The 57671-nt window shown below is 63.7% G+C and carries 47 protein-coding genes and 2 tRNA genes (2 of these 49 running past the window's edge); 20 read left to right on the forward strand and 29 right to left on the reverse strand.

What is annotated here, in order from left to right:
- From coaBC to EB812_RS02210, 8 genes are all read left to right on the forward strand, one after another.
- Window positions 1-376: the 3' end of a bifunctional phosphopantothenoylcysteine decarboxylase/phosphopantothenate--cysteine ligase CoaBC gene (gene coaBC / locus EB812_RS02175; RefSeq protein WP_242621160.1), read on the forward strand. The gene continues 866 nt to the left of window position 1, outside the view; only the last 376 of its 1242 coding nucleotides appear in the window; its start codon lies off the left edge, out of view; the stop codon is at window positions 374-376.
- On the forward strand, window positions 358-1218 hold the full coding sequence (locus EB812_RS02180) for a hypothetical protein (RefSeq protein ID WP_130957768.1): 861 nt from the start codon (window positions 358-360) through the stop codon (window positions 1216-1218). Before coaBC ends, EB812_RS02180 begins: the two co-directional genes overlap by 19 nt.
- Window positions 1219-1269: 51 nt before the next feature.
- Window positions 1270-1590 carry a LysO family transporter gene (locus EB812_RS02185; protein WP_118230272.1) on the forward strand — a complete coding sequence of 107 codons (321 nt, stop codon included), beginning with the start codon at window positions 1270-1272 and terminating at the stop codon, window positions 1588-1590.
- Window positions 1577-2275 (forward strand): carbonic anhydrase, encoded by a 699-nt coding sequence (locus EB812_RS02190; protein WP_130957769.1) that lies wholly within the window; start codon window positions 1577-1579, stop codon window positions 2273-2275. The genes EB812_RS02185 and EB812_RS02190 overlap by 14 nt, the downstream gene beginning before the upstream one ends.
- 33 nt (window positions 2276-2308) lie before the next feature.
- Window positions 2309-2896: a LysO family transporter gene (locus EB812_RS02195; protein WP_242621161.1), complete on the forward strand. Its 588-nt coding sequence runs from the start codon at window positions 2309-2311 to the stop codon at window positions 2894-2896.
- An 80-nt stretch (window positions 2897-2976) separates the two neighbouring features.
- On the forward strand, window positions 2977-3687 hold the full coding sequence (locus tag EB812_RS02200) for a DVU0298 family protein (RefSeq protein WP_118230269.1): 711 nt from the start codon (window positions 2977-2979) through the stop codon (window positions 3685-3687).
- A gap of 164 nt (window positions 3688-3851) precedes the next feature.
- Window positions 3852-5855: a selenocysteine-specific translation elongation factor gene (selB, locus tag EB812_RS02205; protein ID WP_118230268.1), complete on the forward strand. Its 2004-nt coding sequence runs from the start codon at window positions 3852-3854 to the stop codon at window positions 5853-5855.
- A gap of 150 nt (window positions 5856-6005) precedes the next feature.
- Complete coding sequence (locus EB812_RS02210) at window positions 6006-7715, forward strand: FAD-dependent oxidoreductase (protein WP_130957770.1); 1710 nt, start codon at window positions 6006-6008, stop codon at window positions 7713-7715.
- A gap of 134 nt (window positions 7716-7849) precedes the next feature.
- On the opposite strand, the gene EB812_RS02215 is transcribed toward EB812_RS02210, so the two are convergent.
- Window positions 7850-9151 (reverse strand): BPL-N domain-containing protein, encoded by a 1302-nt coding sequence (locus EB812_RS02215; RefSeq protein WP_130957771.1) that lies wholly within the window; start codon window positions 9149-9151, stop codon window positions 7850-7852.
- A 36-nt stretch (window positions 9152-9187) separates the two neighbouring features.
- On the opposite strand from EB812_RS02215, the gene EB812_RS02220 reads away from it, so the two are divergent.
- The 6 genes from EB812_RS02220 to argJ all read left to right on the forward strand — a co-directional run bounded on the left by EB812_RS02220 (window position 9188) and on the right by argJ (window position 16991).
- Entirely contained in the window at window positions 9188-11854 is a 2667-nt protein-coding gene (locus EB812_RS02220) for a valine--tRNA ligase (protein ID WP_130957772.1), read from the forward strand.
- 146 nt (window positions 11855-12000) lie between these two features.
- Window positions 12001-12345, forward strand: coding sequence for an SMR family transporter (locus tag EB812_RS02225; protein ID WP_118230264.1), 345 nt, complete (start codon window positions 12001-12003; stop codon window positions 12343-12345).
- 157 nt (window positions 12346-12502) lie between these two features.
- Window positions 12503-12874 (forward strand): 30S ribosomal protein S12, encoded by a 372-nt coding sequence (gene rpsL / locus EB812_RS02230; RefSeq protein ID WP_118230263.1) that lies wholly within the window; start codon window positions 12503-12505, stop codon window positions 12872-12874.
- Between the two features lie 110 nt (window positions 12875-12984).
- Window positions 12985-13455, forward strand: coding sequence for a 30S ribosomal protein S7 (rpsG, locus tag EB812_RS02235; RefSeq protein WP_118230262.1), 471 nt, complete (start codon window positions 12985-12987; stop codon window positions 13453-13455).
- 101 nt (window positions 13456-13556) lie between these two features.
- Window positions 13557-15638 carry an elongation factor G gene (gene fusA, locus EB812_RS02240; RefSeq protein WP_130957773.1) on the forward strand — a complete coding sequence of 694 codons (2082 nt, stop codon included), beginning with the start codon at window positions 13557-13559 and terminating at the stop codon, window positions 15636-15638.
- 165 nt (window positions 15639-15803) lie between these two features.
- Entirely contained in the window at window positions 15804-16991 is a 1188-nt protein-coding gene (gene argJ / locus EB812_RS02245) for a bifunctional glutamate N-acetyltransferase/amino-acid acetyltransferase ArgJ (RefSeq protein WP_130957774.1), read from the forward strand.
- 333 nt (window positions 16992-17324) lie between these two features.
- On the opposite strand, the gene EB812_RS02250 is transcribed toward argJ, so the two are convergent.
- The 7 genes from EB812_RS02250 to aprB all read right to left on the reverse strand — a co-directional run bounded on the left by EB812_RS02250 (window position 17325) and on the right by aprB (window position 27834).
- Complete coding sequence (locus EB812_RS02250; protein ID WP_130957775.1) at window positions 17325-19082, reverse strand: lysophospholipid acyltransferase family protein; 1758 nt, start codon at window positions 19080-19082, stop codon at window positions 17325-17327.
- A gap of 492 nt (window positions 19083-19574) precedes the next feature.
- A complete protein-coding gene (locus EB812_RS02255; RefSeq protein ID WP_118230258.1) occupies window positions 19575-20297 on the reverse strand; it encodes a DUF4200 domain-containing protein in 723 nt (240 codons plus the stop codon).
- A 93-nt stretch (window positions 20298-20390) separates the two neighbouring features.
- Entirely contained in the window at window positions 20391-21572 is a 1182-nt protein-coding gene (gene qmoC, locus EB812_RS02260; protein WP_118230257.1) for a quinone-interacting membrane-bound oxidoreductase complex subunit QmoC, read from the reverse strand.
- Between the two features lie 13 nt (window positions 21573-21585).
- Window positions 21586-23862, reverse strand: coding sequence for a hydrogenase iron-sulfur subunit (locus EB812_RS02265; RefSeq protein ID WP_118230256.1), 2277 nt, complete (start codon window positions 23860-23862; stop codon window positions 21586-21588).
- Between the two features lie 5 nt (window positions 23863-23867).
- The gene (locus tag EB812_RS02270; RefSeq protein ID WP_118230255.1) at window positions 23868-25103 is read right to left on the reverse strand and encodes a CoB--CoM heterodisulfide reductase iron-sulfur subunit A family protein; all 1236 of its coding nucleotides are present in this window, start codon (window positions 25101-25103) and stop codon (window positions 23868-23870) included.
- 217 nt (window positions 25104-25320) lie between these two features.
- Window positions 25321-27309 (reverse strand): adenylyl-sulfate reductase subunit alpha, encoded by a 1989-nt coding sequence (aprA, locus tag EB812_RS02275; protein ID WP_130957776.1) that lies wholly within the window; start codon window positions 27307-27309, stop codon window positions 25321-25323.
- A 36-nt stretch (window positions 27310-27345) separates the two neighbouring features.
- Window positions 27346-27834 (reverse strand): adenylyl-sulfate reductase subunit beta, encoded by a 489-nt coding sequence (gene aprB / locus EB812_RS02280; RefSeq protein WP_118230253.1) that lies wholly within the window; start codon window positions 27832-27834, stop codon window positions 27346-27348.
- Between the two features lie 515 nt (window positions 27835-28349).
- Here aprB and EB812_RS02285 point away from each other — a divergent pair.
- A complete protein-coding gene (locus tag EB812_RS02285; protein WP_118230252.1) occupies window positions 28350-30089 on the forward strand; it encodes a 3-phosphoshikimate 1-carboxyvinyltransferase in 1740 nt (579 codons plus the stop codon).
- A gap of 357 nt (window positions 30090-30446) precedes the next feature.
- On the opposite strand, the gene EB812_RS02290 is transcribed toward EB812_RS02285, so the two are convergent.
- The 11 genes from EB812_RS02290 to EB812_RS02340 all read right to left on the reverse strand — a co-directional run bounded on the left by EB812_RS02290 (window position 30447) and on the right by EB812_RS02340 (window position 39508).
- Entirely contained in the window at window positions 30447-30878 is a 432-nt protein-coding gene (locus EB812_RS02290; RefSeq protein ID WP_118230251.1) for a hypothetical protein, read from the reverse strand.
- Window positions 30875-31192: a hypothetical protein gene (locus tag EB812_RS02295; RefSeq protein WP_118230250.1), complete on the reverse strand. Its 318-nt coding sequence runs from the start codon at window positions 31190-31192 to the stop codon at window positions 30875-30877. The genes EB812_RS02290 and EB812_RS02295 overlap by 4 nt, the downstream gene beginning before the upstream one ends.
- A 48-nt stretch (window positions 31193-31240) precedes the next feature.
- On the reverse strand, window positions 31241-31903 hold the full coding sequence (locus EB812_RS02300; protein WP_118230249.1) for a flagellar basal body-associated FliL family protein: 663 nt from the start codon (window positions 31901-31903) through the stop codon (window positions 31241-31243).
- Between the two features lie 92 nt (window positions 31904-31995).
- Window positions 31996-32376: a chemotaxis response regulator CheY gene (locus tag EB812_RS02305; protein WP_118230248.1), complete on the reverse strand. Its 381-nt coding sequence runs from the start codon at window positions 32374-32376 to the stop codon at window positions 31996-31998.
- 44 nt (window positions 32377-32420) lie between these two features.
- Window positions 32421-33194, reverse strand: a complete 774-nt coding sequence (locus tag EB812_RS02310) for a FliA/WhiG family RNA polymerase sigma factor (protein WP_118230247.1) — start codon at window positions 33192-33194, stop codon at window positions 32421-32423.
- 116 nt (window positions 33195-33310) lie between these two features.
- A complete protein-coding gene (locus tag EB812_RS02315; protein WP_118230246.1) occupies window positions 33311-34123 on the reverse strand; it encodes a MinD/ParA family protein in 813 nt (270 codons plus the stop codon).
- 29 nt (window positions 34124-34152) lie between these two features.
- Window positions 34153-35187, reverse strand: coding sequence for a flagellar biosynthesis protein FlhF (locus EB812_RS02320; RefSeq protein ID WP_118230245.1), 1035 nt, complete (start codon window positions 35185-35187; stop codon window positions 34153-34155).
- 240 nt (window positions 35188-35427) lie between these two features.
- Window positions 35428-35808, reverse strand: coding sequence for a glycine cleavage system protein GcvH (gene gcvH, locus EB812_RS02325; protein WP_118230244.1), 381 nt, complete (start codon window positions 35806-35808; stop codon window positions 35428-35430).
- A gap of 12 nt (window positions 35809-35820) precedes the next feature.
- Window positions 35821-37200 (reverse strand): dihydrolipoyl dehydrogenase family protein, encoded by a 1380-nt coding sequence (locus EB812_RS02330; RefSeq protein ID WP_118230243.1) that lies wholly within the window; start codon window positions 37198-37200, stop codon window positions 35821-35823.
- Window positions 37201-37302: 102 nt separating this feature from the next.
- Entirely contained in the window at window positions 37303-38127 is an 825-nt protein-coding gene (locus EB812_RS11625) for a thioredoxin domain-containing protein (protein WP_165450865.1), read from the reverse strand.
- A 46-nt stretch (window positions 38128-38173) separates the two neighbouring features.
- Window positions 38174-39508 (reverse strand): MFS transporter, encoded by a 1335-nt coding sequence (locus EB812_RS02340; RefSeq protein WP_130957777.1) that lies wholly within the window; start codon window positions 39506-39508, stop codon window positions 38174-38176.
- Window positions 39509-39827: 319 nt separating this feature from the next.
- On the opposite strand from EB812_RS02340, the gene EB812_RS02345 reads away from it, so the two are divergent.
- On the forward strand, window positions 39828-41363 hold the full coding sequence (locus EB812_RS02345; RefSeq protein ID WP_118230242.1) for an outer membrane homotrimeric porin: 1536 nt from the start codon (window positions 39828-39830) through the stop codon (window positions 41361-41363).
- A 374-nt stretch (window positions 41364-41737) separates the two neighbouring features.
- On the opposite strand, the gene EB812_RS02350 is transcribed toward EB812_RS02345, so the two are convergent.
- The gene (locus EB812_RS02350; RefSeq protein ID WP_118230241.1) at window positions 41738-42166 is read right to left on the reverse strand and encodes an OsmC family protein; all 429 of its coding nucleotides are present in this window, start codon (window positions 42164-42166) and stop codon (window positions 41738-41740) included.
- Between the two features lie 108 nt (window positions 42167-42274).
- Window positions 42275-43723 carry an aryl-sulfate sulfotransferase gene (locus EB812_RS02355; RefSeq protein WP_118230240.1) on the reverse strand — a complete coding sequence of 483 codons (1449 nt, stop codon included), beginning with the start codon at window positions 43721-43723 and terminating at the stop codon, window positions 42275-42277.
- 244 nt (window positions 43724-43967) lie between these two features.
- On the opposite strand from EB812_RS02355, the gene EB812_RS02360 reads away from it, so the two are divergent.
- Complete coding sequence (locus EB812_RS02360) at window positions 43968-44663, forward strand: Crp/Fnr family transcriptional regulator (protein WP_165450866.1); 696 nt, start codon at window positions 43968-43970, stop codon at window positions 44661-44663.
- A gap of 26 nt (window positions 44664-44689) precedes the next feature.
- Here the strand turns inward: EB812_RS02360 and asnS are convergent, their stop codons facing one another.
- Window positions 44690-46054, reverse strand: coding sequence for an asparagine--tRNA ligase (gene asnS, locus EB812_RS02365; RefSeq protein ID WP_118230238.1), 1365 nt, complete (start codon window positions 46052-46054; stop codon window positions 44690-44692).
- Between the two features lie 215 nt (window positions 46055-46269).
- Between asnS and EB812_RS02370 the strand changes: the two genes are divergently transcribed.
- Window positions 46270-46746, forward strand: a complete 477-nt coding sequence (locus EB812_RS02370; RefSeq protein WP_118230237.1) for a hypothetical protein — start codon at window positions 46270-46272, stop codon at window positions 46744-46746.
- A 148-nt stretch (window positions 46747-46894) separates the two neighbouring features.
- Here the strand turns inward: EB812_RS02370 and EB812_RS02375 are convergent, their stop codons facing one another.
- The 3 genes from EB812_RS02375 to EB812_RS02385 all read right to left on the reverse strand — a co-directional run bounded on the left by EB812_RS02375 (window position 46895) and on the right by EB812_RS02385 (window position 50104).
- Window positions 46895-47881, reverse strand: a complete 987-nt coding sequence (locus EB812_RS02375; RefSeq protein WP_118230282.1) for an NAD(P)H-dependent glycerol-3-phosphate dehydrogenase — start codon at window positions 47879-47881, stop codon at window positions 46895-46897.
- Window positions 47882-48115: 234 nt separating this feature from the next.
- On the reverse strand, window positions 48116-49552 hold the full coding sequence (locus EB812_RS02380; protein WP_118230236.1) for a M14 family metallopeptidase: 1437 nt from the start codon (window positions 49550-49552) through the stop codon (window positions 48116-48118).
- A gap of 354 nt (window positions 49553-49906) precedes the next feature.
- Complete coding sequence (locus EB812_RS02385) at window positions 49907-50104, reverse strand: heavy-metal-associated domain-containing protein (RefSeq protein ID WP_118230235.1); 198 nt, start codon at window positions 50102-50104, stop codon at window positions 49907-49909.
- 84 nt (window positions 50105-50188) lie between these two features.
- Between EB812_RS02385 and EB812_RS02390 the strand changes: the two genes are divergently transcribed.
- Window positions 50189-52528: a heavy metal translocating P-type ATPase gene (locus EB812_RS02390; protein WP_118230234.1), complete on the forward strand. Its 2340-nt coding sequence runs from the start codon at window positions 50189-50191 to the stop codon at window positions 52526-52528.
- Window positions 52529-52861: 333 nt separating this feature from the next.
- Here EB812_RS02390 and EB812_RS02395 read toward each other — a convergent pair whose 3' ends face one another.
- From EB812_RS02395 to EB812_RS02405, 3 genes are all read right to left on the reverse strand, one after another.
- A complete protein-coding gene (locus tag EB812_RS02395) occupies window positions 52862-54121 on the reverse strand; it encodes a sensor domain-containing diguanylate cyclase (RefSeq protein WP_165450867.1) in 1260 nt (419 codons plus the stop codon).
- 250 nt (window positions 54122-54371) lie between these two features.
- Window positions 54372-54448: transfer RNA gene (locus EB812_RS02400), tRNA-Asp, on the reverse strand.
- A gap of 11 nt (window positions 54449-54459) precedes the next feature.
- A tRNA-Val gene (locus tag EB812_RS02405) sits at window positions 54460-54535 on the reverse strand.
- Between the two features lie 235 nt (window positions 54536-54770).
- Here EB812_RS02405 and EB812_RS02410 point away from each other — a divergent pair.
- Window positions 54771-55892: a polysaccharide deacetylase family protein gene (locus EB812_RS02410; RefSeq protein ID WP_118230281.1), complete on the forward strand. Its 1122-nt coding sequence runs from the start codon at window positions 54771-54773 to the stop codon at window positions 55890-55892.
- A gap of 300 nt (window positions 55893-56192) precedes the next feature.
- Here EB812_RS02410 and EB812_RS02415 read toward each other — a convergent pair whose 3' ends face one another.
- Window positions 56193-57671: the end of an AIR synthase-related protein gene (locus tag EB812_RS02415; protein ID WP_118230232.1), read on the reverse strand. Its footprint extends 1518 nt past the window's final position; the window shows 1479 of its 2997 coding nt (coding positions 1519-2997); the start codon falls outside the window, past its right edge; its stop codon occupies window positions 56193-56195.

Below are 57671 nucleotides of genomic sequence, written 5' to 3' on the forward strand. Positions count from 1 at the left end.
CTTTTCGCCCAAACCACTGGGGCCGCACAAGTTTAAAAAAGCCGCTGCGCCCCAGGGCTTCAGCGTGGACTTCACCCCCAATCCCGATATTCTGCAGACCCTGGCCACCGCCCGCGCGCCCCACCAGAAAGTGCTGGGCTTTGCCGCCGAAACCGCGCCGGACATGGCCGCCCTGCTGCCCCTGGCCCGGGCCAAGCTGGCCCGCAAAAACGCCGACCTCCTGGCCGCCAACCGCGTCAACAGCGCGGACAGCGGCTTTGCCGCGCCCACCAACAGCCTGGCCGTGGCGGACGCAACCGGACGGGAAGAAATCTGGCCCAACCAAAGCAAGGCCGACGCGGCCTGGGATCTCTGCACATGGCTTTTGCGGCTCTGAACCCCCTGGCGGCCCTCTGGCGGCAACGCGGCCTGACCTGCCTGCTCATGCCTCCAGGCTTCGACGCCTTTGCCCCCACGCCGCCCACGGCCACAGCGGCGGCACAGGCCGTTCCCGCTCGCGACCTTGCGGCCCCGAACCAGCGCCGCCAGAACCCGCCGCGCCCCGTCCGCTCGGCCGCAGCGGGCCCATCCGACCGGGACAGGCCCGCAGCAACACGCCCGCAGCAACGGGCCGCGGTCCACGCTTTTCCTTCTGAAGCCGTCCCGGCTCCCGCAAGCGCGGTCGACACCCCCTGGCGGCCCTTGCCCCCCCACGTCTGGCCCGCTCCCTGGCGCGACCTGCTCGGCCAGACCCGGCCCGGCCATATTGTCTGGACCTACTGGAGCCTGGGCCCGGACATCCGCGACCCCGCCACCCCCGGCCGCGCCCAGCGCCGCGCCTTTTTGCAGCGCCTGCTGCACGACCTGGGCCACCCGGCGGGCACCCACACCTTTTGGCCCGTATGCCTGCCGCCGGATCCGGACGCCCTGCCCCCCGTGCCGGAGGACACTGCGCTCGGCGCGCTGGAAAAAACGCCTCCCGCCCCGGCCTATGCCCCCGCGCCCGACGTCTTCTGGTCCGGCGCACGGCAGCTCCGCGCCCGCGGCGTGGTGGTGCTTGGCTCCGTGGCGGGACAGGCCGCGGGCCTGCCCGGCGGGCTGCGGCCTTTACAGCAGCTGCGCCACAGGGGGCAGCTGGTCTGGGTTCTCTGGGATGTGGAAAATCTGCTGGCGCAGGAACAGCGCTACGCCTCCATGCTGGCTTTTCTGCGGCAGGCTTTTGTACCTGTGCTGCGGTAACAGCGCAGCCGCGCGAGATAATAAAAAACTGTCGATAAAGGAAAGTGCTGTATGTTCATCGCACTGGGCCTGACCTTCCTCGGCATGGCCGTGGGCTACCTGCTGCGCCGCAGCCCCTGGCCTGGACGGTTGACGCGCGGCATCACTCCGGTAATCATGCTCCTCCTGCTGGGCCTGGGCATGGCCGTGGGCGGCAACGCCGCCCTCATGGAAGCCCTGCCCCGTCTGGGCGGCGCGGCCCTTACCCTCACCCTGGCGGGGCTGGCCGGATCTCTGGCCTGCACCCTGCTGGTCAGCCGCGTTTTCCGCCGCGGTTCCGGCGCGCCGTCAGGCCAGGGCCGCAGCAAAAAGGACGCACATGAAGACCGTTGAACATCTGCTTCAGGGCAATGCCTTTTTCCAGCGCAATTACTTCAGAAAGCACGAATCGCAGCTGCTGGACCTGGTGGCCCACGGCCAGCACCCCAGAGCGCTGTTCATCGGCTGCGCCGATTCGCGGGTCATCCCTTCGCTCATCACCAATGCGCCCCCAGGCCAGCTCTTTGTGCTGCGCAACGTGGGCAACTTCGTGGCCCCCTACAAGCCGGACGAAGACTACCACGCCACGGCGGCGGGCATTGAATACGCGGTCACGGCTCTGAACGTTGCCGAGGTCATTATCTGCGGCCACACCCACTGCGGGGCCATTGCAGCCCTGTTTACGGGCAAGGACGAAGGCGACGACCTGATCCATACCCGCAAATGGCTCTCGCTGGGGAAAAAGGCCAGGGAAATGGCCATGCTGGCCCTGGGCAAGGATGCGGAACCAGACCGCCTGCTGCGCCTGACGGAAAAGCTCTCCATTGTCTTCCAGATCGAAAACCTCATGACCTACCCCTGCGTGCGCGCCAAGGTGCGGGAGGGCAGCCTGCACGTCCACGGCTGGCTCTACCATATCGAATCGGGGGCCATGCAGTACTACGACCCTGATGAACACGAATTTTTGGCCCTGAACCAGCAACCGGACGACGCGCAGAAGGCTCTCCCGCAAACAGACGGCGCGCCCTCCCAGGTCTGAGCGCCGGCCTGGCGTATCCCCATGCAAGGCAGTATGTACATAGTGGCGTTTTTCGCGACGGGCGTGCTGTTGGCGCGTCTGGGGCTGGCGCCCTCCTGGCTGCTGGAACACGACCTGACCCTCTACGTGCTCTGGCTGCTCATGTTTCTGGTGGGGCTTTCCATCGGCGCGGACCGGCGGCTGGGCGAAATTCTGCGCACCCTGCGCCCCCGTGTGCTGCTCCTGCCCCTGGCCACCACCGTGGGCACCTTTGCGGGCACGGCCCTGGCCAGTCTGGTCCTGGTCTACAGCGTTACGGAGTGCATGGCCGTGGGCGCGGGCTTTGCCTATTATTCCCTCTCCTCCATCTTCATCACCCAATATAAGGGACCGGAGCTGGGCACCATCGCGCTAGTCAGCAACATTGCCCGCGAGCTCTTCACCCTGCTCTGCACGCCGCTGCTGGTACGCCTCTGGGGGCCGCTGGCGCCCATCACCTGCGGCGGGGCTTCCACCATGGATACCACCCTGCCCGTCATTGTGCGCTACTCCGGCAAGGACTGGATGTTCGTCTCCATCATCCACGCCATGCTTCTGGACATGAGCGTACCCTTCTGGGTCATGTTCTTCTGCACTCTGTGAACGGCGGGCCCGCCTTGCCAGAGGGCGCAAAAGCGGTCACTATACGGGCAGTAGTCATCACCTCTACCGGAGGGACAGCCATGCCCCGCATGCGCTCCGCCAAACTGAAACTCAAAGAAAGCCTCACCGGCCCGCACTGGCGCGACCATCTGGACGCCATCAGCCAGGGCGGCATGGAAAATGTGGGGCCGCTGTTTTCCTTCCTGCTCCTGGGCCCGCAGACCATGCACCGCGCCGCCGTGGCCCTGGGGCAGGTCACCGCCCGCCTGGCCGTCAGCCAGCCCGAAGCCGCGCGCAATATCATCCGCCGCCTCATGTGGCACCTCAATGAGGAATCGGGCAACATCGGCTGGGGCATTCCCGAAGCCTTCGGCGAAATCCTGGCCGCCAGCGCCCCCCTGGCCAAAGACTTCCACAAAATTCTCCTCACCTACATCATCGACCTGGGCCACGACGACAACTTTTGCGACCACGATGTGCTGCGCCGTTCCTGTTACTGGGCCATCGGCCGGCTGGCCCAGGCCCGTCCGGACCTCTGTCTCACGGCCCGGCCCTGGCTGCGCAAAGGCCTCGCCGACCAGGACGTGGTCTGCCGGGGCATGGCCGCCTGGGCCCTGGCCCAGCTGCCGCCGGACCTTATGGACGCCCCGGCCCTGCGCACCCTGGCCCTGGCCGGGCACACGGAAGTCTGCCAGCTTTTCGACGGCAACGACGTCTACGAGGCAAGCGTCACCCAACTGGCCCAGGAGGCCCTGGCCCGACTGGCTTCGCCCTCCGCCGTAAAAATCTGAGCCGCAGGCCCGGTGCAGGGACGCGGTTGTACCGGCCACGGGCTGCCGGACGTTTCTCTTGCCGCAGCCCAGCGCAGTTTACAGAAAAGAAAAACGGAAAGGCGCAAAGCAGGCAGGCCTTGCGGTCCCTTCCTGCAGCAGCCTCTCCGGAATGAGGTTTTTTCATGGCAGTAGTACTGGGTACGGCCGGGCATATCGACCACGGCAAGACCTCGCTGGTGCGCGCTCTCACGGGACAGGACTGCGACCGCCTGGAAGAGGAAAAACGCCGGGGCATCACCATTGAGCTGGGCTTTGCCTGGCTGGACCTGCCGGACGGCGAACGTCTGGGCATTGTGGACGTGCCCGGTCACGAACGCTTTGTCAAAAACATGGTGGCCGGGGCCGCGGGCGTGGACATGGTCATGCTGGTCATTGCGGCGGATGAAGGCGTCATGCCGCAGACCCGCGAACATCTAGAAATCTGCTCTCTGCTGGGCATCCGCACGGGACTGGTGGCCCTGACCAAGACCGACATGGTGGAGCCGGACTGGCTGGACATGGTTACAGAAGACGTGCGCGCTTTTCTGGCGGGCACCTTTCTGGCGGACGCGCCCGTCTTTCCCGTTTCTTCGGCCACGGGAGAAGGCCTGGAAGCCCTGCGGGCGGCCCTGACCGCCCTGGCCGGGAGCCTTGCGCCTCGGCCCCGCAGCGATATCTTTCGCCTGCCCGTAGACCGCGCCTTCAGCATGAAGGGACACGGCACGGTGGTCACGGGCACGGTCATTTCCGGCCGCTGTGCTGTGGGCGAAGCCTTGTGCTTCATGCCGCCGGACCTGCCCACCCGCGCGCGCAGCCTGCAGCGCCACGGCAAGCCCGCGCAGGACGTGGCCGCCGGACAGCGCTGCGCGGTCAATGTGCAAGGGCTGGAAGTGGCGGATATCGAACGCGGCTTTGTGCTGGCCCGGCCCGGCGAGCTGTTTCCCTCCTCGCGCTGGATGGTGCGCCTCACCTGCCTGGCCTCCGCCCCGCGCGCCCTGCGCCAGCGGGTAGAAATCCACTTCCACCACGGCACGCGCGAGTGTCCGGCCCGCGTGGTGTTTCGGGATAGGGACAAACTGGCCCCGGGCGAAACGGCCCTGGCCGAACTGCGCTTCAAAGAACCGTTGGCGGGTGTCTTTGGCGACCACTGCGTACTGCGCGCGGGTTCGCCCCTGCGCACCGTGGCGGGCGGTCCGCTGGTGAGCCCCCTGCCGCCGGAGCTGCGCCGCAACAACCCCCGTTTTGCGGAAAATCTGCGCCTGCTGGCCGCCCTGCCCGCTCTGCGCGAAGCCGTGGACGCGCCCGCCGCCCCCAAGGGCGACGGCAAGGCCGCCGCAACGCCTAAGGGCACGGCCAAGGCCCGCGACGCGGCCTGCGCCGCCTTTTCAGCCGCCCTGCTGGACCTGCGCGGCGCAACGGGCGCGGACGAAGCCCTGCTGCGCGTGCTCAGCGGCCTGCCCCGCAACGTGCAGGAAGCGGGCCTGCAACTGCTGGCCGCACGCGGGCAGGCCCTGTGCTTTGACAAGGACGCCCACGCCTGGATCGGCCGTCCGGCCTTCGACGCCTTGCTGGCCGCCTGCCTGCAGCGCGGTGCGGATCTGCACCGCAAAGAACCGCTCAAGCCAGCCTTCACCCGCGGCGCGCTCTGCACGGGCTGGAGCGCCCGGCTGGCCCCACGTCTGACCCAAAAAATCCTGGACCAGGCCCTCAAACAGGGCGAACTGGCCATTGAGGGCGAGGGCCTGCGCCTGGCCGGGCACGAAGTCAGTCTGGCGGCGGACCAGGCAGGCCTGCGCGCGGCCCTGCTTGCGGCCCACGCCGACGGCGGCCTGACCCCGCCCAACCTCAAGGACGTGCTGGAAGAGCTCGGCGTGGCCCCCAAGGCGGCCGCGCCCGTGCTGCGGCTGCTCTGCGAAAGCGGCGAACTGGTCAAAATCAAGGAAGGGCTCTACTACCACGGCCCGGCCCTGACGGACATCCTGGAGCGCGTGCGGCAGTGGTTTGCCGACCACGACAACCTGGACGTGGCCGGACTCAAGGAAATCACCGGGCTTTCGCGCAAGTACCTCATCGCCCTGCTGGAATACATGGACAACGCCCACATCACTGTGCGCGTAGGCGACCAGCGGCGCTACCGGGGGCGCTGAAGCCGTCCGCGCAGGCAATGATACTTTTTTGTTTTCCGGGCCGGAAACTCCCCGCCGCCCCCTTGCCCTGCGGCGGGAAATGCGCATTATAGAGGATGGTAATGCTCATTTGCTCATAATCACCTCAACCCCAACCCAAGGAGCGCACCTATGTCCGAAAAGATTCTTGTTGTGGGCGGCGTGGCCCTGGGGCCCAAGGCGGCCTGCCGTTGCAAACGGCTCATGCCCGACGCCCAGATCACCCTGGTGGACGAAAACGAACTGATTTCTTACGGGGGCTGCGGCATCCCTTATTACGTTTCCGGTGAAATCCAAAATCTGGACGATCTGCGCTCCACTCCCTACCACACCGTGCGCGACCCGACCTTTTTCCAGGCCATGAAGGGCCTCAACGTACGTACCCGCACCCGCGCCCTGGCCATTGACCGCGCAGCCCAGACCCTGCTGGTCAAGGATCTGAACTCGGGCAAGGAAGAAAAGCTGCCCTACGACAAACTGGTGCTGGCCACGGGCGCCAGCCCGCGCATGCCTCCCGTGGAAGGCAAGGACCTCAAAAACGTCCTCTCCCTCACCCGTCTGGAGGCCGCCGGGGCCATCCGCGCCGCCTGCCAGGAAGGCAAGGTGACCGAGGCCGTCATCGTGGGCGGCGGCTTTATCGGGCTGGAGGCCGCCGTGGCCCTGGCCGACATGTGGGGCGTGAAGGTCAGCGTGGTGGAAATGATGGACCAGATCCTGCCCGGCGTGCTCTCGCACTCTCTGGCCCTCATGGCCGCGCACGACTGCCAGGCCCACAAGGTGGACGTCCATGTGTCCGAAAAAGTGCTCAGAATCGAGGGCACGGACGGCGCGGTGAGCGCCGTAGTCACGGACAAGCGCCGCATTCCGGCCCAAATGGTCATCTTTGCCGCCGGGTTCACCCCCAACGGCGGCCTGGCCAAAGAAGCCGGGCTGGAAGTAGCCCCCTTCGGCGCAATTGTGGTGGACGAACACATGCGCACTTCCGACCCCGCCATCTACGCGGGCGGCGACTGCGTTTGCATCAAAAACATCATCACCGGCAAACCCGGCTACCTGCCCCTGGGCAGCATGGCCAACCGTCAGGGCCGTGTCATCGGCACCAATCTGGCCGGCGGCGACGCCACCTTCCCCGGCTATGTGGGCTCCTGGGCCGTCAAACTCTTTGACATGGCCTTCTGCGGCGTGGGCCTTACCGTGGAGCACGCCCGCAAAGAAGGCTACGACGCTCTGAGCGTGGGCGTGGAGCAGCTGGATCACGCCCACTTCTACCCTGAAAAATCCATGATGACCCTGGAACTGGTGGTGGATAAGCCCTCCCGCCGCGTGCTGGGCCTGCAAGGGGCCTGCGCCGACCCCGATTCCCTCAAGGCCCGCATCGACGCCGTGGCCGCCGCCCTGCAGTACAGCAAGCCCACAGTGGATGACATCTCCAACCTGGAAGTGGCCTACGCCCCGCCCTTTGCCTCGGCCATGGACGTGGTCAACGCCGTGGCCAACGTGGCGGACAACGCCCTGGACGGCCGCTTTACGCCCATCACGGGTGACACCTTCATGGAGCTTTGGAAAAATCGAGATAAGAACAACGTCTTCTTCATTGACGCCCGCCCGGCAGCCGCCGGTCGCGCCGTGCAGGAAAAACACCCCGATTGGCACGCCATCCCTCTGGAGGAAATCGCCGCCCGCGCCAATGAGGTGCCCAAAGACCGCCCCGTGGCCATTATCTGCAACACGGGCCTGCGCGCCTACGACAGCCTGCTCATCCTCGCCCGCAGCGGCGTGAAGGAACTGGTGAACGCCTCCGGTGGCATGCAGTCCGTCATCAAGATGGGGTTGAGTGTGTAGCCGCTTGCGCAACGGGCGGGGGGCTGGTCCCCCTGCCCCAGGAGAATGGGGCGCGAACGGCGTTCGCCTTCAACAACTGCATCTGTTTGTATTTGTGTAGAGGGCCAAGGGCGAGGCTGCGCCGCCCCGGATAATTATATGCCACAGGGAATGCCGCCCTGCGAAAGATACGTCAGCTCTTCGGCTATGGTCAGCAACTCTTCCAACAGACCGCCGCCGTTCATGGGGTGGCCGAAAAGCGCCTCGCGCTGGTGCTCCAGTCCGCGCCTGCCCACGGCTTCGGGCAGGGTGGAGGCCAGGGTGTCGGCCAGACGGCAGGCCAGAAAATAGCCTTCAGCCCCGGCGGTAAAAAGGTCTTCCAGCGCGGTAAAACGCGGCCCGGCCTCGCGCCAGTAAGCCAGCGCCGCCGCCGAAGGCGGCAGGCCCGCGGCTGTGCACAGGGCCGCGTGCAAGTTGTTGCAGGCCGCGCCCGGCTGGCCGGCTCGCCAACCCCACAGCCAGTGGGTGCGGGCGAAAAACAGATGGTGTTCCACGGCCAGGTCCAGCAGGCCGCGCACATGGTTCAGGGCACGCAACAAGGGCGCGCCGCTTTCCGCCGGCCAGGCCGCGCAGGGCGCGCGCAGCTGCCACAGGGGCACCAAGGCCTTTTGCGGGGCGTAACCCGCCATACGCAGCAAATGCGCCAGCCAGGCGTTGGCCGCCGGGCTGCGCGGCGTTTCCAGGTGCGAATAGCTTAGAATGTAGCCGCCCGCACCATACGCGCCGCCCACCACCAACGGTTGCCCTGCCAGAAAATCCGCTGAAAGATTGACCCCGTACAGCGCCTGCCAGGTTTCAAAAACCTGCGCCGGAATACGTCGCAAAGGCAGATCCGCCAGCCAGAAGTCTTCGCCCGGCGCGTCGTAGGCCGCCAACACGCGCACGTCTTCCCCCGCCTCCGGCGCAAACCGCCCCGGCCACCACACGGGCAGGGCGGCATCTGCCGCCTGACCGGCCGTCAGCTCCGGTGGCACACGGGGGTCGTCCGCCCGCAGGCGTACCCGTACATGCCCGGAAATAAGGTGGTGCAAACGCTGCGGGTAGGCAGCACGCGTCCAGGGGCAGAGGTTCAGGCCGGCAGCGGCGTTCTCGTGGCGCAGGGCCAGCCCGGCCCCGCCGCAAAAACCCAGATAGCGCCCGCCCTGGGCCACCCAGCGGCGCACGGTCTCCAGTCCGTCCGGCCCCAGGGCCTGGGCCTTGAGCCGGGCGTTGCCGCCGGGAACCAGCAGCAAGGAAGCCTTGCCGGGCCCCGGCTTGCGTAAAAACGCGCCTTCGGCTATTTCTTGTCCCTTGACCAGGCGGCAGGGCAGGCCCAGGGCGCGCACAGCGCGCCAGGCCATGAGCCCCCAGATGTGGGCGCTGTCCCACAAAATATGAATCGGTGCAACGGCTGGCATTGCCACACTATTGCCGCCTTTTACGGAGAATGCAAGATGGCGGATACGCTCCCCAAGGGCTACGAGCCCCACGGCGTGGAAGCCCGGTGGCGCAAACACTGGGAAGAAAACAAAACCTTTACGCCCGACCCCGACGCGCCGGGCGAGGCGTACTCCATCGTCATTCCGCCGCCCAACGTCACGGGCGCGCTGCATATGGGCCACGCCCTTAACCTCACGCTCATTGACGTACTCTGCCGTCACGCCCGGCAAAAGGGCAAAAACGTGCTCTGGGTGCCGGGCACGGACCACGCGGGCATTGCCACACAAAACGTGGTGGAGCGCGCCTTGGCTAAAGAAGGTAAAACCCGCCAGGATCTGGGGCGGGAAGCCTTTGTGGAGCGCGTCTGGGCCTGGCGGGCCGACTACGGCCACCGCATCCTGGAGCAGATCAGCGCCATGGGTGCTTCCGTGGACTGGACGCGCCTGCGCTTTACCATGGACGAAGGCCTTTCCGCCGCCGTGCGTAAGGTCTTTGTGCAATTGTACAACGAAGGGCTCATCTACCGGGGCGACTACATTATCAATTGGTGCTCCCGCTGCCACACGGCCCTGGCCGACGACGAGGTGGAGCACGAACAGGAGCGCGGCAAGCTCTGGAAGGTGCGCTACCGCCTGGCGGACGGCTCCGGCTCTGTAACCATCGCCACCACCAGGCCGGAAACCATCCCCGGCGACACAGCCATCTGCGTCCACCCCGAAGACGAACGCTACGCCGGGCTGGTGGGCAAAACAGCCCTGGTGCCCGTGCTGGGGCGCGCGATCCCCATCATCGCCGATGCCTATGTGGACCGGGAGTTCGGCACCGGTGCGCTCAAAGTGACGCCCTGCCATGACCACAACGACTGGATGCTGGGCAAGACCCACAACCTGGACTTTCTGCAGGTTATTGACGAAAACGGCGTCATGAAGGCCGAAGCCGGCCCCTATGCCGGGCTGACCAAGGCCCAATGCCGCGAAAATATCGTGGCCGACATAGAAGCCGCCGGGCAGCTGGAAGGCGTGGAGGAGCTGGAGCACGCCGTGGGGCACTGCTACCGTTGCCATACAGTGGTGGAGCCGCACGTTTCCAGGCAATGGTTCGTGGCCGCCACCAAACTGGCCCCGGCCGCCCGCAAGGCCGTGCCGGAGCTCACGCAGATTTTCCCCGAAACCTGGCTCAAGACTTACTACCACTGGCTGGACAACATCCGCGACTGGTGCATCAGCCGTCAGATCTGGTGGGGACACCGCATCCCGGCCTGGACCTGCGACGCCTGCGGCGAGCTGGTGGTGGCCGAAGAAGCCCCCTCCATCTGCCCCAAATGCGGCGCAACCAATCTGAGCCAGGAAGAAGACGTGCTGGATACCTGGTTCTCCTCCGCGCTCTGGCCCTTTTCTACTATGGGCTGGCCGCAGGACACCAAAGAACTGCAGCGCTGGTACCCCACGTCCGTACTGGTCACGGGTTTCGACATCCTCTTCTTCTGGGTGGCCCGCATGATGATGATGGGCCTCCACTTCATGGGCAAACCGCCCTTTGCCCACGTCTACCTGCACGCCCTGGTGCGCGACGCCACAGGCCGCAAAATGTCCAAATCTACGGGCAACGTCATTAATCCTCTGGAGATGATCGACAAATACGGCTGCGACGCCCTGCGCTTCACCCTCACGGCCTTTGCGGCCATGGGACGGGATATCCGCCTCGCCGAAGAACGCATTGAAGGCTACCGCCACTTTGTCAACAAACTCTGGAATGCGGCCCGCTTCGCCCTCATGAATCTGCCGGAAACCGCCCCGGCTCCCGTGGCCCCGGAAAGCGTGCCGGGCCTGCACCACCAGTGGTTGCTCCATCGTCTGGAGACCGTCAAAGACGAAATGGACCGGGCCTTTGCGGAATATCGCTTCAACGACGCCGCACAACTGGGCTACAAATTCCTGTGGAACGAATTCTGCGACTGGTATCTGGAGCTCATCAAACCGGATATGCAGAGCGAAGACGCGGCGCGCAAGGCCCATGCCCAATATGTGCTCTGGCTCGCCCTGCGCGAAATTCTGGTGCTGCTGCACCCCATCATGCCTTTTGTGACCGCCGAAATCTGGACGGCCCTGCCCCAGCCCCTGGGGCAAAGCGCCACGGATCTGGCCACAGAGCTCTGGCCCGCCCCCAGACCTGCCTGTCTGCGGCCCGACGAAGCCCGGCGCATGGAATGCCTCCAGAGCATTATTGTGGCCGTGCGCACCATCAAGGCAGAGCTGGGCATCAGCCCCGGCCACAAGGTCAGCCTGCTGCTCCACCCCGTGGACGCCGCCCAGGCCGCACTGCTGGAAAACAACCGCCAATGTCTGCTGACCCTGGCCCGGCTGGAAGGCCTTACCGTAGACGCCGCCACCCACGCCCCCAAAGCCTCGGCCTCGGCCGTGGTGGAAGGCTGCCAGGTCATCGTGCCCCTTAAAGGCGCGGTGGACCTCAACGGCGAACTGGCCCGACTGGACAAAGAACTGGCCAAGCTGGAAAAAGATCTGGTAACCACCAACAAAAAATTGAGCAACGAAAGTTTCGTCAGCCGCGCCCCCGCCGCCGTGGTGGAACGGGAACGCCAGAACGCCGACCGCCTGCTGGACGCCAAAAGCAAGATGCAGGCCCTGCGCGCCCGCTTTGCCGAAGCCCTGGCCGAAGGCTAGGGAAAAGGTTCTTGTGGGGGGAAGGAGCCTGTGGCGAACAGATGTTTCCTTCCTCCCACGCTCCATGCTTCAAAAAATTTTTTCCCGCAGGGGGCGCGCCAGGTCTGCCCTGAACGAAAACGGACCGTCCCCAAAGAAGCCGTCGTATGAGCCCCGCCGTCACCGCCTATTGCCAACTGGGCGCGGCCATTCTTCTGGAAGTGGCCGCCACAGCCTGCCTCAAACAGTCCGCCGGCATGACCCGCCTGCTCCCTACCCTGGCCGCGGGGCTGGGCTATACGGCCTCGCTCTGGCTGCTGGCGCAGGTGCTCAAGGTGGTGCCCATGGGCATTTCTTATGGCATCTGGAGCGGCGTGGGCATTGTGCTGGTTTCTCTGGTGGGACTTTTTCTGTTTGGTCAAAAGCTCGACCTGGCCGCCTGCCTGGGCCTGGGGCTGATCATCGCGGGCGTGCTGGTCATCAATTTTTTTTCGGCTTCGGTGCCGCGCTGAAACAGATCTGTAAAAAATCGCTGGCAAAATTTGTCGTTGAAGCCGGAATCCCGCCCCTGTCGCGCACAATTGCCATTGACAGCGACGGCGCGACAGGCTATGTCCTGTCCTCTTAAAGGCGTTATCATACGCTCAAACCATTCCCATGGAGGGAAGCATGCCCACTATTAACCAGCTTATCCGCATTGAGCGGAAGGCGGTGGTCAAGCACAGAAAGACCCCGGCCCTGCAGGCCTGCCCGCAGCGCCGCGGCGTGTGCACCCGCGTGTACACCACCACCCCTAAAAAGCCTAACTCGGCCCTGCGTAAGGTCGCCCGTGTGCGCCTGACCAACGGCATTGAAGTGACGGCCTACATCCCCGGCGAAGGCCATAACCTGCAGGAACACTCCGTGGTTATCATCCGCGGCGGCCGTGTCAAAGACTTGCCCGGCGTGCGTTACCACATTGTGCGCGGCACCCTGGACACCTCCGGTGTGGCGGATCGTCGCAAGAGTCGTTCCAAGTACGGCGCCAAACGGCCCAAGTAGTGCATTTTATCCGGCGTGCGCCATGCGGCGCGCCTGGCAGCCCGCGAAAGCGGCGCGCCGGCGCGGCGCGGGGTTGGTGACGCCGCAGCCAAGCATGAAGGAGAAACCCCATGCCCCGTAAAGGTCCTGTTCCCAAGAGGGAAGTGCTGCCCGATCCGCTGTATTCCAGCCGTATGGTCACCAAATTTGTGAACCGGCTCATGTACAGCGGCAAAAAGGGCGCCGCTGAAAAGATTTTCTACAGCTCGCTGGAGCATCTGGCCGAAAAGACCGGTGAAGACCCCATGCGCGCCTTTGAAAAGGCCCTGGACAACGTAAAGCCCCACATGGAAGTGAAGGCCCGCCGCGTGGGCGGCGCCACCTACCAGGTGCCCATGGAAGTGCGCCCGGAACGCCAGATCTCTTTGTCCATCCGCTGGCTCATCAACTACGCCCGTTCGCGCGGTGAAAAAGGCATGACCGCCAAGCTCTCCGCCGAGCTGCTGGATGCTTATAACGGCCGCGGCGGCGCGGTGAAAAAGCGTGAAGACACCCACCGCATGGCCGACGCCAACAAGGCCTTCTCTCACTACCGCTGGTAGGAGGCCCGCCAACTCGTCCGCAGATCCCGTCCGACGCCGCATCCGCAAGGAAGCGGCGTCGGTTTTGGACCTCACCGCATCCGCAGTATGGAGGAAACACCGTGTCCCGCACTGTTCCTGTAGACAAACAGCGCAATATCGGCATTATGGCCCATATTGACGCCGGCAAAACCACGACCACCGAGCGCATCCTTTTTTACACCGGCGTCAACCACAAGATCGGCGAAACGCACGACGGCGCATCCACCATGGACTGGATGGAGCAGGAACAGGAGCGCGGCATCACCATTACTTCCGCCGCCACCACCTGCTTCTGGAAAGACTGCCGCATCAACATCATCGACACCCCCGGACACGTGGACTTCACCATTGAGGTGGAGCGCTCCCTGCGCGTCCTGGACGGCGCCGTCTGCGTCTTTGACGCCGTGGCAGGCGTGGAGCCGCAGTCTGAAACCGTGTGGCGTCAGGCCGACCGCTACCATGTGCCCCGCATCTGCTTTGTCAACAAGATGGACCGCATCGGCGCCGATTTCTTCCGTTGCGTGCAGATGATCCACGACCGCCTGGGCGCCAAGGCCGTGCCCCTGCAGCTGCCCATCGGCTCTGAAGACAAATTTGAAGGCGTGGTGGACCTGGTGCGCGGCCATGCCATCCGCTTTGACAAAACCACCAAGGGTGCGCAGTTCAGCGTGGAAGACATCCCCGCCGACATGAAGGACCTGTTTAACGAAAAGCACCACGAAATGCTGGAAGCCGTGGCCGAAGAGGACGAAGTGCTGCTGGATAAGTACCTCAGCGGCGAAACCCTTACGGAAGAAGAAATCGTCTCCTGCATCCGCAAAGCCACTGTGGCGCGCAACATTGTGCCCGTGCTTTGCGGTTCGGCCTTCCGCAACATGGGCGTGCAGCCCCTGCTGGATTCCGTGGTGGACTATCTGCCCTCGCCCGTGGATATTCCGCCCATGACCGGCCATGTGCCCGACAAGGAAGACCAGCTCATCGAATGCCACTGCGACGACAAGGAACCCCTGGCCGGTTTGCTTTTCAAGCTCTTTTCCGACCCCTTCATCGGCCACCTTTCCTTCTTCCGCATCTATTCCGGCTTTCTGGAATCGGGCATGACCGTGTACAACGCCAATACCGGCAAGCGGGAGCGCATCGGCCGCATCCTCAAGATGCACGCCAACAAGCGCGAGGACATCAAGTGGGCCGGCGCCGGCGATATTGTGGCTCTGGTGGGCCTCAAAAACGTCTCCACCGGCGACACCCTCTGTGATGAAAAGCGCCCCGTTATTCTGGAATCGCTGAACATCCCCGAACCGGTCATTGAAGTGGCCATTGAGCCCAAAACCAAGGCCGACCGCGACGCCCTTTCCGCCGCGCTCAACAAGCTGGCCAAGGAAGATCCCTCCTTCCGCGTCAAGGGCGACGAGGAAACCAACCAGACCCTCATCGCCGGCATGGGCGAACTGCACCTGGAAATCATTGTGGACCGCCTCACCCGCGAGTTCAACGTCAACGCCAATGTGGGCAAACCCCAGGTGGCCTACCGCGAGACCATCTCCAAGCCCTCCAAGACCGACCTCAAGTACGCCAAGCAGTCGGGTGGCCGCGGCCAGTACGGCCATGTGGTCATTGAGGTGGAGCCCAACCCCACCAAGGGCTACGAATTCGTCAACTCCATCTCCGGCGGCGTCATTCCCAAAGAATACATCCCGGCTGTGGACAAAGGCATGCGGGACGCCCTCAAGTCCGGCGTGCTGGCGGGCTTCCCCGTGGTGGATGTGAAGGTCAACCTGGTCTTCGGCTCCTACCACGAGGTGGACTCCTCCGAGCAGGCCTTCTATGTGGCCGGTTCCATGGCCATCAAGGACGCCATGAAAAAAGCCGGTCCCGTGCTGCTGGAGCCCATCATGGACGTGGAAGTGGTCACCCCTGAGGAATACCTGGGTGACGTCATGGGCGACCTCAACGGCCGCCGCGGCCGCGTCCAGAATATGGAAGCCCGCGCCGGCGGCGCGCAGAGCATTCGCGCGCAGGTGCCCCTGGCCTCCATGTTCGGCTACGCCACGGATCTGCGCTCCCGCACCCAGGGCCGCGCCACCTTCACCATGCAGTTTGACCACTATGAACGCGTGCCCCAGGCCCTAGCCGACGAAATCCAGAAAAACCGTACCGCCTAACGGCAACGCGGCATTAGGCTGATTGAACGATACGGGGGGGCTTTTGCAAAAAAGTCCCCCCTATCCATACCCCTTCTCTCAAACTTTTCTTCCCCCTGGGGGCCGCATCCGGAGCATGCCGCGCCGACATCGCCCGCTGCCCGCCGCCAGATACAGGAGACGGCCATGCAGGACGATCTGCCCAAAGGCTTCAAGGCCGGCGCCGCGGCTGCCGGATTCAAGGCCCAGAACCGCGACGATCTGGGCCTCATCGTGTCTGACCGCCCCGCCGCCCTGGCGGGCATGTTTACCCAAAACGTCTTCAAGGCCGCCCCTGTGCTGGTCTGCCAGGAAATTCTGGCCCAAGGCGGCACGGCCCGCGCCGTGCTGGCCAACTCCGGGCAGGCCAACGCCTGCACCGGCGAAGAAGGCCTGGCCAACTGCCGTGCCACCCAGGCTATGGTGGCCGGGCTTACGGGCCTTAGGGTGGAAGAAATCCTGCCCCTTTCCACCGGCGTCGTGGGCGCGCACCTCAAAATGGACCTCTGGCTCGACGCCGTTCCCCTCCTGGTCAAAAGCCTGGGCAGCCGCGATGCCGAAGGCTTTACCCGCGCCTTCATGACCACGGACGCCTTTCCCAAATTTTCCAGCCGCGAACTCCAGATGGAAGGCGGCGCGGTGCGCCTCACCGTCATGGCCAAGGGCGCGGGCATGATCTGCCCCAACATGGCCACCATGCTCTGCGTGGCCCTCACTGACGCGGATGTGGAGCGCGGCCCCTGGCAGGCCATGTTCCACCGCGCCGTGGAACAGACTTTTAACCGCGTAAGCGTGGACGGCGACACCTCCACCAACGACACCATTCTGGGCCTGGCCAACGGGGCCTCCGGCGTGGCCGTCCGCTCCGCCCGCGACCTGGCCCAACTGGAGGAGGCCCTCACCGCCATTCTCGGCACGGTTTCCCATATGCTGGTCATGGACGGCGAAGGCGCCAGCAAGGTCATCCACATTACCGTCACCGGCGCGGCCAGCGAGGCCGACGCCGCCCTGGTGGCCCGCAGCGTGGGGCATTCCCAACTGGTCAAAACCGCCATTTACGGAGGCGACGCCAATTGGGGCCGCATTGTCACTGCTGTGGGCTACAGCGGCGCGTCCTTTGACCCCACTCAGGTGGGCCTGACGCTCTGCGGTGTGGAACGCTTCCGCCAGGGACGCCCCGTTAACGACGATAAAGAAGACCTCCTGGCCGAACGCCTCAAGGCCAAGGACATCCCCGTGGAAATATCCCTGGGCGACGGTCCCGGCTCCTATACCCTCCAGGCTTCGGATCTTGGGCACGAATATGTGACGCTCAACTCGGACTACCGGTCATAATTCTTTACTGGCCCCAGCATAGTAAAAAGCCCCACGCATCTCGTGCATGGGGCTTTTTAATATGCTGGGGGAATCTCTACGCAGCCGGGTTGACCAGCCAGCAGCCAGGGCATTGCAACATTGGAATGCCCCTGAACTGATTGCCACAGTATCTGAGGAGGACATGCAGGGCACGCGAGGCGAGGCCGTGACGCCTCCACGACATTTGGCAGATGCACAAAAAAATCAGGGGACGCCTGTTGCCTACCCTAAATAAAAAAGTTTTTTGAAGGGTTGGGGGGGTGTGGGGGGAAGGGGGACTTTTGTTCACAAAAGTCCCCCTTCCCCCCACCATCATTTCTCGTACACGATGCCATCGCGCAGGCGCTGGAAGCCCTCGTCGCCGAGGTAACGGCGCAGGAAGCGCTCTGGGGCAGTGCGCAGGTCCACCACCAGGAGGGCGTCGAGGGTGCCGAAGGCGGCATCCTGGTGGAAAGCGACAATGCGTCCGCCCAGTTGCAGGTAGTGTTTGAAGAGGATGGGCAGGTTGCGGCCGTTTTCCATGTGCCGGACAAGGGCATTGATGTCGGCATAGGCCATTTGGCGCACAAAGGGGGTATCCACGGCGGGCCGCCGGGGTTTGCGCCCGCGCACCAGGGTTGCCAGGGGCGCGTGCCAATGGTTGCGGCGCAGATAGTTGCAGAGCAGATCCACGCTTTGAGGCTTGTAGTCCAGCCCCATACTGGCGGGACCAAAGAGGGTGCGCGCACCGCTGCGCAGGGCCAGTTGCCCTATGCCCTTCCAAAGCAGGAGCAAGGGGGCGTAGTCGCGCTGGTAGGCGGCGCGGATAAAGGCGCGGCCCAGCTCCAGGGCATTGCCGCAGTGGCGAAAAAATTCCGGATTATACCGGAACAACGCAGCGGTATAGAGATTTTTGGCGCTATCGCTGTGGGCCRCGTCGGACCGGACCAGGCAGGCGCGGTAGGCCCCGGCCAAGGCCTGCGCCTCTTCATCCACCAACACTAGATGGGCGTAGGCGGCATCGTAGCGGTCGGTATCGCGGGCCTTGCCGCTGCCTTCCCCCAAAGCGCGGAAGGCTTCTTCGCGGCGCATGGTCAGTTCATCAAGAAGTACGGGGGATTCCGCTCCGAGGAGCAGATAAACGCTGTAGCGGCCTTCGCGGGCCAGTACACGGTCCTGGGGCAGGGCCGCCAGCGCGGCCATAAAATCCTCCTGAACAACGGGCGCGGCCAAAGGGGCCGGAGATACGGCACGCTCGCGGGCCACTGGCGCAGGGACAAGAGACTCCTGTAACAGACGCAGACAGAGGGTGCGTTGGGCGTGGCTAAGGGCGCGCAGGGATTCGGCTTTATACGGCCGGCCCACACGCATGTGGACCAGACTGCCGCGCTGGCGCTCCAGAACGTGCGGCAAAAGGGCCGTGCCCAAGGCTTCGCTGAACTGGGTGGCGAGCAGAAAGGCGGGACTGACGCGGGCAGTGAACCGCAGAGGCAGGCAGTGCGTGCCAGGGCAGGCGGCCAGCAGACCCAGAAGACGGGACCAGGGCTGTTCACGTACACCCGCGCCGGGCGACCAGCGGGCCACCTTCCCGGCGGGAAAGATGCCCAGCGCACCGCCCCGCCGTAAATGGCGCAGGGCGGCGCGCAGTACGGCGGCATTGGCCGCGCCGGCCGCCCCTGGGGAAAGGTCCAGGGGCAGCAGACGCGGCGCCAGGGGGGCCAGTTGGGGCAGACTGGCGAGGGTGGCGGTGGTCAGAATCTTCAGGTCCGGACGCAGACGGCCACAGCGGGCCAGCAGGACCAGACCTTCCAGCGCGCCTGTGGGATGGTTGGCGTAGAGGAGCAGCGGACCCTGGGTGGGGATGCGCTCCAGGGCGTGGGGCTCACTGCGGACGCGCACATCCAGGGCCGCAAGGCAGGCGGCGGCAAAGGCGGGGGCGTCGCCGCAACGGGGCAGGCCCTCGGCGGCTTTTTGCAGCCGACCCAGGGCGGTAAACCGGCGCGCCAGGGCGCGCAGCAGCCGCCGGGGGCGGCGCGGTTCAAGGGGCGCGCCTTGCGGCGCCGGTGACAGAATTTCTATGCTGCCGGGCATGCTCCTCCTCCTTATCTTAGAGTATTTAACACTTGAAATGCTCGCTTACGGCAGGCAAAAGCCTGCCTTCTCGCATTTCGTGGCAAGGATTTTCAAGAAAATCCTTGCAGAGCAATTAACTCATTTCATTCGTAAACCGCTCTAGCAGATTACCTTTGAGAATATGTACCCTCAAAGTTTACGGCACGCTCGTTCCGGCGCTTAACAGTGCAAGTACATTGCGCTTGCGCCTTCACGGCGGGCGTCTGCTTATGCAACCGCCAGGGTATTGCAAAGTTGCAATGCCCCTGAACTGGTTGCCACAGTACCTGGGGAGAACATGCGGGGCGTGCGTGGCAAGGCCGTGACGCCTCCACGACATTTGGAAGTTGCACAAAAAAACTCAGGGGACGCCTGTTGCGCACCCTGAGTAAAAAAGTTTTTTGAAGGGATGGGGTATGGGGGAAGGGGAACTTTTGTTCACAAAAGTTCCCCTTCCCCCATAAAAACCTTTTAAAACCCGAAGCCGTCGTTGTTTGCACCAGAAGCGCCGAAGCCGAAATCATCGGGCACGGCGTTTTCTTCAGCGGCGGGTGCGGCTTCTTCAGCGGCCGCGCCGGCCGCGCCGGCGGCAGCGCCGCCCACAACCATGCCCTTGAGGCCGTCCTTGATGGCGTCTTTGATGGTCTGCATGAGATCATCGTGGCTCACGGCCACCTTGCCCTGGAATTCGGCCACCTGGCGACGCAGGCCGCCCATATCGGTGTTCATGGTTTTGATTTTGGCTTCCAGCTCATCCACCTTTTTAGTCAGGGCTTCGGCGCGGGCCTCAGCGGGCTCCAGGGCGCGCACGCGCTCTTCAAGGGCGGAAGCGGCGGCCGTTTGGGCGGCCATGCTCTTATAGGTATCGGCCAGGGTATCCAGGGCCTGGTCCACCAGAGCCTTGGTGCGGCCGTCCATGCAGGTAAGGGAAACATTGTCGCCCAGCAGGCTGCGGCCGGCGCTCACAAAGCCATCCCAGGACTGGCCTTCGGCCCAGTCCAGATCCATAAACTTGGGGAACCAGCGGGCCAGCCAGGCGGCGGCAAAAGGACTTACGGCCTTGGCGCAGCAATCACACTCAATGGAGCGCCCGGCCACGAAACCGGCGATTTCTTTGATATCCACGTCTTCCTTGCCCACGACCAGGGCCAGGACGGACTCCACAGGAAAGACTTTACGGGACGTATCGGACATGGCGGCCTCCTCCTCGGAGATCGAAATTATTCTGTACAACGCGGTACGCAAGGGCGGCCCCGGCGGACCGGGGCCGCGCCACAAGGTTACCTTCTAGCTTCTGCCGTACATGCGCACATAGACCAGGGCCGCCGTGCGGTAGACAAAGTGGCCGAGTTTGGACCAGGGCAGGTAGGCGAAAAGCATCCAGACAAACACCAGGTGCAGATAATAGACCAGAAAGGCGGGCACCACGGCGTCGGCCAGGCGAAAGCACTGGGACAGGATGCCGGTGACGGCCACCAGCCAGATAATGCCCAGAAGGTACCAGTCGTACCAGCTGGAGGCCTGGTATTTGGGGTTGAGCCGCACGCGCCGCGCAGTGAGCACGGCCAGGCCGCAGAGCAGCAGCAGCGCGCCCAGGTTGGCCAGAATTTTCACCGGGAAGGTGAGGGGCATGGGCGTTTCGATCTTGATGAGGGGGATGACCTTGCCGCCCCAGTGCCCCAGGGCCACGATGGCCGTGACGCAGGCCAGGATGGCAAAGCTCCAGACCAGGAGGAAGTGCCCCCACTTGCGGTTGGGCGTTTCTTTGCCGGTATCGGGACCGGATTCGCAGTCGTCGAAGCGGCGGTGGGTGATGATTTCATCCCAGAGCACATCCCAGAGGTGCCAGAGCCAGCATTTGGTCTTACCGATGACGGCCAGCTTGCCTTCGGGTTTGAACAGGGCCCAGAGCTTCATGACGCCGCGCGCCAGGATGAACACCGCGCCGAAGAACGTGAGCATGAAGATGGGGTCAATGGTGTAGTCGCCGTAGAAGATCTGGCCGAAGACGATGCGTCCGTCAGCGGCGCGGGGGAACCAGTTGCCGCCGTTGAAGCCGGCGCGGATCCACCAGACCACCAGCCAGAGCAGGGCCGGGATGGCGAAGAGCACGGGCAGGCCCGAAGGTTTGCTCATGAGCTTGCCTACGGCCACGGGCTCGGTCAGTTCCTTATAGATAACGTTGCGGGCCGCGCCCATAAGGTCGGCCGGGCGCGCGCCGCGGGGGCAGAGGTCCGCGCAGTTGCCGCAGTTGTGGCAGAGCCACAGGTCCACATCGGCGCGGAGCTTGTCCTTGAGGCCCCAGGAGGCCCAGACCATTTCCTTGCGCGGATAGGGCGCGTTGGCCGGAGCAAGCGGGCAGGCCACAGAACAGGTGGCGCACTGGTAGCACTTTTTGAGGGACTCTCCCCCCGCTTCTTCCAGCGCCCTGACAAACTCCATATCAGGTTTGATTGTGCATTGTGCCATTGCTGCCATCCTCCTACATGCCCTTGAACGGGTTGGGGCCCAGGGCCATGATGCGGTCCACAAAACCGTCGATCAGGTCAGGTACCGTGTCGTATTCGTCAATGGCCACTTCAAGCTGCTCCACCCGTTCGGGCTGCACGCCCAGACGGTTGAGGGTCTCGGCGATGTTTTCCTTACGGCGGGAGCAGATTTCAGAGCCCTTGACGAAGTGGCACTGGTAGTCGTCGCCGTATTTGCAGCCCAGCAGCATAACGCCGTCAAAGCCTTTGCTCATGGCGTCGGAAACCCAGATGGCGTTGACCGAGCCAAGGCAGCGCACCGGGATAACGCGGCAGTAGGGGCTCCAGGTCTTGTGCCGCGCCCCGGCCATATCCAGAGCCGGGTAGGCGTCGTTTTCGCAGGCCAGGATGAGGATGCGGGGGCCTTCGTTTTTGAAGTCCTTGGGCACCTGCACCTCGCGGATCATGGAGCCGATCTGGTCGATATTGTAGTTGGCAAAGGAGATGACGCGCTCCGGGCACGCGCCGAAACAGGTGCCGCAGCGACGGCAGCGCGCCGGATTGGGCTTGGGCGTGCCTTTTTCGTCGTCGTCCAGAGCGCCGAAGGGGCACTCCTCTGTGCAGCGTTTGCACTGGGTGCAGCGCACAAAGTTGAACACGGGGTAGGAAAGGTCGCCGGAACGGGGATGCACGGCCACGCCGTGGCTGGCCGCCTCAATGCACTGGACGGCCTTGAGCACCGCGCCGCGGGCGTCTTCTTCGCAGGCGTCCATGGTCAGGGGCTGCCGCACGCAGCCGGCCGCATACACGCCCGTGCGCCGGGTTTCGTAGGGGAAGCAGATGTAGTTGGAGTCGGCAAAGCCGTCAAACAACTGCAGGTCGGGGAAATCCGGCCCCTGGCGGTAGTCGAAGTTGACCGTCACGTCCTTGGCCGTGGTGGGCACCAGACCCGTGGGCAGAACCACCAGGTCCACGTCCAGGTCAAAATCCATGCCCAGCAAAGTGTTTTTGCACTCCACCACCATGTGGTCGCCGGCTTCACGTACGGCGGTCACGTCGGCCTTGGTCATCATAACGCCCAGGCGGTCCTGCATTTTCTTGTAGAAGCGCTCGAGGATGCCGGGGACGGTCATATCCTTATAAAGGATAAAGGTTTGGCAGGCGTCGTTGGTCTTTTCACAGACCGTATTGGCCAGACGCAGCATACCCACGCTGTTGACGGCGTTGGAGTAGGTAAGGTGGCGGAAAGTTTCCAGGTCTTCTTTGACAAAGGCCTTTTCTGCATTGTCACCCTCTGCCGGGGCGGCCTTGGGAGTCTCCTCCGGGGCGGGGGCCGCGGCGGCTTCTTCCGCCGCCTTGCGCACTGCCGCCTCGGCCAGGCTCACGTCCAGCACAAAGGCGATACGCCGCGCGCTGACCTGACCAGCCACCAGTTGCTTGCCAAAGGTAGCGGCGTCCATGACCTTAGGGCTTTTGCCCAGGCCCATGGGCTCCAGATATTTCTGATCCAGGGGCACCCAGCCCGTGGCCAGCACCGCCGCGCCCACGTCCACACTGACGGGGCCGCTCTGGGTAGCTATGGTGGCCTTGAATTCGCCGGGCTGGCCTTCCAGTTTTTCCATACGGGCGTTGCAGTGCACGGTGATGCGCGCGTTGCCCGTAACCTCGGCGATCCTGGTTTCCAGGTTGGTGGGCTGCTTGTCCGTCCAGGGCGAGGCCAGAGGCGACGCCATGGGGATATTGTTGGCCGCGCCGCCGAGCTTCTCGCTCTTTTCCACCAGCACCACTTCGTAGCCCGTGGCCGCCGCTTCGGCTGCGGCGGTAAGGCCCGTCCAGCCGCCGCCGATGACCAGCACACGCTGCACGCCGGTGATGGCTGCCGAATCGGGCACCGAGCTTTTCTGCAGTTTGACCACGCCCATATTGATATAGTCGCGAGCCATAAGAGTGAGCAGCGCGGGCGCGCCCTGGCTCAGGTCCACCGGGCTCTTGTCCGGATTTTTATAGGCCAGCACGCACTGTTCGCGCAGGTTCACATGCTCCACCTGCACAGGCAGGCGGTAGATATCCGCATCCACCCGGGGCGAAGCGCCGCAAAGCAGCACGCCGTCCAGGCCCTGGGCTTCAATATCAGCCCTGATTTCATCCACGGCCGCGGCCAGCACGGGAACAACCTTAACCACAGGCGTGAGGTCGCCCCACTTTTCTCCAGTCTGTACGGCCAGAGCGGGCACATCCAGCCCGCCGCCGATGTTCTGCTGGTCAAAATAGACGCCAATTTTACCGGCCATGCCGCCTACCTCCCTTTCACCGTTTGCACCGCCTTCAAGGCGGCGGCTGTGCCGGACTGCGCGGAGCGCATCACATCCAGGGGCATGCGTGCGCAACCGGCGGCGAAAATGCCGGCCTCTTCGCCGCCCGCAATAAAGCCGTCTTCATCCAGAGGCAGGGGCAAGGGCGCGTCCTCACCGGCCAGCGAAGGCTGCATGCCCGTGGCCAGCACCACCAGATCATAATCCAGGGTCATTTTCTCGCCGCGCACAGCGTCTTCGGCCGTAAGCCGCACCATGTCGCCGGGGGCCTGAACCACGTCCGCCACCTTGCCCTTGACGAAATGCACGTTGGGCAAGGCCTGGACTTTTTCCAGCACCTTGGTGTAGCGGCCAGGGGCGCGCAGGTCGATGTAGTAGACGGTGATCTGCGTCTGGGGGCTCTGCTCCGAAAGATACAGACACTGCTTGAGTGTGGCCATACAGCAGATGTAGGAGCAGTAGTTGAGGTGGTTTTGGTCGCGCGAGCCCGCGCACTGCACAAAAGCCACCTGCAAGGGCTGCCGCCCGTCCGTGGGCCGCACCATACGGCCGCCCGTGGGGCCGAAGGGCGAAGCCAGACGCTCCAACTGCATGTTGGAAATACAATTTTTGACTTTGCCCGCGCCCAGGTTGCTGAGGCGGGTCACGTCATAGGGCTTCCAGCCCGTGGCCACCACCACAGCGCCCACGCTGAGCTCCACCTCGTGGGGCTTTTCGGCCAGGTCCAGGAACTGGGCCCCCGCCACCCGGGCCGTATCGGCCTTGGAAAGGGTGTGCGTGTCCAGGGTGTAGCGTGCGGGAAAGGCAAAGGGCATGGCCTTGTAGAGGGCCTTGCGCTTGCCGAGCCCCAGGTCAAACTCGCTGGGGGTCGTGCCTTCCAGACTGGAGGCCAGCAGGCTGAAATCCACATTGTGGGGCGCGGTGTGGCGCGGTTCAATGCGCACCTGCACCTTGTAATCGCCCTTGACGCCCACAAAGCCCACCACCTGGGCCTGGGTGAAAAATTTGATGCGCGGGTTATTCCTGATGCGCTGGAACTGGATTTCCAGCCCGCAGGAGGGGGGACAGAGTTTGGGGAAATATTTGTTGAGCTGAGCCACGCGGCCGCCCAGCCAGGGCGACTTTTCGACGATGAAGACGTCGTGCCCCAGTTCCGCCGCTTCAATGGCGGCTGTGAGGCCCGCAAAGCCGCCGCCCACGACGAGAATGGCATTGGACATCCTGGATATCCTCCTGCGTTGTTGCATAGCGGCTAAAGAAGGAAAAGGCCTCCCGCCGCGGAAAGTGGAAACGCCGCCCGTGAGGCCCCGCTGCGCCGTGAAAAGGGGCGGTCTTGCGACCGCCCGGCGGCGCGGGCCGACGGCACGCATCGCGCCGACCCGTCAGCAGTCTGGGGCGGCCTTGCGGCCGCCCCAGTGTCGTTTCAGTGCCGCCTGACTAGTCAGGGATGATCTGGTAGTAGGGCTTCTTGAAGATCTTGGTCTCGCCGGTGGCGGGATCGTACTTGGAGTTCACAAAGCACTTCCACTTGCTGTCGTCAAGACCCATGAAGTCCGCACGGTAGTAGAAGCCGGGGTACCGGGATTCCTCACGGAAGGCAATGTGCTGCATGTGCAGACGCACGGTCCAGAGGCGGTGGTAGTTTTCCCAGCAGCGCAGCAGTTCGTGCAGGTCGCGGGCGGCCAGCTTTTCAGAGTCTTCTTCCATCATCTCAAGCAGATAGAAGCCAGTGTCAAGCAGGGCCTTGGAGGTGGTGTAGTAGGTGCCCACGCCGCCGCCGTATTCATCGGTGCACTTGACGAGGCGCATCATGAAGTTCTTAGGCGTGATGTAGTTGGGGTTCACCACGGGGTCGGTGGAAGCGGCCTTGCCTTCCATATAGTTGTAGTAAGGACGGTAGATGAGTTTTTTCAGCTCGTCGGCCGTTTCCTTGAACTCAGGTTTGAAGTCCTTGTGGTCCAGGCACCAGCGCACCATCTGCTTGCCGGCGATGCGGCCTTCGGCGTGCGAGCCGGAGGAGAACTTGTGGCCGGAAGCGCCCACGCCGTCGGCGCAGGTGAAGAGGCCTTCCACGGTGGTCATGCGGTTGTAGACCTTGCCGTTGCTGGCTTTGACTTTGTAGTCTTCCGGCACCCAGGCTTCGTCCGGGCCGGAGGCCCAGATACCGCAGCAACCGGAGTGGGAGCCCAGCAGGTAAGGCTCGGTGGGCATGATTTCGGAGCCGCGTTCTTCAGGCGCGGTGTTGGTGGCGGCCCACAGGTTGGCCTGGCCCACGCACATGTCAAGGAAGTCTTCCCACGCTTCGGATTCCAGGTGCTTCTGCTGCTCTTCGCTCAGGGTGGCAAAGGTGTTCAGCAGGGCGGTCTTGGTGTCCATGTAGATGGGGCCGCGACCTTCGCGCATTTCACGCAGCATCATGTGGTTACGCAGGCAGGTGGGGATGACGTTGCCCTTGGCGTAGCCGCGGTCCTCGTAAGGCTTCAGCATGGCCTTGTTGGTGGAGCAGTAGTCTTCACCCTTGGAGTTGGTGGCCTTGGCCTTGAAGAGCAGGAACCACGCGCCCACGGGGCCGTAACCGTCCTTGAAGCGGGCGGGCACGAAGCGGTTTTCCATCATGGTCATTTCGGCGCCCACCTGCGCGCACAGGGTGTAGGTGGAGCCGGCATTCCACACGGGATACCAGGCGCGGCCCATGCCTTCACCGGTGGAGCGGGGGCGGTACACGTTCACCGCGCCGCCAGCGGCCACCATGATGGCGTTGGCTTTGAAGATGTGCACTTCGTTGGCGCGCAGGTTAAAGCCCACGGCGCCGGCCACCCGGTTGGGGGTGTTTTTGTCCAGCAGCAGTTTCACGATGAAGATGCGCTCCATCATGCGGTCTTCGCCCAGGGCATTCTTGGCCGCTTCGGCCACGATGCACTTGTAGGACTCGCCGTTGATCATGATCTGCCAGCGGCCGGAACGCACGGGCTTGTCGCCCTTGCGCAGGGATTTGCCCGCGGCCTTGGCGTCGGCGCCGTTCATGTTGTGGCCGTCTTCGCTCTTGATCCAGCAGGGCAGGCCCCAATCTTCAAACAGATGCACGGAGTCGTCCACGTGGCGGCCCACGTCGAAGATCAGGTCTTCGCGCACCAGGCCCATAAGGTCGGTGCGGACCATGCGCACATAGTCGTCGGCGGAGTTTTCGCCCAGATAGGTGTTGATGGCCGAAAGGCCCTGGGCCACGGCGCCGGAACGCTCCAGCGCGGCTTTGTCGCAGAGCATGATTTTCAGGCCATGTTTGTCGCCCCAGCGCACGGCCTCATAGGCCACGCCGCAAGCGCCCATGCCGCCGCCCACGATGAGCAGATCAACCGCATGTTCTTTGACTTCGGGTTCGGCAATGGCAACGCCCTTATTCACTTCCTTCACGGGAATCATAGGCATAGTGATTTCTCCTTTCGCACTTGCTGTTGCAAAAGCCTAGCGGCCGTGTTCTTTGCAGGTAAAGACCTTGTCGGCTTCCGACACATCGAACTTTTTGCTCAAGGCTTCCTTGGGAGTGGCCAGCGCGGTTTCGGTGAACAGCAGCTCGTCTTCCAGGTTGGCGCCTTCGGGGCGGCCGTCGTAAGGTTTGATGGAGCCTTCAGGCGTGGTGCGAATGGGGAACTTGAAGCGCTTCACGTTGCCGTTGCGGAACTTGACCGTCCACATGATGGAGTCGGCCGAACGCATGGGGATACAGGTGCCGCCCATGGGCGCGAAGTCCGCATAGGGGCGGGCCGTAATGGCGCCCTGAGGGCAAATCTTGACGCAGGAATAGCATTCCCAGCAGGCGTCCGGTTCCTGGTTGTAGGCCTTCATTTCCTCAGGGTCGAGGATCATGAGGTCGTTGGGGCAGATGTACATGCAGGCCGTCTTTTCGCCACCCTTGCAGCCGTCGCATTTGGACGGATCGACAAACGTCGGCATATGTGTCCTCCAACTCGTAAAAGTGTTACAGAAAACCCGCCGGGTTCGGCGAGGCGCAAAGCAAATCCGTCACGCCGGGGGTCAGCCGAGCGCCTCCGCAACGAAGGTAGGGCGTATGGCTTGCGCAATTAGTAACAAGCCCTTGGCATCTACGTCAAGACCCCCCGGAAAAATTTCGTGAAAACATTCGCGCGTTGCGCAAAAAAAATATTAAATTCTCCATGGTTATAAATCTTGTGAAAAAAACATTTAATACCGCCGCCACGTGGCCGTCACCGCCCTGTCGCAGTGACGTGGCACTGCCGCCCCGTACCGGGGCCCATACCGGCCGCAACAGCCCTCCGCAGGGCCACGGACACGCCACAGACCTTGCCAGAGAAGTCGATTCAGGCTAACACGCTTACGCAGACAAGGGAAGCCCCCACGCCCCGAATTTTTACTGGGTGCGCGGCCAGCAGCCGAACGGGCTTATGCCTGCCGGCGCCCACCCACCTCATCCTTTTGGACAATTGCATATGACCGAGCACTCTCATGAAGGGCGCACGCCGCGCCGGAACCCCGAACAGCGTGATGCGCGGCCCCGCCGCCCCTTGCGCGAGGTGGTCAGCGACCTTGACCACGACATTTTGCGGCTCTTGCTGCGCCGCCACAATCTGCTTACGCGCATGCGGGGCGACAAACCCCGCCTGGAGCCCGCCGAAGAAAAATTTCTGCGTGAATCATGGGAGGCCGCCGCGGCCCGCGTAAGCCGTGACCCACGCCTGACCGGCCACTTTTTTTCTCTGATGCAGGAAGTGGTCTTTCAACCCCGGCCAGTGGCCCCGGACGCGCAGGAAAACGGCGCAGACCAGCGCCCGGAGCCACCCCGCACGGCCTTCAACCTGGCGCCGCCCGCGCGGCCTGTGAAGCTGGACTGCACCGCCCCGCTGGCCTGCCGCGTAACCCGTGCATGGCTGTTTCTGGCCGCGACCAGCGGTCGGCCCCTGTGTCTGGCCCCTTGCCTTATGAACGACCCCATTGTGGACTGCGTGCAGATGCTTACCCAGGCCGGGGCCGCCCTTACCCGTACGGACGACGGCGTGCTGGCCCGTGAGGCTGCCCCCCTGGGCACGCCGGACAAAGTGCTGCACGCGGGCGACAGCGCCTGGAACTTTTTTCTGCTGTTGGGGCACTATCTGGGCCGGCCCTCCCGAGTCAAAATCACAGGCGGCTCTGGTCTGAAGCTGGCGGATTTCACCACCCTGCGCCATGTGTTGCCTGCCCTGGGCGCGCGCATGGTGCACGCCGTGCCCAAGAGCACGGGCCTGCCCGTGCGGCTGGAGTGTTCCGGCTTGCTGCCGGACGCCTTTACCCTGCCCGCGGACGTGCCCGTGGAGCTGGCCGAGGCCCTGCTGCTGGCCGCGCCCGGCTATGAACGCCCCTTGTTGGTGGACCTGAGCGCCCACCCGGACCAGGCCACGGCCCTGGCCCGCGTGCTGCCCGTGCTGCGTGCGGCCGGCGCCGCCGTGCAGGCCGATGGCGGCAGGGTGCGCGTCACCCCCGGCCCCCTGAATTTTCCCGAAAGCCCCGAACTGCCGCTGGAACCGGAACTGGCCGTATTTTTGCTTGCCCTGCCCCTGGCTTTGGGCGGCAGCGCCCGGCTCACCGGCCTGTGGCCCCGCTGGCCCGCAGCCGTGGCCGGCTGGGATTTGCTGCAGGCTCTGGGCCTGGACTTGCGCCAGGATACCCGCAAGGAACACGGCGAAATTGTTGCCCAAAACGCCGTCCCCGTGCACGTTTTTGATCTTGCGGCCCTGCCGGTCCACTTCCCTGCGGACTGGGCGGCGCTGCCCCTGGCCCTGGCCGCCTGTGCGGCCCTGCGCGGCGGCGAAGTTCGTCTGCCCGCCCTGTCCGGCGGCGTGGACCCCGCCGAGGTGGAAAGTTTTCTGCGCGCAGCGGGCTGCGACCTGAGAGATGACGGCCGATTGTGCAAAAAAGAACAATATGGTCAGGAAACCCCCTGGAACGCCCCCTCGCCGGTCTGGGCTCTGGGCCTGGCTCTGGCCGCCTGCGCCCGCCCCCACCGCAAGTTGGGCAATCCTGGCGTCATGACGGAGTTGTATCCGGCCTTCTGGGCGCTCTACAACAGCCTGCCCGAACCTGCCCTGCGCCGACAGCCTCCCCCGGCCGCCACGCCCGAAGCGCCCCGTCGACGGCGTATCCATACGGCCTCTGTGGCTGTACCGCCGGAACTGCCGCCCGACGAAGAATGGTAGCCACCAGCCGACTCTAGAGTATTTAACACTTGAAATGCCCGCTTACGGCAGGCAAAAGCCTGCCTTCTCGCATTTCGTGGCAAGGATTTTCAAGAAAATCCTTGCAGAGCAATTAACTCATTTCATTCGTAAACTGCTCTAAAGCGCAAGGGCGCGCAGACGGACAATCCCGTCTGCGCGCCCTTGCGCGTCAGCACATTGAAACTTTGAGAGTATACATTCTGCACTGGTAGTGCTACGCGCACTCCGGCACCTACCAGCGCAAACACCTTGCGCTTACGCCTGCGTGACGGACGTTTTGCGCACGCAGTCGCCAGAACAATGCAAAAATGGAATGAACCTGAAAACGCCGCCGCCTCAGTCCGCACCCGCTTCCTGGGCGAGGATGAGTTCCACTTCGTCCAGGCTCAAACCGGCGTTTTTGGCGATTTGGCGGGGAGAAAGACCTTTTTTGCGGCCATTGAGGATAATCTCGCGCAAAAAACGGGGAGAACGGCTGATGCCTTCGGCCTGCTCCAACAGGCGGCGCAGCTCCCGGACGCGTGCTTCCAGCTTGGCGTCCAGGTCACGCAGTTCGGCCTGACGCTGGGCAAAGCTGCCTACGATTTCGCGCTCCAGGCGGGCGTTCATCTCAATGCGCTGCAACAGGCTCTGCTGGTTGCCCTGAAGGGTATTGATGAGCGTTTCCGAACGGCGCAGCCGCAGATAAAAGAACAGCACGCCGCCCAGAATGGCCAGCTCTAACAGAGAGAAGACGCCCGTCAGGACGAGCAGCAGGGTTGTATTCATACCTTAAGATTCAAAAAATTGCCCACCAGGGGCGAAGCGGGGGCCGGCTCTTCTTCCGTGGCCGGGGCCGCCCGGGCCCGCCGTCTGGTGGCAAAACCGGGCCTGCCGCCGCCCTCCCGGGCTTCGGCCTCCAGCGACATTTTAGCGCCGGGTTCGCTCTTGTTGATCTGGCGCTGTTCCTGCCGGGCCATTTCAGCCGCCAGCACGCGCGCCATGGCGGCGGAAGCCTGCGGGGCCACCGCCGCGGCATTGGCCAAAGACGTGGCCAGACCGGTTTGGGCATACAGCACGGCCACGGTAGCGTCAACGCTCATGCCGGCCTCCCGCCTTGCCGTCCGGTCCGTGCGCGGCACGGCAAAGGCTTATGAATTGAGATAACTTTCCAGCAAAATGTCCGTAACCTGCCCCTGGGTCAGGTAGTCGTTGAGCACTTCCGTCAGATCCCGCTTGATGGTGGGGGCGTTGTCGGCGTTGAGCAGAAAGGCGTCCGTCTTGCTGCCCAGGTAGAAGTAGAGGGCATCACGCAGGGAAACCATTTTGCGGTCCAATTCCGCGCCCAGGGCCGGATTTTTGTAGACCACAGAAAACTTGCAGATCAGAAAGGCCGTACCGTCGCCGTCAGCGCGCGGCACCACAAAAGGGGCCAGCTCTTTGACCTGGTCCTGGGGCATCTGGGCCGTGGGCGTCTGGGGCACCACAACTACCTCTGGCTTGACGGCCTCCGCCGGTGGAGGCGGCGGGGTGCGCGGCCAGAGCCGCCAGGCGGCGCCCGCCCCGATCAGAACCAGCAGCCCGGCCACCGCCGCCGCCAGCCGCCAAGAGCGTTTTTTGGGCGGGGCCGCACCGTCTTGCGGCACTGCGGGCGCGGCCTGGCTTGCGGCCACAGCCGGCATTTTTTCTTCCGATTTGAGGAAGGGGGCGTCGTCCAGGTCCAGTTCCACCTTGCGGCGGACGGGGTCAGGCCCCAGATCCATCTGCAGGGCTTCCGTGTCCGGAGCGGTTTTCACGTCAGTTTTTGCAGCCACGCGCCCCTCCCGGGCCCTGAGCCGTCGCGGCAGCCCGCGCACACCAGGACGGCGTCTTGCCCCTGCATCGCCGCGTCATGGTCGCGCCCCGCTCAGGCAAAGATCTTGTCAATTTTCTGCTTCATGGTATCAGCGGTGAAAGGCTTGACGATGTAGTTGGACACCTTGGCCTGCACCGCCTCAATAATATTTTCCTGCTGGGCTTCCGCCGTGACCATAAGAAACGGTATATTTGCAAATTGTTCACTGGCGCGAACCTTGCGCAGCAAATCAATGCCGGTCATCTGGGGCATATTCCAGTCGGAAACGATGAAGTCTATCTTTTCTCTGTTGAGGACTTCCCATGCGGAGGTGCCGTCGTCGGCCTCCACCACGTTCTGAAAGCCGATCTGGCGCAGGATGTTGCGAACAATACGGCGCATGGTGGAAAAATCGTCAACCACAAGAACGCGCATGTTGGGATTGTAAGGCATGAAAAATTCCTCCCGCCATCGGCCCCCGCGGGACCGTTTATGCATTATGCTTCAGGTTCCTCGCCGTAACGGCTGACGAATTCTCTGCGCAGACGGCTCAGGGCCTGAGAGTGAAGCTGAGACACGCGCCCTTCGGTGATGCCCAGAACTTCGGCGGTTTCACGCATATTCAACTCGTCCGTATAGTAAAGCGACAGTACCAATTTCTCTCTTGGCGTCAAGGTATCAATAAGCGGCGCGACGCGTTCCACCAGTTCCCGCAGGGCCGTGCGCCGATAGGGTTCGCCTTCGCCGCCCTGTGCGTCGCCCGCAAAGGTGTCCTGGATGGCGTCCAGCGAAACCCACAACTGGTTCTGCAGTGCTTCCAGGCCCTGACGCACCTCGCGCAGCTCCAGACCAGTGAGGTGTTGCAGTTCTTCTTCCGTGGCGGGGCGGCCCTCCAGATTTTCCACCTGCCGCATGGCCTCGTCCAGCACGCGCACCCGCTGCCGCAGGGAACGGGGGAACCAGTCCAACCGACGCAGTTCGTCCAGCATGGCGCCGCGGATGCGGCTTTCTGCATACGTTTCGAAGCGGATGCCCAACTGCGGCCGGAATTTGCCGAGCGCCTCCATCAGCCCCAACGTGCCGGAGCTGATAAGCTCGCCCAGCTCCACGCTGCGGGGGAGTTTGGCTTTGAGGCGCAGTGCCAGAAAGCGGATCTTGGGGGCATAGTGCCGCACCACCGCTTCCTGCTCCGGCGGCGAAAAGCGTTCCCATGCGGTAGCGCCGCTTTCCAGCGCCTCCCAGGGTTGTATCCGCGCTGTGGCGGTTTTCATGGCCGTTTCCTCAGTTGCAGCCTCTTCCCGCGTGGCGGCGCGCCACGCCTGCTGTCCGCCGCCGCTGCCGGCCCGCCCGGCACTGCAGCGGCGGTGTTGCCGCACAGGCAAAACGCCTAACGGAATAAAAGTTTTTTCCAGAAAAACTTGATATTGCCATCCAGATTTTCGGGCACTTCCCAGGTGGTGATGGTCTTGGCCATCGCCAGCACCCCACGGGAGGCCGGGCTCTGCGGCTCGCTGACGCAGAAAGGCAACTGCTGCACCACGGCCTTGCGCACGGCCGTATCGCGCGGGATAACCCCCGCCAACTCCAGCGAAACGCCGCTCAAAAAGTGATCGCAGGCCTGGTGCAGGCGCACAAACATCTCCCGCGCAGTTTTGGCGTCCGGGGCCATATTGACGCAGACCTCAAAGCGCTCCACCCCATGATTGGTCTTGAGCACCTTGATGAGGGCGTAGGCGTCCGTAAGGGAGGTAGGCTCCGGCGTAAGCACCACCAGGCGCTCCTGCGCGGCCATGTTGAAATACAGCACATTGTCGTTGATGCCCGCCCCCGTGTCCACAATAAGATAATCCAGGTCGTTCTCAAGTTCGTCTACGGCTTCCAGCAAATCCAGCTTCTGGCCGGTGGAAAGGGTAAGCATTTCGCTCATGCCAGAAGAGGCCGGCAGAATGGAAAAACCATAAGGCGTGGGGAAAAGGATTTCCTGGATGGTCGCGCCTTCATGAAACAGGTGGAAAAGGTTTTTCTGCGGCGTAAGCCCCAGCACCACATCCACATTGGCCAAGCCCAAGTCCGCGTCAATAAGTACCACCCGCTTGCCCAGCTGGGCAAGACAGATGGCCAGATTTACCGATATATTGGTTTTGCCCACGCCCCCCTTGCCGGAGGTAACGGAAAAAACCAGGGGAAAGGTGCCGCTCATCCGAGTGCTCCATATGTTTCAGCCAGGGATCAGGCCGCCTGGCCGGGCAACTGCCGTTTGAAAATCAGGCGCCAGACCAGCGGCTCCGTGGCCGGGGCAAGGCTCTGCTGCAGCTCCGCGCCGAACGAAAGGGCCGATACAGGCAAGCCGGCGGCGCAGGCCACATTGACCATAGTACCAAAGCTAACGGCTTCGTCCAACTTGGTCCAGACCAGGGAGCCCGGCCCGTCATGGCTGTAGCGCCGCAGCAGGGCGCGCGTCTGCGTTGCGTCATAAAAAGGAGAAAGCACCAGATGCGTGGCCGCGTCGGCCAAATCCAGCCCCATGTGCTCGCACCAGGCGGCCAGGGTATCGGCGCGGTCCAGGCCGGGCGTATCCACAAACACGGCGCGCGCTTCGGCGCAGGCGGCCAGGGCCTGCTCCAGGGCGGGCTTGTCCGGGGCCTCCATATAAGTAAAGCCCGAAAGCTCCGCCCAGTGGCGCAGCACCAGACGCCCGTTGCCGCGCAGGCAGTCCGCGTTGATAAAAGCGATGCGCGTCTCCGGCGCTTCCCGCCGCCAGTGCAGGGCCAGGCGCAGAGCCGTAGTGGTCTTACCCGCGCCGTACGGACCCGCCAGCACATGCAGGCGCTGGGGCCAGTGCTCCCTGCTCCAGGGCCGCACCGGCACCATGCGGCACAGGCTTTCCAGCACAGAGGCGCCGGGCGCGTCGGTCAGGCGCTGATAAAGGTCCACGGCCACGGCGTCGGAAACGCCCTCGCGCTGCAGATATTCCAAGGCCACACGCTGCCGGGGAGTGAGGCGATCCAGGCGCATGGCAGGCTTCATGAGGGCAAAAAGTTGTTCTTTGACGTGCTGCCAGTCCTTGCGCCATTCGTTCCAGCCCGCACCCACGGGCTGGGCGGAGGCTTCCGGGCGTTCCAGGCCGGCGGTGATCTCGTGGTGGACGACCCCGTTCTTACGGTAGGTGCGGCTGCCCAGAATGACGGCTTCAGGCCCCATTTCGGCCTTGATCCTGGCAAGCAGCTCCTGTGCTGTGGCTCCGGTAAATGTCTTGACCTGCATGTCTTGTCCTTCTGACCACGCGCGTCCGCCGCGCTGTCGATTGTGCCGTTTGTCTGACGACGCGGCAGAAGATGCAATTTACAGGCCAAAGTCACAAAAAGTGCAACAACGCAAAAAGGCGGCCCCAAGGCCGCCCTGACGGTACTGCGGCCCGCCCCCGTCCTGAAGGACGATTTTGGGGCGGGCCTGCCGGAAGGTGGCCAAAAAAGCCACCTAATGTACGGATACCACGTTAAAAAATCAAGCCTGTACCTGGGCGGCGTAGGCCGCTGCCGTCAACGCGCCGCCCTCCTCTGGAGCCGTGCGGCGGACTTCCACCAGCCAGCCCTCGCCGTAGGGGTCCGTGTTGCACAGCTCCGGCGCGTCTGCCAGGGCGGGGTTCACGGCCGTGACCTCGCCGGAAACGGGCATGAGCGCGTCGCTCGTCACTTTGACCGATTCAATGGAGGCGCAGGAAGCCCCCTGGGCGAATGCGGATCCTGCTTCCGGCAGGTCCACAAAGATGACGCCGCCCAGCTGTTCCTGCGCATAGTCGGTAATGCCGATGCGCCAGACGCCCTCAGGACGCTGCTGCGCCCAGAGGTGGTCGGCGTGGTACTGCCTGTCGTCGGGAAATTGCATGACAAGATCCTTTTATTGGGGGACAGCGCGGGGCGCGTTCATGGCCAAAGGCAGAATTTCATCCAGGGTGGGGTGCGCAATCATGACCGTGTGCAGTTTCTCGGGCGTATAGTCGCCGGCCAGCAGGAGGCTGGCCACGCTCACCAGGTGCGACACGCCGCCGCCCACCGCCGCCATGCCCACCGGGCGTTCGCCCTCCCAGACTACTTTGACGAAACCGGCGGTGTGCCCGCTGGCCTGGGCAATGGGGTTCATGGTCAAGGGCGCTTGCGAAACGCTGACAGCCCGTCCCTCTCGCAAAAGTTCCTTGGCCGTGGGGCCCACACGCATAATTTCCGTGCTGCCGTAGACGCAGGAAGGTACCGGGCCGGATGCGTATGCGCCAAATTCCCGCCCCAGAATGCGCCGGGCCACATAGCCCGCCTGGTGCTCCGCCGCGTGGGCCAGCAGAGTCAGACCGTTGACGTCGCCCACAGCATAGACGCCAGGGGCCGCCTCCAGGTGCGCGTCCACCGCCAGATAGCCGCGTCTGTTCAAAGTGCAGCCCAGGCTTTCCGCTGCCAGCGCCCGCGTGTTGGGGGTGCGGCCCACAGCCACCAGGGCCTTGGCGGCCGTAATTTCGCGGCCGTCCTCCAGGGTCAGGCGGGCCTGCCCGTCCACCGTACGCAACTCCTTGGCCCGCGCGCCTTCCAGGCAGGTGACGCCCGCCTTGGTCAGGGCGCGGAGCATCTCTTTGGCCACGTCCGCGTCCTCCAGGGGGGCGATGTGCGGGGCGGCCTCCACAATGGTCACCTTGCTGCCCATGGCGCGGAAAAAGTCGCCCATTTCCAGACCAATGGCCCCGGCGCCCACAATAAGCAGGCTCTCGGGCACGGCCGCGATGCGCAGCAGGGCCGTGCTGTCCAGCACGCAGTCGTTGTCCGGAGTCAGGCCGGGAAAGGCTGCGGAAGACGTACCGCAGGCCAGCACCACCTGAGCGGCCGCCAGTTCCGTGACGCCGTCCTTACCCTCCAGGCGCACCCGGTGCAGGCCTTCGGCCGTGCCGGCGCAGACACCACGACCTTCCAGCAGGGTCACGCCCAGGCCGGTCAGCTCCTTGGCCAGGGCCTGACTGCTGCCCTTGGTGAAACGGGCCACGCGGGTCTGCAGGGCCGTATAGTCCACGGCGATTTCGCCCTTGGCCACCCGCAGGCGCTGCTGGGCGGCCAGAAGCGCGCCCGGCGCCACGGCCCCCAGCAGGAGCTTGGTGGGGATACAGCCGCAGTTGAGGCAGGTGCCGCCCCAGTGCGTATCCTCCGCCAGGGCCACCTTTTTACCGCCTTTGGCCAGCAGGCGTGCCGCCGACGTGCCGCCGGGGCCGCCGCCCAAAATCAGGACATCAAAAGTCTGCACGGATATTCCTCCCGCAGCGACGCTCCAGAGCGTCGGATAAGTGTCCGGGTGTACGGCGCGCGGCGCGGTTCCAGCCAGGCCGGAGCCGCGCCGCAAAAGCGCCTATTTGCCGATTTCGGCTTTGTACAGAAACTGCCGGGCAGCGGAACGGTACAGCAGAAGGTTCTGTTCCGGCAAGGGCTCCAGGCCGTGCAGGTCCACCGCCGCGTCAGGCGGCAGGGCCTCCACGCGGTAGGGCAAGGTAGGCTGTCCGTAGGCTTCGGCCACCATCTGGGCAGCGTCTCTGGCATCTTCGCGTCGGGGCCAGGTCCACTGTCCGTCCGCGCCGGGCAAAGGCATGGCCAGAAAGCGCACGCCGCCGCCGGGAATATCCCGCACCAGCCCTATACTCGCGGCCAGGGCGGCCGTGTCGGGCGCGCCGCCGTACACAGCGGCCGTGGTGGCCGCGCCGCCCACGGCATTGAGCACGGCCTTCACGTTCTTGATGGCCAACAGGCGCTCCAGGAGGTCCGGCTTGCGGCCGTCCGTCTGCAGCCAGACCTCCAGGCCGCCCGCAGCCAGCCTGTCCACCAGAATACAGAGATTCTCCTCCTGGCCGTCGGGACACTGCGAGGGATAGATGCCGCCGATCTTGCCGTGGAGCAGGTCGCTTCTGGTGATGCAGGCTTCCAGCACATGGCCGGAAAGCAGGTAGGCGATGATTTCGCCCGAACCCTGCTTGATGACCTGGCCGTCATTGAACAGGGGAAACTCCACACCTTCGGGATTACGATAGATGGCTTTGCGGTTGGCGCGGTAGAAGGCGTTAAATTCCTGCGCGTCAGCCTTAAAATCCACTGTGGCGTAAGGAATATCCCTTTCGGCCAGAAAGGCTTTGACAATTTTGCAGCGGATGCACTCCGGTGCAGTATACAGTGTTATGCTCATACAAACCTCGTACAGAATAGGTTGGGGCAGCGCCAGACTATGAAGGTCAGGCTATGTCCTCCAGCGACTTGCCGCCGGTGCGCGCGCCCCAGATTCCCAGGATAAGCGCCGCGGCAATGCAGAGCGCGGTAAAAATGTAGAACACTCCGTCAAAGCTGTATGCTGCGTAGACAACAGGAATCAAGGGTTGACTGAAGGCCACGGCCAGCCGGCCCGACGCGGCGTGGAAGCCCGTGGCCGTGTTGCGCGACATGGTGGGGTAGGACTCCGCCGTATACGAAAACACCGTAAAGCCCATGCCCATGACGCCCGCCGTGAGCAGCCCGCCAATGAGCACCACCAGCCAGTAGCCCGACACGTTGCCGAAAATGGGCGCCAGAACCGCCATGAACAGCAGCATGCAGACAATGGGGATTTTGCGGCCGCCCATGTCGGAAAACAGGCCGGAGACAAAGCAGCCCACGGGCACGCCGATGGAAATAAGCGTGGTGGCCATGAGGCAGTCTTCAAGACTGAAACCGTGAGCCTTGAGCAGCGTGGCCGTCCAGTTGGTCACCAGGAAGGTCGCCGGATTGGTGAGAACGACCAGCAAAAAGATGACGATGGTGCGTTTGATGTATTTTTTGCTGCACATGCTCAACAGCACGTCTTTGAGCGGGGCCTTGCGGGGCGGAACCTTGGCCGCCGCCGCCGCAAGGTCGATGTTCTGCCCGGTGATGTCGCGCATGACATCCTCGGCTTCGGCCACCCGGCCGCGGGCCACCAGCCAGCGGGGCGACTCGTCCAGATACTTCCAGGCGATGATGAGCGCCACGTAGCCGAATCCGCCCATATAGAAGATATACCGCCAGGCCTCTTCGTGCAGAGGAATGATGGCCCGGCAGAGCATGCCAATGACCGGCACGGCGCAAAAACCCACGGCGGCCACCGTGTTTTGCCACTTGCCGCGGCTTTCCGCCGGGGCCATTTCGGCTATGTAGGCCTGCGAGCAGACCATAAGACAAAATACGCCAAAGCCCGTCAGCGCGCGCGAGGCCACAAACACGGGAAAGCTGTCGGTCAGGCCGTTGATGATGGATGCGGTGGAAAACAGCGTAATGGCAATAAGAAAGGTCTTGCGCCGGCCGATGATGTCCGAAATGACGCCGCCCACCAGACCGCCGCAGGTCATGGCCACAAAGTACCAAAAGGTGACGTGGCCCAGATCCTTCATGGTCAGGCCCCAGTTGTGCATGAGCGCCGGCGCGATAAAGCCGAAGTTCCAGTTGTCCATCTGCTCGCAGAAATAAGCGATCATGATGATGAAAAACACAACTTTATGTCGTCCACTGACCTTGAGCCCGTCAAAGTAGTTGTTGCTGATGCGTGGTGCGTCCTGCATGACCCCTCCTTGCGCGCGCTGCTGCGGCGGCTGCGGCCGGTTGTGAAAGGTAAAATTTGCACATGGCGTGCATGTATCCACCTAGGCCAGCACAGGGGTGGGCAATGTTGTGGCGGCAACCTTTTTGCGGTTTTTTTCACAATAGTATTTTAACCTATTGAAATAAAATTATTTATTTTAATAAAAAATAGTTTGTGAAAAAACCCTCTAATTCTTGAAAACGTTGCTGCCGCAACGTCGCACCGCCGCGCCCACAGGCATGAATAGGCCAATGACGAGGAAAACGGGAAGGAATGTTCTTAAAAGTACAGGAGGTCACATGCACTATGCCCGTCGTTTTCTGACCCTGGCCGCCGCGCTCGGCGTCCTTTTTGCGGGGGCGCAGCCTGCCAATGCCGTGGATTTCAAAGTCAAAGGCGCTTTTGACGTCAGTTTTGAAACGTCCAACGTGCTGCCCAGGGGGGTGGGCGGCAGGGACACCTTTGGCGCCATTGAGCGCCTGCGCACGCAGATCGACGCCGTGGCCGGAGAAAACCTCTCCGGCAGCGTCCTGTTTACCGTGGGCACCGGCACCATGAACTGGGGCTCGGCCAAGGACGGCGCGGCCCTGGGCGCGGACGGCACGCAGAATCTGGGCGTGCGTCACGCCTATCTTGACTGGGTTCTGCCCAAAACCGATCTCAAGGTGCGCATGGGCATGCAACCCCTGCTGCTGCCGGGCTATGTAACGGGCTGGAGCGCCGTGTACGGCCAGTACACCACCGGGGTAAGCCTGAGCGCCCCCCAGATTAAACTGGGCGATGCCCAGGTGGGAGCCGCGTTTTTCTGGGGACGTCCGTACAACGACAATGCGGATCTGACCAAGTACGGCAAGAACGAAACGGGCTATCTGGACAATCTGGACGTGTTCGGGCTGAGCATACCCGTCACCGCGCCCGGCCTCAAGATCACCCCCTGGGGCATGTACGCCCTTATGGGTGAAAACAGCCTGCGCGGCATCAACGACAATACCGCCCAGCGGGAGCCCTCCATTTACGCGCCCCGCGGCGGCCTCATGCCCGTGCTGGGCAGCGGCGGCAACTATGTGAGCACCTTTGAAAAAGTCTACCGCAGTGCGCACAATACCTGGAGCAACGGCTACTGGGGTGGCCTTACCTCCGAGCTGAACCTCTGGGCCCCCTTCAACATCGCTGCCGAATTCAGCTACGGCGCGGTGGATATGGGCGAACTGCAAAACTACACGGGCTTCGGCGCTTCCGCCGCCCAGAACAAGACCTTTGAGCTGACCCGTAGAGGCTGGTATGCGGCCCTGCGTGTGGACTACAAATGTTCCTGGGGCACGCCCGGCGTCACCGCATGGTACGGCAGCGGCGATGACGACAACCCCTACAATGGCTCGGAACGTCTGCCCCAGTTCAATACGGCCTGGCCCGTGACCCCCCTGGGCTTCGGCGGCGGTTTTTTTGACCTGAACACCTGGAAAGTGCTGGGGCACAACCCCAGCGGTCTGGCCGGCGGCGTGGTCGGCATCAAAGACCTGAGCTTTCTTCAAGACCTCACCCACACCATAAAGGTGGGCTATTTTCAGGGCACCAACAGCGCGCAGATGCCCCGCAAGGCCAATATGACCAGCTACCCCACCCGTGCGGACGGCCCCATGGCCTACCTGACCACCACGGACCATGCCTGGGATTTCAGCGTCTCCAATACCTACAAGCTCTATGAAAACTTCTTGGTCAACCTGGAAGCCGCCTATGTGAACCTGCACCTGGACAGCGACACCTGGAACGGAGTGGAAGATTCACAATACCGCGATAACTGGCGGGTTTCCCTCTCCTTCCGCTACATGTTCTGATGTCGGCCGCGGCCGGGAGGCGGATTTTGCCCCGCCTCCCGGCCACTCTCGGCTGTCTTTCTTGCGCGCTTTTTCTGAAACGCCGCTCCGCCGCCGGAGCGGCGTTCGTTTTACTCGCAAGGCTCTGTACGGGTTCTCTTTGCGCAGCAAAAAACCTCCTTATCCCGCGCGCCGCCCTGTCCTGGAGTGGGGGCACGGGCAAGCGCCGGACGGCAAGGGGAAGGCAGGGGTACAGCCCCCTGCCCCGCCCTAGAGCATTTAACACTTGAAATGCTCGCTTACGGCAGGCAAAAGCCTGCCTTCTCGCATTTTGTGGCAAGGATTTTCAAGAAAATCCTTGCAGAGCAGTTAGCTCATTTCATTCGCTAACTGCCCTAAGCCTGCGGCGCGGCTTCGGGCCAGTCAAAGGTGAAGACCTGCTCCACTGCCGGATGCAGGCTGTGGTGCACGCCGCAGGTTTTGGCCGCGCGCTCCATGACGGTTTTTTCCTTGGCGCTGTAGGGCCGGGCGGGCATGTGGAAAATGACCTCCAGACGGCCGATGCGGCTGGGGCTGCCGGCCGTCATGGTCTTGGCGATTTCCAGGCGCGTGCCGCTCACGTCCAGGCCGTGGTTTTCGGCATAGGTGGCCAGCACGCTCATGGCGCAGGCCCCCAGGGCCGCAGCGCAAAGATCCGTGGGTGAAAAGCTCTCTCCGGAGCCGCCGTGGTCCGGGGTGGGGGTAGTGTACAGTTTGGTGCCGCTCAAGGTGTGGACGCATTCCACACGCCGGTTGCCCAGATAGGTTTCGGTAATGTTGGCCATGGGTTCCTCTGTTTGACGAAAAAGTTTTTTTGGGGGGGGCGGGCCCAGTATGCAAAAAGGCCCCGTCGGCAGCAACGGGGCCTTTATATGGAGGAGGCGGGCCGGAGGCTACTCGGTGGCGGCCACGCAGTGGCCCGCGCCGCTGTAGTAGCCGATGGTGCCCTTGACGGAAACCGTGCTCATGGGGCCAAAGGGCGCTGCACCCGGCACGCGGAAGTCCTTGACGCTCAGGGGTTCAATGGCCTTTTCCGCAGGGGCTTCAGCCTGCGGCACCCAGGCGTAAGGCAGGCGGTAGGCCCGGTACACCCAGTTCATGGGCAGGCTGATGTGCCCTTTGTAGGGGCAGACGTATTCCCAGACGATCTCGTGTTCGCTGGTGACCTCAAAAATACGGCCGTCCGATCCCTCGCAAATGAGGGTATTGCCGTTGGGCAGACGCTGGGCCGAGCTGATGAAGGGGCTGTAGAAGCGGCTGGCGTCCAGCGGGACAAGGAAGCCGGCCTCATGCGGGGTGTACTGCCAGACCACCTTGAGGCTCACGGGGTCTATTTCCAGCACGCGGGAGTAGTCGCGCTGCGCGGCCTTGACGCCGTGGGCCGCGCCGGGGTTGGGCGCGCCGTAACCGGCCCAGCCGCCGTTGTCGAAAACCAGGATGTTGCCCTCGCCGGGCAGACCGCGGGGAATCATGTGCGCGTGGTGCTGCCCGATAATCCAGCCCAGAGCTTTTTCTTCCGGCGTGTGGTTGTAGTCCGGGCCCAGACGCCAGACGATCTTGCCGGTTTTTTTGTCCAGAATCAGGATGATGTTGGTTTCGCGGCCGTCAATGATAATGTTGTCGGGGTGGAAGCGGCTGTCCCCAGCGTCGAACCACTTGTTGGGGCCCAGGGTGGACATGGAGTTGACGTGCATCCAGTCGCCCACGCCGGGGGCGTCTTCCATCAGGGTGCCGCCGCGGTAGTTGGGGTCGCGGCACATGGCGTTGCGGGCTTCTTCTGAAAAGCCCATTTCTTCCACATGATCCGAGCAGGCCCATTCCCAAAGAATGTCGCCTTCCCAGTTCACTTCATAAATAACGTCGTCCACCAGGGTTTTGTCGCTGATGTAGGGCTGTACGGTATTGCGGTGGCAAAGCACCAAGGTGTTGCCGGAATCGATTCTGGGCTCGGAACCGGGCGCATAGTAGCCGGTGGAGCTGCCCTCGCGCTGAAAATCGTGGTGCTGCCGGGCCATCCAGCGCGGCTCCTGGCCGGGGTCTTCCACAAATTCCGCCCGGTCAAATTTCCAGACGATATTGCCGTCCCAGTCGATCTGCACCAGGTCCAGCTGGTCCTGCAGGCCGTGCTTGGGGTGCCTGGTGCCGGTGCTGCCCATGAGCATGCCGCCAGGGAACATTTTATTGGGAAAGCCGTGCACATCTTTCCACATGCGGATTTCATGCCCGTTCATGCCCAGAAGCAGGGCCCCGTTGTCGGGAGCCTGAATAATGGTGAAGCCGTTCCAGGCCTTGTCGGGATTGTACAGAGTGACGCCGGTGGGATAAATAGTGGGATGCCCCATAAGAACCTCCATTGTGGTAGCGTCGCGGGCCTTGCGCCCCGCGGCTTTGTGCTGCATGGGACATGGTATGGCGGGGAAGCGGGCCCGGATGTTGTGCTCGCAACATTATTCACAAAAAGAGGGGCGTAAACTGCCTCCAATCGTGAACGCGGGGCTGACAGCAAGGCTGGAAGCCGCCATTTGGTTTTGTCCTTTGCTTCACATATACTGGGGGTACGACCGCCTCGAGGGCAAGGAGAAACGCATGTCCTTCACCGAACTCGTTGGGCAGAACATGTGCTGGCGCACGGTAGCGCCGGCCAGGCCCAGACTGTGGAAAAAAGGCCACAAATTTAACGACGACGTGCCGCAGATGTTTTTTGTGGTCAGCGGCCGGGTACGGCTCATGGCCCTGGCGGAGGAAGGCGGCGAAAAAACGCTCTGGTATCTGCGCGACGGCTGCTGCTTTAACGAAACGCCCCTGTTTGCCATAAATGGCGGCATGGACATGCGCATCATGGGCGACGCCCGTTTTTATCACGAATGCGTGGAGGACAGCTACCTCTGCGCCTTCAGCGTCGAGGACGTGCTGCGGCTGGGCGCGCGGCAGCCGGAGCTGCTGCTCAACCTCTGCCACAGTTTCAGCTTCAAGGTGACCCTGCTGTCGCAGCAGGTGGTTTCGCTGAGCCTAGAATCCCAGATGACCCGCGTCTGCAAGTTCCTGGCTTCGCGCATTGTGCCGGGCTCGCAGCCCCTGCGTGCCCGGCGGGACATGTCCTACCGCGAAATGGCCGACCTGCTGGGCATGCACCGCATTTCCCTCTACAAAATCCTGCGTCAGGCACAAGGCCGGGGGCTCCTGCGCTTTGACAAGAACAGCGAGGACGTCCTCATCCTCCAGCCCGCAGAATTTTTCAAAGAAGCGCACCTGCCCCCCGCCGCCTGCGGCGGCCGGAACTGACGCCCGCCCCCTGCGCGGGAGCCGTCCTAAAACTCCAGGTTGCCCGGCGTACGCGGAAAGGGAATGACGTCGCGGATGTTGCTCATGCCCGTAAGCAACATGAGCAACCGCTCGAAACCCAGGCCAAAGCCCGCGTGGGGCACGCTGCCGAAGCGGCGCAGATCCAGATACCACCAGTAGTCTTCGGGCTTCTGGCCCAGCTCTTCAATGCGGGCCGTAAGCCTGTCCAGACGCTCTTCGCGCTGCGAACCGCCGATGAGCTCGCCGATGCGCGGCACCAGCATATCCACTGCGGCCACGGTGCGCCCATCGTCGTTCTGGCGCATATAAAATGCTTTGATTTCCTTGGGGTAATTATACACAGCCACGGGCCTGCCAAAATGATCCTCTGCCAAATAGCGCTCGTGCTCGGTCTGGAGGTCCGTGCCGAAGGCCACGGGATAGATGAACCTCTTGCCGCTCTTGCGCAAAATTTCCACGGCCTCGCCATAGGTCACGCGGGCAAAGGGGGCCGCCAGCAGGCCTTTGAGCCTGACCAGCAGGCCTTTGTCCACAAAGCTGTCAAACAGGGCCAGATCCTCGGCGCAGTGGGTCAGGACGTGATCAACCACATGCGTGGTGAGGCTTTCGCCCAGTTCCATAAGGTCATCCAGATCCGCAAAAGCCATTTCCGGCTCAATCATCCAGAATTCGGCGGCGTGGCGCGGAGTATTGGAATTTTCGGCCCGGAAGGTGGGCCCGAAAGAGTAGACCCGACCCAGCCCCGTGGCCAGGGCTTCGGCCTCCAATTGTCCGGACACGGTCAGATTGCAGCGGCGGCCAAAAAAATCCCGGCTCAGATCCGTCTGCCCCGGCTCCAGAGCCGTCACGCGGAACATCTCGCCTGCGCCTTCGCAGTCCGCCCCGGTGAGCACCGGGGTGTGCACCAGAGCAAACCGGTGGGAGCGAAAAAATTCGTGCACCGCGTATCCGGCCTCGGCCCGGATGCGAAAGGCCGCACCGTACTTGTTGGTGCGCGGGCGCAGGTGGGCGATACCGCGCAGAAATTCGTCGGAATGGCGTTTTTTCTGCAAAGGGAAGGCTTCCGGATCGGCCTGGCCGAACACCTCTACCGAGGTGGCGCGCACCTCCCAGCGCTGGCCCTTGCCCGGCGAAACCACCAAAGCGCCGTGCACGCTCACGGCCGCCCCCGTGGAGGCTTCGCCCAGGCCCTCGTGCGCTGCCGTGCCCGCATCCACAACACACTGCAGATTGCCGCGACAGGAGCCGTCATTGAGTTCCACAAACGAAAATTCCCTGGAGTCGCGACGGGTGCGGATCCAGCCGCAGACGACCACATTTTCCACAGGCGCTTCGGCGTTCAGCACGTCCACAATCAAGGTACGCTGCATGGCGGTTGCCCTCACTTGCTGCAAAATATGCGCGCAGTGTAGCCCCTTTGCGGGTATGGCTCAAGGGGGCGGGCACGCAGCCGCGCCTAGCCGCCCCTTGGCCTTTTTTTAAAGATTATATAGACTGCGTTTCGGGCAACGCCCCAGCATCACGCAACGGCGCCGCGCCTTGGCGCGGCTTTTGGGCACCTTCAGCGCAGCGGAGTACATGCGGCATGAAAAAACTTTTTGGCATCCTGACCCTGGTCTGCGCGCTGGCTTTTTGCAGCGCAGCTTTGGCGGCCCAGCCCCAGGCGGGCAAACCCGTGCAGGACAAACCGGAAAAACACCTGGACCGCGTAACCACGGTGAGCGTGGCCTTGGACGGTTCGGACAGCATCGGCGCGCGTCTGGGCACGCGGCTCAAGGAGCGCTTTAACCAGAGCAGCCTTTTTGCCCTCAACGACGATGAGGAAAAAGACGTGCCCAAGCTCTACCTCATGCTCGACACCAAGCCGGAATTTCCCGGCCGACCGGGCGTGGGTTCGATCTATTCCGTGAGTTGGGTCTTCAAACAGGGCAAGGGCTATCTCGGCTATCTGCTGGCGCGCGACCTGGGTGCCGTCAACGCGGAAGATATCGACGCCCTGGTGGACAAGCTCGTGGAACGCACGGACGGCATTGCCGCCAAGTATGGCAGCCTCTGGAAATAACGCATTACATCGCAAAGGCTCGCGCAAAAGGCTCCGGCGGCGCGGGGCCCTGCCATCCTCCCCTTCCCCTGTTTCGCTGAAATACTTTTGGCGGGAGGTCCCACACCAGGGGCCGCCCGCCAAAACGTTTTTCTCCGGTCCGCCCGGCTTATTCTTCCCGCAGGTCGCGGCCCATGAGGTCGCGCAACACCGCTGCCGGCTGCCGTCCTTCATAAAGGATGGCGTACACGGCGGCGGTCAGGGGCGCATCTACCCCCAGTTGTCGGGCCAGGGCGTGCACGGCGGCCGTGGTTTTGACGCCTTCGGCCACCATGCCCAGGCTGGCGGTGATGCTTTCCAGAGCTTCACCCCGCCCCAGGCGCAAGCCCACCTGCCGGTTGCGCGAAAGGTCGCCCGTACAGGTCAGGGTGAGGTCGCCCAGGCCGGAAAGGCCCATGAAGGTGCGTGCCCGTGCCCCGCGCGCCACGCCCAGACGGCACATTTCCGCCAACCCACGGGTGATGAGGGCCGCGCGGCTGTTGTGCCCCAGGCCCAAGCCGTCACAGATGCCCGCAGCAATGGCCATGACGTTTTTAAGGGCCCCACCCATCTCTACGCCGGTGACGTCTGTGCTGGAATAGCAACGGAAGGTGGGCCCGGCAAAGACTTCGCGCAGACGCTGGCCCAGCGCCCGGTGGCGCGAGGCCAGCACCACGGCCGTGGGCAAGCCCTCCAATACCTCGGCCGCAAAGGAAGGCCCGGAAAGCACGGCGTAACGCGGCCGCACGCGGGTCAGGGCGCTTGCCGCAATGCCGGAGCAGGTGGACAGGGTTTCCAGTTCCAGCCCCTTGGCCGCGTTGACCAGCATGACGCCGGGACGGAAAAAATCCACCCGTTCCGTCAGCCAGGCGCGCAACTGCTGGGTGGGTACGGCCAACACCACCAGGCCGGCGGCCAGGGCCTGCGGGTCCGTACTGGCCGCAAGACGCGGACTGAGTGCGCGGCCCGGCAGATAGCGCGGGTTTTCATGCCGCCGGTTAATGGCCTGGGCCACGGCCGCATCCCGCAGCCAGAGGGTGACCCCATGTCCCTTGACGGCCAGCAGGTGGGCCAGGGCCGTGCCCCAGCTGCCGCCACCGGCCACGCAGACCTGCAGAGTATGGCTGTTCACTGCAAAATGCTCCTCACCCTTTTCCGCGGCAGATATGCCTTTGCAATGCAGGCAGACGCCCGCGTTGACGCATGGCCGCACAATGGCACAGCAGCAACGTCGTGCCCGTAACGTCTTCTGCCGCAAAGGGGCACGCCCGCGGCGCAAAAATCAGCTTCCAGGAGGCCTGCCGCCCCGCCAACGCACGCCGCGACAGGACGGACGGCGACCGCCTGCGCCTCAGAACCCCAGGGCGGATTCCGGCCCCGGCCTGTCGGGCAACGGCGCGTTGCGCGCCTGCCGGGGTGCGTCGGTCACGAAGCGTACCAGAAGCATGCCACTGCAGCGCTGGCCTTTATACGCCTCCACCCGAAAAATGCACCCCTGCCGGTCCACGGAAAAGCGGGGCAAAAAATCCTTGCGGCGCAGGGTCAGGCCGCTTTCGTCCGCCTGGCCGCTGTCCACGCCGATGGCGTTGACGCGCACACCCTGCTGCGGGTGTACCAGCAGCTCCCCGCGCACGTCCAGCACCTGGCCAAAAGGCACGTCCATGTCCTGGCCGTCCACGCGCACGCGCAGACCGCCGAGGCTGGTGTCCACCTCCCGCCATTCGGGCCGGATGAGCGTGATCATGCGGTTGCCGTAGTGCACGCAGTACTGGCCGTCGTTTTGCTCGCAGGGCAGCACGGCCATGATGGGTTTGGAAGGCACAGCCGTGGTCGAGGCCTCCTTGGGCAGGGGCAGATAATTGATGGTCGGGCGCGCGTCCTCCAGGGGCAAAAAAATGCGGTTGCCGGCAAAGGACACGCCCAGATTTTCCAGCAGGGCCCCGCGCACGCCCTGCGGGCTGAGCTCAAAGCCGCGCGCAAACTCCACCCCGGCCTGGCGCAGCAGCGATTCCACCATGCACAGATGATAGTAAGCGCGCAACTCCACGGGGAATTCCTTGCTGGCCTCCAGGCCAAAGGCCGCCTTGCCCTGGCGCACGGCGTAGTACGAAAGGCTTTTTTCCATCTCGCGGTCGCCTTCGGCCGTGCGCGTGTTGTGCACGTGCAGACGGTGGCCGGGGTCCAGCAGGCCCTCATTGGCGGCGGCGGCGGCCTGCCGCGCCTCATGGACCAGATCGCCCATGAACACGCCCGGCAGGCGCTCCTGATCGATGATTACGGACTGTCCCCAGCGCGCAGGATTGCGCAGCTTGTCCTCATGGGCAGGACGGTAGTAGCCGCTGCCGTCGTGCAGGTTGAGCACCAGAACCACCTTGGGATGCCGGATGAGATCCTGAATGCGACGCACCACGCTGTATTCCGGGTCGCCCCGGTCCAGCCGGGCGAACTTACGGTTCATGTCACCGTAGAGCCCACGCGAGCGCTTGATAATACTGGGGAAATTGAGATTTGGCACCACCCACAGGCCGCCCCGGCGAATGGTGTAGTGCGTGGACAGCAACGTGGCGGCGGAAAAGCCGCCGGGCTCATCGCCCTGGATGCCGCCCACCACCAAGACCACCTGCCCGCTCTCGTCGCCCAGGCGCACCAGGGTAAAGTCCAGCGCGGGCACAGGGGCCGTGGCCGCAGCCCGCGGCCACAGGCAGCAAAAAACCGCCAGGGCCAGCGCCGCCCATAAAAACGGGAAACGCCCCCCGCGCAAACCGGTAGAAGAAAAAAAGTCTTGCATGCCGCTGCCGCCGTTACGGGCCCGGCAGTATGGCCGCCGGGCCCGGAGGTGATTGCCGATACCTACGATATTCGGCGGCAAACGGCAAGGCGGCGACAGCGTCTCCCCGCCGCAACGGCCAGGCCCGGACAGGCGACGCAGCCCGGAACAGCGTTGACCGGGCGGCGGTCAGGCGACGGACGCCTCGCTCCCTTTATTTAGAGCATTTAACACTTGAAATGCTCGCTTACGGCAGGCAAAAGCCTGCCTTCTCGCATTTCGTGGCAAGGATTTTCAAGAAAATCCTTGCAGAGCAGTTAGCTCATTTCATTCGCTAACTGCTCTAAAAAAACGGCAGTTGAAGGGAAAAAAACCTTATTCCGGGTCAAAACCGATATTGGTGATGGCCGAGCGCAGGGCGGCCATATCCACGGGCGCGCTTTCTTCAAAGCGCAATTCCTTGGCCTCCAGGTCCACCTGCGGGTTTTTCACGCCGGCAATCTTGCCCGCTGCTTCCTCCACCGAGGCCTTGCAGTGCCCGCAGCGCATACCATTGACTTTCAGCGTTTTCATCATATCCTCCTTGGGAAACAATTTTCATTTTCAGATGACGGCAGTATACGCGCCGCCACGGTCAATGACAAGACGGAGGTCTGCATGAGCGCCAACAAGGAAGCAGGGGCCTGCCCCTTGCGTTTCGACATCGGAGGCATGCACTGCGCGGCCTGCTCCTCGCGTATTGAGCGGGTGGTGGGCCGCATGGAAGGCGTGGACAAAATCAGCGTCAATCTGGCCACGGCCAAGGCCGAAGTCTGGACCAGACCGGGCGAAGAGGACGCCGTCAGCAAAAGTCTGGTGGAACGCGTGGCCGCCCTGGGCTTTACGGCGGCCCCCGCCGCCGAGGACAACGCCTCCGCCGAGTTTGCGGCCAACAAAGCCCGCGCGCAGGCCGACATCCAGGCCCGCCTGCGCCGTCTGATCCCCATGGCCTGCTTTGCCGTGCCCTTGCTGGTGGTTTCCATGGGGCACATGGTGGGCCTGCCCCTGCCCTCCTGGCTGGACCCGCACAGCGCGCCCCGCACTTTTATGCTGGTGCAGCTGCTGCTGACCCTGCCCGTGGTCTGGCTGGGCCGCCATTTTTACAAAGACGGCATCGTGGCCCTGCTGCGCCGCGCCCCGGCCATGGACAGCCTGGTGGCCGTGGGCACGGGTGCGGCCTTCCTGTTCAGTCTGGGCAACACGCTCCTGGGGCTGGCCGGATCCGAGCCCATGACCCGCGCCATGAACCTCTACTACGAATCCTGCGCCGTGCTGCTGACCATGATTGAGCTGGGGCAGTTTCTTGAAGCCACAGCCAAACGCAAGGCCGGGGACGCCATGGGCGCGCTCATGAGCCTCACCCCGGAAACGGCCCTGCTGCTGGATCCCGCCGACGCGGCCGCCGCCCCGCGCGAAGTGCCCCTGGCCCAGGTGCGCGCCGGTGACACACTGCTGCTCAAGCCCGGCGGCCGCGTGCCCGTGGACGGCGTGGTGCTCACGGGCCGCAGCGCCGTGGACGTTTCCCTGCTGACGGGCGAATCCATGCCCGTGCCCGTGGCCCCGGACGACAAGCTGGTGGCGGGCAGCGTCAACGGCGAGGGCTCGCTCACCCTGCGGGCCGAGGCCGTGGGCGGTCATACGCGCTTGGCGCGCATCATCCGCCTGGTGCGCGAGGCCCAGGGCAGCAAGGCCCCCATAGCCCGGCTGGCCGACAAGGTGAGCTTTTACTTCGTGCCCACGGTCATGCTGCTGGCCGTGCTGGCCGCCCTGGCCTGGCTGATCTTCAGCAACGAGCCCATCACCACAGCCCTCACCGTTTTTGTGGCCGTGCTGGTCATGGCCTGCCCCTGCGCCATGGGCCTTGCCACGCCCATGTCCATCATGGTGGGCACGGGTCGCGGCGCGCAGTTGGGCGTGCTGATCAAGAACGGCGCGGCCCTGGAACAGGCCGGACGCATCAGCGTGCTGGCCGTGGACAAAACCGGCACCCTCACCACGGGCAAACCCGTGCTTACGGGCCTGGACGTGCTGCCCGACGCGGCGGCATGGGACGAAAACGCCCTGCTGGGTCTGGCCGCCAGCCTGGAGGCCCGCTCCGAGCACCCCCTGGCCCATGCCATTCTGGCCGCCGCCAAGGAACGCCAACTGATTGCCGCCGCAGTGGACGAAGTGGCGGTCAGCCCCGGACTGGGCATTGCCGGCAAAGTGGGCGCGGAAACCGTGGCCGTGGGCAACCGCGCTTTTATGGAAGAACGCGGTCTGCGCGTGCCGCAGGACGTGCTGGCCCATCTGGCCGCCCTGGCCGAAGCCGGCCAGACCCCGCTGCTTCTGGCCCTGGGCGCGGGGGCCGAGGCCCGCCTGGCTGCCGTGCTGGCCCTGGCCGACGCCCTGCGCCCCGAATCGGCCTCCGTGGTGGCCCGGCTGCGCCATATGGGCGTGCGCGTGGTCATGCTCACCGGCGATAACGAACGCACGGCCCGCGCCGTCGCCGCCAGAGCCGGCGTGGACGAAGTGGCCGCCGGCCTGCTGCCCGCACAAAAGGCGGACTATGTGCGCCGCCTGCAGGAGGAAGGAAATATCGTGGGCATGGTGGGCGACGGCGTTAACGATGCTCCGGCCCTGGCCGCGGCGCATGTGGGCATGGCCGTGGGCACGGGCGTGGACGTGAGCGCCGAAGCCGGCGACATGGTGCTCATGCGCGACGGCATGGAGGCCGTACTCACGGCCCTGGCCCTTTCCCGCGCCACCATGCGCAATATCCGCCAGAATCTGTGCTGGGCCTTTGGCTACAACATATTGGGCCTGCCCGTGGCCGCCGGCCTGCTGCACGCCTTTGGCGGCCCCATGCTCTCCCCCATGATCGCCGGCACCGCCATGGCCCTTTCCTCTTTCTCTGTGGTCAGCAACGCCTTGCGGCTGCGCTGGTTCCGCATCAAGGAGCAACCATCAGCCAGCTGAAAAGCCAGAAAACAACCTTGCGCAGCCCGTGAGCAGCAAAAAAACGTTGCCGCGGGCAGCGCAAAAAGGCTGCCGCTGCTGCGACGTTCTGCTTTGTCAGAGCAGACTACTTTTGAGAATGTATATTCTCAAAGGTTACGGCGCCCCCGTGCCGGCGCTTACCCGCGCAACTACATAGCGCTGCTGTCGTCATCCGTAGCCAGCACTGTTGTCTTTGCCCGGAGCTTCCTCCGTCGTAACGGGCCAAGCGCCTGCGTCGCAACGGCTGAAGCCGCGCCTCCACGGCGGGCGTCTGCCTACGTAACCACCAGGGCCTTGCAACGTTGCAATGCCCTATTTTTGTTCCTCCATCCTGCAGACCTTGTCCGCAAAGGCTATGGCGTTTCTGCCGTTGGCCTTGGCCCGATAGAGCGCCTTGTCCGTTCCCATGACGATGGCTTCGCCCGCACTGTGTTCACAGTAGGCGCAAACGGCAGCAATGGTTTTAAGGCCAATGCTCACGGTCACCCGTCCCCAGGAGCTGTCCACATGAGGAATCTGGAGGGCATAGACGGCGTCGCGCAGACGCTTTGCCATGACCAGAGCGCCCTCTTCGTCCGTATGGGGCATAAGGACGGCAAATTCTTCGCCTCCGTAGCGGAACAGCCTGTCCTCAGCGCGGAGCAGGCTGTCGCTCATGGCCTTGGCCACGGCCGTGAGGCAGTGGTCGCCTGCCAGATGCCCATACCGGTCATTAAAGAGCTTGAAATTGTCCACATCGATGAGCGCCACACTCAGCACGCCGCCGGCCCGGCCCAATCGCGACACCTCGCGGGCAAGCGAAGCGTCGAAATGCCGTCGGTTGTAGACGCCTGTCAGGTAATCCCTGGAGTTCAGTTCCGCCAGGCGGCGGTTCGCTACCTGCAACTGACGCTCAAGGTGTTTGCGTTCTGTAATGTCCAGATGGATGACGCAGATGGCGATGATTTTGTTCATCGCGCTGGTGATGGGGGTCACGGCAATAAGATATTCCCTGTCGCCTATGGCCAGTTCATGGTCAGGGATGCGGCCGCCGGCATCCAGCTTTATGAAATCCTGGACTATTTTTTCCCCGCTCTCCCGGTGCAGATCCTTCACGTGCCGGCCAATGACCTCCATGAGCGGCCGCCCCGATAGAACGGCATGCCTGGCATTGGCGGCCAGCAGCCGTCCGTCCCGGCCCACCACGCAAGCGGCTATGGGGGTCAGGCCAAAAATGGTGTCCAGCGCGGGCATTTCCTGCCCGGTCCGGGCCGGCAGGGCGGCCAGGTCGCACTCCACCCCCTGAAAGCCCAACAGCGCGCCGTCTTCGGCAAACAGGGGCACGCCACTGATTTCCACCACCAGCAGAAAGCCCGTGGCGGAAATATAGCGCACCACCACATGCGCAAAAGCGCACGGGGCCCCTTCACGATAAAACAGATCAGGAATTTTCACGGCGTCCGCAGGGTCCATGAATTCCTGGAAGGGCCGCCCCAGCAGCCCACCCGCGTCCAGACCGAACAACTGTTCCTTTTGTGTGGAGGCCTGAAGGTAGTTCAGACCGGGGTCGACCTTCCACGACGGTGTTTCCACAGTCGCGCCTTGAAGTCCGTGTGGCAAAAGGCACCTCCTCCACGGGCCGTGGCGTGCGCCGCACGCGTCTGCAGGCCGTTACCATGTCTCTTGGGCAATATAGTTTTTTTTGCCGGTGGCGTAAACGAGGTCTGCAGGGTCTGCCGCAAAGAACGGGGCATAGCGGCTATAGAAGGCGCTTGCCCCGTTCTTGGGTGCGGAACCAAAAAGCGCGGCACCGCGATGTGGTCGCAGTGCCGCGCTTGGCTTCTGGCGGAGCGGAAGGGACTCGAACCCTCGGCCTCCGGCGTGACAGGCCGGCGTTATAACCGTCTTAACTACCGCTCCGTAAGGTGGGCTGGTGGGCAGTACAGGACTTGAACCTGTGACCCCCGCCGTGTGAAGGCGATGCTCTACCAGCTGAGCTAACTGCCCGCCCCGGAGATAGAGTTCTATGCAAAAGCCCCCGCTTCGTCAAGAAAATTTTGCCAAGTAAAAAAATTTAAACTTTTTTACTCTTTTATTACCCTCAATTTTCTGGCTATTTCTCCCGTCCACCGCGCAAATGCGGCAAAATCGCACCGCGCTGCCTTGCGGTACGCCGTGGGGAGTGCTAGACCTGCCCCCAGGACGGGTTCTGCCCCGTCCCATGTTTTTTTCCGAGGCTGGTATGCAAGCGCTTTTGAAATATATCGGCATCGCAGCCTGTTGCAGCCTGCTGGCGCTGACCGCTCAGGCGGCCCCCGCCCGGGTGGTGGACGGCGCTGTCATCATGCGCCAGCCCATGCGGGAAAATCTGTGCGCCATCACCTTTGACGACGGGCCTTCCGTCAATACGCCGCAACTGCTGGATATGCTGGCAGAATACGGCATCCCCGCCACATTTTTTCTCTTGGGCAGCCAGGCCGAGCGCCACCCGGACACCGTCCGGCGCATTTTGGCTGAAGGGCATGAGGTAGGCAACCACTCCTATTCTCACCCCAATCTGCGTCTGGCTTCACCGGAGCGCAAAGCCGAGGAAATTCGCCGCACCGACGCCGTGCTGCGTTCCCTGGGGGCCGCGCCAGTGTTTCTGCGGCCGCCCTACGGGGCCTTTGACGCCTATACGGAAAAAGTGGCCGGTGAACTGGGGCTCTCTATTCTGCTCTGGTCGCTGGACAGCCGCGACTGGCAGCGCCTGCCCGCCAATTATGCCACCCTGCGCTCCACTCTGGGCACGGTCTACCAGCCCGGAACCCTGCGGGGCATTTTTCTGTTTCATGACACGCACAAACGCACGGTGGACGACCTGCCCCGCATCATCCGCGACCTGCGGGCAGGCGGCTGCCAGCGCTTTGTTACCGTGAGCGACTATCTGGAAGGGCTTCTGGATCCGGAACCGGGCATGCTCATGACCCGCCGTACGCCCCGCCCCTTGCCCCCGGCCGAAGCGGAAATGCCCGCCGCCGCGCATGAGGTGCACGGTGTGCGCCAGGCGGAAGAGCTGCCCCCTGCCAGCTACCCCGCCGGATCCACGCCCGTGCCTTTGGCCCGCAGCAGCCGCCCTTGGCTGCAGGATACGTCCGCCGCAGCCTCTCAGGCCGCAGCACAGGGGCAGGCTGCGGCACAAAGCCCTGCCGATGCCCAGAGCCCCACAGAGGGACGACCCGACGCGACGCACGCCGGACCAGAGGGCTCCTCCGCCCCGGCCGCCACGCCGCAAGAGACTCTGCATCCGCACCCTACCACGTCCATGCCTGCCGCCAGCCCTGGCCTGCCCGCCGCCCACGGCCCTGCCAGGCCGGTTTCCTGATTTTTTCTCTGTAACAGTTTTTCGCTGTTCCTCCCCCCACAGGGAAGTACCAAGAACCGCCCCGACCAATGTGGCCGGGGCGGTCAGCATCAAAACGCTTTTTCGCCGGGATTGCCCCAAATCCGTGGGCAGCAAAAATCCGCCGCTGACGCCGTTTGGCGCAAAAAAGGCTGTTTTTGCTGCAGCGGGACGACCAACCTCCGGTCCCGCCATCCCTGCCGCGCCAGGCCCGCTATTCTCCCGCAGCCAGCGCCCCCCCTGCCCTGCCTTCTGCAGCAGTCAGCGCGTCGGCCCCTGCCGCTACCAGTCCAGGGTACGCTTGAAGGCCTTGGCCAGATCCTCCACGGGCGCAGCACAAAGCAGGCTGTCGCCGCTGCGCAGGGTCAGCCGTGCGTCCTCCGTAACCGTGCCGATGCGGGTACAGAGCTGCCACTGCCCCAGGGCGTCAAAAATCATGCCCAGGTCCGGCCGCACGCTGATGACCAGTCGGCTGGCCGACTCGCTGTAAAGCAGTTCGGTCAGGTTCATGGCCTCCAGAGCGGGCACGGCGTTCAGGTCCACCTCGGCCCCCAGACGCCCGCCAATGCACATCTCGGCCAGGGCCACAGCCAGGCCGCCGTCGGAGCAGTCGTGGCAGGCGGCAATGGCCTTCTGCCCCATAAGGGCGTTGACGGCGCGGTAGCGCGGCAGGGCCGTGGCGGCGTCCACATGGGGCACACGCCCGCCCTTGAGGCCCAGCTCGTCGGCGGCCTCGCTGCCCGCCATTTCGCGCCAGGTACCGCCCAGCACATAGATGAGGTCGCCGGGACGCTTGAAATCTGAAGTCTGCGCCGCCGTCACGTTGCCCATGACCCCCAGTACGGAGAAGAGCACCGTAGGCGGAATGGAGATGCGCTCCCCGCCGCCGGTGTAGTCGTTCTTCATGGAATCCTTGCCGGAAATGCAGGGCACGCCGAAGGCCAGGGAGAACTGCCGCAGGGCACGGCAGGCCCGCACCAGCTGGGCCAGCTTGTAGCGGCCATCGGGGTTGGACGGGCTTACCACCGGGTCGCACCAACAGAAGTTGTCCACCCCGGCCAGGGCGTCGGGGTTGGCGCCCACAGCCACGGCGTTGCGGATGGCTTCGTCCATGGCATTGGCCATCATCCAGTAGGCGTCGTAGTCGCTGAACTTGGGGCAGATGCCGTGCGAAACTACCAGACCGGCGTCCGATTCCAGCAGGGGCCGCAGCACGCCCGCGTCTGACGGACCATCGCGCTTGACGCCCACCATGGGCTTGACCACGCTGCCACCGCGCACCTCATGGTCATACTGGCGGACAATGTATTCCTTGGAGCAGATGTTCAACCTGCCCAGCATGCGCTGCAAAAAGGCCCCCTGCTCCACCTGCGCCACGTCCACACGGATGTCCCGCACTTCGGGCGCGCTCCACTGGGCTTCCAGGTGCAGCTGGGGCACGCCGTTGTGCATGAAGTCCATATCCAGCGAGGCCACCACGCGTTCGCCGTAGCGCACTTCAAAGCAGCCGGATTCCGTAAAATAGCCCAGGGCCGTGGCCTCCACGTCCATACGGGCAGCCAGCTCCAGAAACTGCTCCAGTTTGTTCGGGGGCACGGCCAGGGTCATACGCTCCTGCGCCTCGGAGAGCAGGATCTCCCAGGGCCGCAGGCCGTCGTACTTGAGGGGGGCCTTGGCGATGTCCAGCACGCAGCCGCCCGTATCTTCGGCCATTTCGCCCACGGAGGAAGAGAGGCCGCCCGCGCCGTTGTCCGTAATGGC

Source organism: Desulfovibrio legallii (assembly GCF_004309735.1).
Lineage (GTDB): Bacteria > Desulfobacterota > Desulfovibrionia > Desulfovibrionales > Desulfovibrionaceae > Desulfovibrio > Desulfovibrio legallii.

Bases quoted from the DNA above. Each gene is read 5' to 3' on its own strand.
- EB812_RS02180 (WP_130957768.1), top strand. From the start codon at position 358: ATGGCTTTTGCGGCTCTGAACCCCCTGGCGGCCCTCTGGCGGCAACGC.
- EB812_RS02185 (WP_118230272.1), top strand. From the start codon at position 1,270: ATGTTCATCGCACTGGGCCTGACCTTCCTCGGCATGGCCGTGGGCTAC.
- EB812_RS02190 (WP_130957769.1), top strand. From the start codon at position 1,577: ATGAAGACCGTTGAACATCTGCTTCAGGGCAATGCCTTTTTCCAGCGC.
- EB812_RS02195 (WP_242621161.1), top strand. From the start codon at position 2,309: ATGTACATAGTGGCGTTTTTCGCGACGGGCGTGCTGTTGGCGCGTCTG.
- EB812_RS02200 (WP_118230269.1), top strand. From the start codon at position 2,977: ATGCCCCGCATGCGCTCCGCCAAACTGAAACTCAAAGAAAGCCTCACC.
- selB (WP_118230268.1), top strand. From the start codon at position 3,852: ATGGCAGTAGTACTGGGTACGGCCGGGCATATCGACCACGGCAAGACC.
- EB812_RS02210 (WP_130957770.1), top strand. From the start codon at position 6,006: ATGTCCGAAAAGATTCTTGTTGTGGGCGGCGTGGCCCTGGGGCCCAAG.
- EB812_RS02215 (WP_130957771.1), bottom strand. From the start codon at position 9,151: ATGCCAGCCGTTGCACCGATTCATATTTTGTGGGACAGCGCCCACATC.
- EB812_RS02220 (WP_130957772.1), top strand. From the start codon at position 9,188: ATGGCGGATACGCTCCCCAAGGGCTACGAGCCCCACGGCGTGGAAGCC.
- EB812_RS02225 (WP_118230264.1), top strand. From the start codon at position 12,001: ATGAGCCCCGCCGTCACCGCCTATTGCCAACTGGGCGCGGCCATTCTT.
- rpsL (WP_118230263.1), top strand. From the start codon at position 12,503: ATGCCCACTATTAACCAGCTTATCCGCATTGAGCGGAAGGCGGTGGTC.
- rpsG (WP_118230262.1), top strand. From the start codon at position 12,985: ATGCCCCGTAAAGGTCCTGTTCCCAAGAGGGAAGTGCTGCCCGATCCG.
- argJ (WP_130957774.1), top strand. From the start codon at position 15,804: ATGCAGGACGATCTGCCCAAAGGCTTCAAGGCCGGCGCCGCGGCTGCC.
- EB812_RS02255 (WP_118230258.1), bottom strand. From the start codon at position 20,297: ATGTCCGATACGTCCCGTAAAGTCTTTCCTGTGGAGTCCGTCCTGGCC.
- qmoC (WP_118230257.1), bottom strand. From the start codon at position 21,572: ATGGCACAATGCACAATCAAACCTGATATGGAGTTTGTCAGGGCGCTG.
- EB812_RS02265 (WP_118230256.1), bottom strand. From the start codon at position 23,862: ATGGCCGGTAAAATTGGCGTCTATTTTGACCAGCAGAACATCGGCGGC.
- EB812_RS02270 (WP_118230255.1), bottom strand. From the start codon at position 25,103: ATGTCCAATGCCATTCTCGTCGTGGGCGGCGGCTTTGCGGGCCTCACA.
- aprA (WP_130957776.1), bottom strand. From the start codon at position 27,309: ATGCCTATGATTCCCGTGAAGGAAGTGAATAAGGGCGTTGCCATTGCC.
- aprB (WP_118230253.1), bottom strand. From the start codon at position 27,834: ATGCCGACGTTTGTCGATCCGTCCAAATGCGACGGCTGCAAGGGTGGC.
- EB812_RS02285 (WP_118230252.1), top strand. From the start codon at position 28,350: ATGACCGAGCACTCTCATGAAGGGCGCACGCCGCGCCGGAACCCCGAA.
- EB812_RS02290 (WP_118230251.1), bottom strand. From the start codon at position 30,878: ATGAATACAACCCTGCTGCTCGTCCTGACGGGCGTCTTCTCTCTGTTA.
- EB812_RS02295 (WP_118230250.1), bottom strand. From the start codon at position 31,192: ATGAGCGTTGACGCTACCGTGGCCGTGCTGTATGCCCAAACCGGTCTG.
- EB812_RS02305 (WP_118230248.1), bottom strand. From the start codon at position 32,376: ATGCCTTACAATCCCAACATGCGCGTTCTTGTGGTTGACGATTTTTCC.
- EB812_RS02310 (WP_118230247.1), bottom strand. From the start codon at position 33,194: ATGAAAACCGCCACAGCGCGGATACAACCCTGGGAGGCGCTGGAAAGC.
- EB812_RS02315 (WP_118230246.1), bottom strand. From the start codon at position 34,123: ATGAGCGGCACCTTTCCCCTGGTTTTTTCCGTTACCTCCGGCAAGGGG.
- EB812_RS02320 (WP_118230245.1), bottom strand. From the start codon at position 35,187: ATGCAGGTCAAGACATTTACCGGAGCCACAGCACAGGAGCTGCTTGCC.
- gcvH (WP_118230244.1), bottom strand. From the start codon at position 35,808: ATGCAATTTCCCGACGACAGGCAGTACCACGCCGACCACCTCTGGGCG.
- EB812_RS11625 (WP_165450865.1), bottom strand. From the start codon at position 38,127: ATGAGCATAACACTGTATACTGCACCGGAGTGCATCCGCTGCAAAATT.
- EB812_RS02340 (WP_130957777.1), bottom strand. From the start codon at position 39,508: ATGCAGGACGCACCACGCATCAGCAACAACTACTTTGACGGGCTCAAG.
- EB812_RS02345 (WP_118230242.1), top strand. From the start codon at position 39,828: ATGCACTATGCCCGTCGTTTTCTGACCCTGGCCGCCGCGCTCGGCGTC.
- EB812_RS02350 (WP_118230241.1), bottom strand. From the start codon at position 42,166: ATGGCCAACATTACCGAAACCTATCTGGGCAACCGGCGTGTGGAATGC.
- EB812_RS02355 (WP_118230240.1), bottom strand. From the start codon at position 43,723: ATGGGGCATCCCACTATTTATCCCACCGGCGTCACTCTGTACAATCCC.
- EB812_RS02360 (WP_165450866.1), top strand. From the start codon at position 43,968: ATGTCCTTCACCGAACTCGTTGGGCAGAACATGTGCTGGCGCACGGTA.
- asnS (WP_118230238.1), bottom strand. From the start codon at position 46,054: ATGCAGCGTACCTTGATTGTGGACGTGCTGAACGCCGAAGCGCCTGTG.
- EB812_RS02370 (WP_118230237.1), top strand. From the start codon at position 46,270: ATGAAAAAACTTTTTGGCATCCTGACCCTGGTCTGCGCGCTGGCTTTT.
- EB812_RS02380 (WP_118230236.1), bottom strand. From the start codon at position 49,552: ATGCAAGACTTTTTTTCTTCTACCGGTTTGCGCGGGGGGCGTTTCCCG.
- EB812_RS02385 (WP_118230235.1), bottom strand. From the start codon at position 50,104: ATGAAAACGCTGAAAGTCAATGGTATGCGCTGCGGGCACTGCAAGGCC.
- EB812_RS02390 (WP_118230234.1), top strand. From the start codon at position 50,189: ATGAGCGCCAACAAGGAAGCAGGGGCCTGCCCCTTGCGTTTCGACATC.
- EB812_RS02410 (WP_118230281.1), top strand. From the start codon at position 54,771: ATGCAAGCGCTTTTGAAATATATCGGCATCGCAGCCTGTTGCAGCCTG.